The following is a 55,732-nucleotide window of genomic DNA, read 5'->3' on the forward strand; positions in this document are numbered from 1 at the left end:
TCGCGAGCAAGCCCGCTCCCACATTGGCTCTCTGTTGTTGCGCTTACACCGCGACGTTCATGAACCCCTGGGACTGCGTCAACGCAAACGGGCTGAACACCTGCCAGCACTGCTCGCGCTGAAACCGGCCTTTGACGAACGCCGCCACCGGCCCCTTCAACTCATCTGCCGGCACCGGCTCCAGGCTGTCCTGGGCAAAGTGCTGGAGGCCGAAGACTTCATCGACCAGCAACCCGGCAAACACTTCTTCATGTTCCACCACCAACACCCGCCGCTGCCGGCGCACCGCCGAAAGCTCGTGCCCGAAGAAGCCGCACAGGTCCATGACCGGCAGCAGACGCCCGCGCAGGTTGGCGACACCCTTGACCCAGGGCTTGACCCCCGGCAACTGAGTGGAGCGCGGCTCGTGCAGGACTTCGCTGACTTCGCTCATGGGCGCGACATACCAGTGTTCGCCCAGGCGAAAACCGATACCGCTCCAGCTGTCCCGCCGGGCCGGCTGGGACGGCAAGTCCGCCGCCAGCAAACGACAGCGCTGGTCGATTTGCAGCAGCAACTCGAAAGCCGTCAGCGACTCGTTCATAGCCTGACGATCAACCGGCCAGCACGTTGTTCAGGGTCTTGATCAGGGTGTCTTCATCGACCGGCTTGGTCAGGTAGTCCTTGGCGCCCTGGCGCGTGCCCCAGACCTTGTCGGTATCCTGATCCTTGGTGGTGATGATGATCACCGGGATGTGCCCGGTTTCCGGGTCCTTGGTCAACTGGCGGGTCGCCTGGAAACCGTTGAGGCCGGGCATGACGATGTCCATCAGCACCGCATCGGGCTTTTCCTGGCGGGCCAGGGCCACGCCGTCGGCACCGTTTTCGGCTTTCAACACTTCATGACCGTGCTTTTCCAGCATGCCGGTCAGTTTGTACATTTCGGTCGGCGAATCATCGACGATCAGAATACGTGCCATGGTCTTCCCCATTCTTGTCGACGCCGGGCCCGATGGCCGAGCGTCACTGTGCGTGTCCTACTGCGGCAAAACGGCGGCGAAGCCAGGAACATGGGCCTGGATCGCATCAAGCAATTCTTCCTTGCTGAAAGGCTTGGTCAAAAACTGATCGGAGCCGACGATGCGCCCCTTGGCCTTGTCGAACAGCCCGTCCTTGGACGACAGCATAATCACCGGCGTGGACTTGAACGCGCTGTTGTTCTTGATCAGGGCGCAGGTCTGATAGCCATCCAGGCGCGGCATCATGATGTCGACAAAGATGATGCCGGGATGGTTGTCGACAATCTTGGCCAGGGCATCAAAACCGTCGATGGCCGTGATGACCTCACAACCCACGCTCTTGAGCAGCGTTTCGGCGGTGCGACGGATCGTCTTCGAATCGTCGATCACCATGACCTTCAAGGCGCTGGGGTGCCGTTCCATAAAATGCTCTACCGTCGCCTTTGCGAAACAAATTGTCCGTTTGCCGGTTAACGCGGCTCGAAACCCTTGATGCTCAAGGGCCGGCACGACATGGCAGCCTTTTTAGCACAGTCTCCAGAACCAATCTATCGGCCGACCGGCAAGGTGGTTTTTCCTTGACCGGGAACACACTCAGCGCCACTCTGACGCCACTTTTTTCATACCGATCCGGTAGCCAATTTTCGAGGAAAACCCAATGAGCGTTCGCGTCGGGATTGTCATGGACCCTATCGCCAGCATTTCCTATAAAAAGGATAGCTCGCTGGCCATGATGCTGGCCGCGCAGAAGCGTGGCTGGGAACTGTTCTACATGGAACAGCGCGACCTGTATCAGGGCGAAGGCCAGGCCCGGGCGCGGATGCGTCCGCTGCAGGTTTTCGCCAACCCGGAAAAATGGTTCGAACTGGGCGCTGAAAGCGACGCGCTGCTGAGCGATCTGGACGTGATCCTGATGCGCAAGGATCCGCCGTTCGACATGGAGTTCGTCTACTCCACTTATCTGCTGGAACAGGCCGAGCGCGCCGGCGTGCTGGTGGTCAACAAGCCGCAAAGTCTGCGCGACTGCAACGAAAAACTGTTCGCCACGCTGTTCCCGCAGTGCACTCCGCCGACTATCGTCAGCCGTCGCCCTGACGTGCTGCGCGAATTCGCCGACCATCATGGCGATGTGATCCTCAAGCCGCTGGACGGCATGGGCGGCTCTTCGATCTTCCGCCACACCGCAGGGCATCCGAACCTGTCGGTGATCCTCGAAACCCTGACCCTGCATGGTCAGCAGCAAATCATGATCCAGGGTTATCTGCCGGCCATCGTCGATGGCGACAAACGCATCCTGATGATCGATGGCGAGCCGGTGGATTATTGCCTGGCGCGGATTCCGGCCCAAGGCGAAACCCGCGGCAACCTCGCCGCCGGTGGTCGTGGCGAAGCCCGTCCGTTGACCGACAAGGACCGCTGGATCGCCGCGCAAGTCGGCCCGACCCTGCGTGAAAAAGACCTGTTGTTCGTTGGCCTGGACGTGATCGGCGAACACCTGACCGAAATCAACGTCACCAGCCCGACCTGCATTCGCGAGATCGATAACGCGTTTGGCACCGACATCGGCGGCATGCTGATGGATGCCATCGATCAGAAGCTCAAGGCACGTTGATTAGCCAAACCAACATTGCGTTATCATGCGCGGCCTGTGAAAACGCGATGTTGGTTTTTTTGTCATGACCCTCCCGTCCGATCTGCCTGTCGAACTCGCCCATCGTGGCGTGCGCCCGGCTGATCGCCTCGGTTTTACCCTGTTTCTGGCGGTGCTGATCCACCTGGCCTTGCTGTTGGGTGTCGGGTTTGCAGTGGTCGAGCCCAAGCAGATCAGTAAAACCCTGGAAATCACCCTCGCCACCTTCAAAAGCGAAAAAAAGCCCGAGAAAGCCGATTTCCTGGCCCAGGAAAATCAGCAAGGCAGCGGCACCCTGGATAAAAAGGCGATTCCCAAGACCACTGAGGTCGCGCCGTTCCAGGACAACAAGGTGCAAAAGGTCACGCCACCGCCGGCCGCCAAGCCTGAAGCGCAGGAAGCCCCGCCCAAGGCTGCCGTGACCACCGTGGCGCCGAAGCCGAAAAAGGCCCCCGCCAGGACCGAGGAGCCCAAGACCGAGGTCAAGCCTCAGGTCCAGGCGCCGACGTTCGACAGTGAGCAGCTGTCCAGCGACATCGCCAGCCTCGAAGCGGAACTGGCCGCCGAACAACAGCTGTACGCCAAGCGCCCGCGCATTCACCGTTTGAGCGCGGCCTCGACCATGCGCGACAAGGGCGCCTGGTACAAGGACGAATGGCGCAAGAAAGTCGAGCGCATCGGCAACCTCAACTACCCCGACGAAGCGCGGCGCAAACAGATCTACGGCAACTTGCGCCTGATGGTGTCGATCAACCGCGACGGCTCGCTGTATGAAGTGCTGGTGCTGGAGTCTTCAGGCCAACCGCTGCTGGACCAGGCGGCCCAGCGGATTGTGCGACTGGCGGCGCCGTTTGCACCGTTTACCGGGGATTTGTCGGATATCGACCGGCTGGAGATCATCCGCACCTGGAAGTTTGCCCGTGGGGACCGATTGTCCAGTAACTGATCACCGCAAATCCCCTGTGGGAGCGGGCTTGCTCGCGAAGGCGGTCATTCATTCAATATCGATGTCGACTGACACGCCTCCTTCGCGAGCAAGCCCGCTCCCACATTTGTTCAGTGTCGACAGCCAAATTGCGGCATCCCCAGCTTGTCAGTTCGCCCCTCGAACGCCACACTAGCGGTCATGAAAAACGTCAGCCCCAGCTACCTCAAGCATCAATTCCTGATCGCCATGCCGCACATGGCCGACCCGAACTTTGCGCACACCTTGACCTACATCGTCGAGCACACGGCCAATGGCGCCATGGGGCTGGTGGTCAACCGTCCGCAAGATCTGAACCTGGCCGATATCCTTGAGCAATTGCGCCCGGAAATCGAACCGCCAGCGCTCTGCCAGCATGTGCCGATCTTCATCGGTGGCCCGGTGCAGACCGATCGCGGCTTCGTCCTTCACCCCAAGGGTCAGAGCTTCCAGGCGACCGTTGATCTGGAAGACGAGCTGGCCCTGTCGACCTCCCAGGATGTGCTGTTCGCCATCGCTGACGGCGTCGGCCCGGCAAAAAGCCTGATTGCCCTCGGCTATGCCGGTTGGGAAGCCGGGCAGCTTGAAGCCGAACTGGCGCAGAACGCCTGGCTGAACTGCCCGTTCGACGCCGACATCCTGTTCAACACCAGCAGCGAACTGCGTCTGGAAGCGGCGGCCAAGCACCTGGGCGTCAACCTCAGCCTGTTGACCAGCCAGGCGGGGCACGCCTGATGGCTCTGCGGCTGATCCTCGGATTCGACTACGGCACCAAACAGATCGGCGTTGCGGTCGGCCAGGTGATTACCGGTCAAGCCCGCGAGCTGTGTACCCTGAAAGCGCAGAACGGCATTCCCGACTGGAATCAGGTCGAAGCCCTCATCAAAGAGTGGAAGCCCGATGCCGTGGTGGTCGGCCTGCCGTTGAACATGGACGGTACGCCCAGTGACATGTGTGCCCGCGCGGAAAAGTTCGCCCGGCGCCTGAACGGCCGCTTCAACCTGCCCTTCTATACCCACGATGAACGCCTGACCACCTTCGAGGCCAAGGGCGAACGCCTGGCTCGTGGCGGCCAGAAAGGCAGTTACCGCGACAACCCGGTCGATGCCATCGCCGCAGCCCTGCTGCTGCAAGGCTGGCTCGACGAAAACACCACACTGTTTGAATCCTGAAGAGCCGCTGTGCGTCTCTCTTAGCTACAACCCGAGCCACTTCCCGCACAGGCTGGCTCGGGCCCAAGAAGGAGCAACCATGAGCCTGCCCAATCCCGCCGAACTGATCAGCCAGATGGCGACCCGACTTGACGCCTATCTGGTCAAACGAGGCATCAGCGACCCGCGCTTCATCGGCATCCGTACCGGCGGCGTCTGGGTGGCCCAGGCCCTGCTCAAGGAGTTGGGCAGCAATGAGCCCCTCGGTACCCTGGACGTGTCCTTCTATCGCGACGATTTCAGCCAGAACGGCCTGCACCCGCAGGTTCGCCCTTCGGCGCTGCCGTTCGAGATCGAAGGCCAGCACCTGGTGCTGATCGACGACGTGCTGATGAGCGGCCGGACCATCCGTGCCGCCATGAACGAACTGTTCGACTACGGCCGCCCGGCCAGTGTGACGCTGGTATGCCTGCTGGACCTGGACGCCGGCGAACTGCCGATCCGCCCGAACGTGGTTGGCGCGACCCTGTCGCTGGCGGCCCACGAACGGGTGAAGCTGTCCGGCCCCGAGCTCGCGCTCGAACTGCAAGACCTCGCCCTTTAATTCGCCCTATTGAGAGTCCCCCTCGCGATGACGCCTCTAGAAACCAAGCGCCCGCTGCAGCTCAATGATCAGGGCCAGCTGCGCCATTTCCTCTCGCTCGACGGCTTGCGCCGCGAGTTGCTGACGGAAATCCTCGACACCGCCGACTCCTTCCTTGAAGTCGGCGCCCGGGCCGTGAAGAAAGTCCCGCTGCTGCGCGGCAAGACCGTGTGCAACGTGTTCTTCGAGAACTCGACCCGCACCCGCACCACCTTCGAACTGGCGGCCCAGCGGCTCTCGGCGGACGTGATCACCCTCAACGTGTCCACGTCGTCGGCGAGCAAGGGCGAAACCCTGCTCGACACCCTGCGCAACCTGGAAGCCATGGCCGCCGACATGTTCGTCGTGCGCCACGGCGATTCGGGTGCCGCGCACTTCATCGCCGAACATGTTTGCCCGCAAGTGGCGATCATCAACGGCGGTGACGGCCGCCACGCGCACCCGACCCAGGGCATGCTCGACATGCTGACCATCCGCCGGCACAAGGGCGGGTTCGAAAACCTTTCGGTGGCCATCGTCGGCGACATCCTGCACTCGCGGGTCGCGCGCTCGAACATGCTGGCCCTGAAAACCCTGGGTTGCCCGGACATCCGCGTGATCGCGCCGAAAACCCTGCTGCCGATCGGCATCGAGCAATACGGCGTAAAGGTCTACACCGACATGACCGAAGGCCTGAAAGATGTGGACGTGGTGATCATGTTGCGCCTGCAGCGTGAACGCATGACCGGCGGCCTGTTGCCGAGCGAGGGCGAGTTCTATCGCCTGTTCGGCCTGACCACCGCGCGCCTGGCCGGTGCCAAGCCCGATGCCATCGTGATGCACCCAGGGCCGATCAACCGTGGCGTGGAAATCGAGTCGGCGGTGGCCGACGGCCCGCACTCGGTGATCCTCAACCAGGTGACCTACGGGATCGCCATTCGTATGGCGGTACTGTCCATGGCCATGAGCGGGCAGACTGCGCAACGCCAATTCGAGCAGGAGAACGCCCAGTGAAGCTCAGCATTCTCGGTGCCCGCGTGATCGATCCGGCCAGTGGTCTGGATCAAGTGACCGATATCCACATTGAAGCCTGCAAAGTCGTCGCCCTTGGCGCGGCGCCAGCCGGTTTTGTCGCCGTCGACACGATCGACGCCAAAGGCCTGGTGGCCGCTCCCGGCCTGGTCGACCTCAACGTTGCCCTGCGCGAGCCGGGCTACAGCCGCAAAGGTTCGATTGTCAGCGAAACCCGCGCGGCGGCGGCTGGCGGCGTGACCAGCCTGTGCTGCCCGCCAAAGACCAAACCGGTGCTGGACACCTCGGCGGTGGCCGAACTGATCCTCGACCGCGCCCGTGAGGCCGGCAACACCAAAGTCTTCCCGATTGGCGCCCTGAGCAAAGGCCTGGACGGTGAACAGCTCGCCGAACTCGTGGCACTGCGCGATGCCGGTTGCGTGGCCTTCGGCAATGGCCTGGAGAGCTTCCGCAACACCCGCACCCTGTGCCGGGCACTGGACTACGCAGCGACTTTCGACCTGACAGTGATTTTCAACTCCCAGGATCACGACCTGGCCGAGGGTGGCCTGGCTCACGAAGGCCCGACTGCCAGCTTCCTTGGCCTGCCAGGCATCCCGGAAAGCGCCGAAACCGTCGCCCTGGCCCGGGATCTGCTGCTGGTTGAGCAGACCGGCGTGCGCGCACACTTCAGCCAGCTCACCAGCGCACGCGGCGTAGAGCTGATCGCCCAGGCCCAGGCCCGGGGCCTGAAGGTGACCGCGGATGTCGCCCTATACCAACTGATCCTGACCGACGAAGCCCTGATCGACTTCAGCAGCCTGTATCACGTCCAGCCGCCGCTGCGCACCCGCGCCGACCGCGACGGCCTGCGCGCAGCGGTGAAATCCGGCGTGATCTCGGCCATCTCCAGTCATCACCAACCCCATGAGCGTGACGCCAAACTGGCACCGTTCGGCGCGACCGAGCCGGGCATCAGCAGCGTTGAACTGCTGCTGCCACTGGCAATGACTCTGGTCGAAGACGGCTTGCTGGACCTGCCAACCCTGCTCAAGCGCCTGAGCGCCGGCCCTGCCGAGGCCTTGCGCCTGCCGGCAGGCAAACTGGCAGTAGGTGGCGCGGCGGACATCGTGCTGTTCGACCCCACGGCCTCGACCGTGGCGGGTGAAACCTGGCTGTCCAAGGGCGAAAACTGCCCGTTCATTGGCCACAGCTTGCCGGGTGTGGTGCGTTACACCCTGGTGGATGGGCGGATCAGCCACCAGGCGTAACTCCGCGTCGCTCCAATCGCGGGCAAGCCCGCCCCCACAGGATTGAGATGATCCCTGTGGGAGCGGGCTTGCCCCGGGCGGCGTTCCGACGATGGCGTCTTAGAAGGCGCCTCTGTTCTGCGTATTGCGAACAGAGACCTGATCATTAAGCATCCAGACGTCATACACCCCTCCTCCCCCCTCCTCCGTCCTCCACTGCCTCTCCCCTAACAGCACATCCGCATCAAGTACATCTCTACAAGCGATGGCGAATAAACCTATCCAATGAACAGAAATTTCTGACTCTTCATCATTTGTGCGAAAAGAACTTCGCAATACACAGAAACATCCTACAAAGTTATTGAATGCAGGTTCAATGCCTATCATCTAGCATAAAAACAGCACAAGGAAACCTCACTACAAACACCATGAACACAAAGGCACTAACAAGGAGCAATACATGAAAAATGGACTTACTCTACCTCCTATCGTGACGAAAGGAACAACGGGGAACTCAGGCGGCTTTACAGTTAATCCTGGGTTTACCTGGGGAACCTATGGGACTGCAGATTGGCAGGGCGCAGGTGAAGCCATCATCACCAACGACGGGCAAACTTACTCTCTGCCACTATGCGATGGCCCCGCCATCTCCTCAGCCGAAATGGACATGTTCCATGATTGGCTCGAAATGAAAAGTGGTATAAAAGCCTTTACTTATGAACTACAAATGGTAGGCAGAGCAATTAACAACGACGCCTTCGGCGCCATTCAAGACCTTTGGAAAATCACGGAGAGTGACAACTACCTACTAAACAGCTCTTCGATCGTCACTCACGCCTATTTCAAGAACAAACTCGTAAATTTCAGTCTTGCCGACACCTTCGCAGCGCAACAAAAACTAAGCAACCTAGACGCCCTGATCAAAGTAGCATCGACAAGTCTGTACAACATCAAGTATGAAACACAAACAACCGAGTTATCAGGGGGAACATTTAGCCCTGTCAAAGCATTTGCTCACTACCTGTGGGGAAATGGAGAGAAGCTGCGAGTCGATATAAACAACATAGGCCTCAACGTACAGGCGAATGAAATTCCGCTGCTCGCCAACACCATAGCCAGCACCAGAGAATCCGGAAGGTATTATTTATCTGATCCAAAAGTACCTTACGCCACTGCTGACGACAGCAAAGCCACAGGATATTATCTAGGACGAATAACATTGAAAATTGAAGGAGAATTTACAAGAGAAGTAAGCGGATCATGGGCTTTTGATGGAACTGCAAAAGCTTATACGGACACATACGACTTTGACAAAAGTAACAGATCAACACTACTCGAAGCGTTAACCACAGCAGGCAGAGCATTCTCAGGAACGAAATATGAAATCGATATAACGGGAGAACAAAAAATAAGACTAACCGGAACTGGCTTTCAGCCGGACCTGCATTAGATTAGTCCGCTAGGATTTTAAACTACATACTGCATTCAGGAAGAGCCAACATGAAGACTCTCTACAAGCACCTAAACTACATCTATCCAGTGCTTTTAGCGATCACCTCCAGTGTAGCAATATTTATTTTAGCAAATAATTTGAGCGCAGGCATTTACAACATAGATCGAGATTCAATTGGAATACCAATAGGTGCAATCCTGATTGCAGGCTTAATATTACTTACACTTCATCTAATGCAAATACTCTTATACAAAAAAGCCCGCACACACCGCACGAACGGAGCCTTAATAAAAGCATCAGCGCTGATAGCTGCATTTGCATCACTTGCGATTCTCGCTGACAGCATAAATTACTGGGCTACTCCAAACCACCTCATCATTTCAACCTTATACAGCATCAGTACAATTGCATTTGCAACACTTCAACTTCAACTGCTAAAAGTATTTCAATAGTCATTCACAGGCTATGACTCAAGCAGACGAATAGCAGGATCAGTCACCAGGCGTAACACCCTGTGGCGAGGGGCTTGCCCCCTCGCCACATTTAATCAACGACTCTGCGCATTACGCAGCGACACCTGGTCATTCAACGTCCAGAAGTCATACAGCACCCCGAGAAAGAACAACCCGCCCGTCAGCAAGTACAGCAACCCACTGATCCATTTCCCCTGATACATCCGATGCACACCGAACACCCCGAGAAACGTCAGCAGGATCCACGCCACGTTGTATTCGATGGGACCCGCGGTAAACCGCAGGTCAGCCTCGCGATCCATCGCCGGGATCAGGAAAAGGTCGATCAGCCAACCGATCCCCAGCAAGCCCAAGGTGAAGAACCAGATCGTCCCGGTCACCGGCCTGCCGTAATAGAAGCGGTGAGCGCCGGTAAAACCGAAAATCCACAGCAGGTAACCGATCACTTTGCTGTGGGTGTCTTGCTGCTGAACAGCCTGTTGATAGGGGTTCATGAATGACCTCGATTCACACGATAGATAAATATTCTTTAATTCTTTGTGACTTTTTTACAGGCACCCGACGTATGGCAAATGCTACCTTCACTCCCGTCAAAGCCTTGTAACACCGGACTTCTGTCCGACAATTGCGCCATTTTGCCGCTTTTTTGCCACCATTGTCCCCCAGGTTGAATCGACCAACGGCCTCGGAAGCGACAAAAAAGCTGTTATAAAGTTGCGCGCTAACCTATTAAGAGCCTTGCCTAATGCGTTCATTTTTCAAGACATGGCTAACCATTTGCCTTTTGATGCCACTGGCCGCCCACGCCACCAATCGTGAGCAACGTCTTCCAAACGTTAATGGTTACACCCCAAAATCCCATGCCTCTGCTCCTTCGAGCAAAGACAAAAAATCCGCTAAATATGCTCCAAGCCTGGCCAACAGCAAAAGCGGCCTGGTTCCACCGATGGGCACCAAGGAAAGCAGCGACGTGCTGAGCCGCGCCGTGAACGTCCTTGGCACTCCCTATCGTTGGGGCGGCAGCAGCCCAAGCAAAGGTTTCGATTGCAGCGGCCTGGTGAAATACGCGTTCAACGACGCCACGTTCGACCTGCCACGCACCTCCAACGCCATGGCCAGTGGTCATGGGGAGAAAGTCGATCGCAACGACCTGAAGCCGGGCGACCTGATTTTCTTCAACATCAAGAGCCGTCGGGTCAATCACGTTGCCATTTACCTGGGCAACGACCGTTTCATCCACGCGCCACGTCGCGGCAAGTCGGTGTCCATCGACACCTTGAAGAAACCGTACTGGGAAAACCACTACGTGGTTGCCAAGCGGGTTCTGCCGAAAGAACAGAATGCGTTGCGGGTTGTTCAGCGCTGATTTCAGTGCCCTGAATCTGCATCGAGCATGATGGCCCCATCGCGAGCAAGCTCGCTCCCACAGGATTAATGCGGTCCATGTGGGAGCGGGCTTGCTCGCGAAGAGGCCCTTGAAAGAACCACAAATCCTCCTCAAAAGCCATCCGGCGACCGCGCCTTCTCCCGCGCATGGTCGCGACTGACCAACCCCTTGGTCACCAGGTCCTTCAAGCTCATATCCAGCGTCTGCATCCCCAACGACCCTCCCGACTGAATCGCCGAATACATCTGCGCCACCTTGTCCTCGCGGATCAGGTTGCGGATTGCCGATGTCCCCAGCATGATCTCGTGGGCCGCGATGCGTCCGCCGCCGATTTTCTTCACCAGGGTTTGGGACACCACCGCCAGCAGCGACTCGGAAAGCATCGAGCGCACCATCGACTTCTCGTCCCCCGGAAACACGTCGACTACCCGGTCGATGGTTTTCGCCGCTGACGTGGTGTGCAGCGTGCCGAACACCAGATGGCCGGTTTCGGCCGCGGTCAATGCCAGGCGAATGGTCTCCAGGTCGCGCATCTCCCCCACCAGGATCACATCCGGGTCTTCCCGCAGCGCCGAACGCAAGGCGGTGGCGAAACTACGGGTATCGCGGTGGACTTCACGCTGATTGATCAGGCATTTGCGCGACTCGTGAACGAACTCGATGGGGTCCTCGATGGTGAGGATGTGGTGATGACGATGGGTATTGAGGTAATCGATCATCGCCGCGAGCGTGGTGGATTTTCCGGAACCGGTCGGGCCGGTCACCAGCACCAGGCCACGGGGAGCGTCGGTCATCTTGTGGAACACGTCGCCCATGCCCAGTTCGTCCATGCTCTGCACTTTTGACGGGATTGTGCGAAACACGGCACCCGCGCCACGGTTCTGGTTGAACACATTGACCCGAAAGCGCGCCACGCCGGGCACGTCGAAGGAAAAGTCGGTTTCCAGATGCTTTTCGAATTCCACCCGCTGGGCGTCATTCATGACGGCATGGATCAGCGTCTGCACCTGTTGGTGATCCAGGGCCGGCAGATTGATGCGCCGCACATCACCGTCAACGCGAATCATCGGCGGCAGGCCGGCAGACAGGTGCAGATCGGATGCGCCCTGTTTGGCGCTGAATGCCAGCAGTTCGGTGATATCCATAGCGTCTCTCAATTCCAGTAGAATGCCGCGAACCTTCAGACCGCTGGCGCCTCTTGATGTCCACCATAGCAGACAACATTCTCGAAGTTAGTTCGCGCATAAACGCCGCAACACTCGCCGCCAACCGCGCCGAAAACAGTGTCCGGTTGCTGGCCGTGAGCAAGACCAAACCCGCTCAAGACCTGCGTGAAGCCTACGCCGCCGGCCTGCGCGACTTTGGCGAGAACTACCTGCAGGAAGCGCTGGGCAAGCAAGTCGAACTGGCCGACCTGCCCTTGATCTGGCACTTCATCGGCCCCATTCAATCGAACAAGACTCGTGCTATCGCCGAGCACTTCGACTGGGTGCATTCCGTGGATCGTCTGAAAGTCGCACAACGCCTGTCCGAACAACGTCCCGCCGATTTGCCACCCCTGAACATCTGCATTCAGGTCAATGTCAGCGGTGAAGCCAGCAAATCCGGCTGCACCCCGGCCGACCTGCCGGCCCTGGCCAACGCCATCAGCAACCTGCCGTGCCTGAAACTGCGCGGGTTGATGGCAATCCCCGAGCCGACTGAAGATCGCGCCGCCCAGGATGCCGCTTTCGCTGCCGTACAAAGCCTGCAAGCCAGCCTGAACCTGCCACTCGACACACTTTCCATGGGCATGAGCCACGACCTTGAGTCAGCCATCGCCCAAGGCGCCACCTGGGTCCGTATTGGTACGGCCCTGTTTGGCGCCCGCGACTACGGCCAGCCGTAAACATGGCTGACACACTTCTGAATAAGGACCTGACATGAGCAAGACACGTATTGCCTTTATCGGTGCCGGCAACATGGCCGCCAGCCTGATCGGCGGCCTGCGGGCCAAAGGTCTGGAAGCCGCACAGATCCGCGCCAGCGATCCGGGCGAAGAAACCCGCGCCCGCGTGAGCGCTGAACACGGCATCGAAACCTTTGCCGACAACGCCCAGGCCATCGATGGCGCAGACGTCGTCGTGCTGGCGGTCAAGCCGCAGGCGATGAAAGCCGTGTGCGAAGCTCTGCGCCCAAGCCTCAAGCCCAATCAACTGGTGGTGTCGATTGCCGCGGGCATCACCTGCGCCAGCATGAACAACTGGCTCGGCGCCCAGCCAATCGTGCGTTGCATGCCTAACACCCCAGCGCTGGTGCGTCAGGGCGCGAGCGGCCTGTTCGCAACAGCCGAAGTGTCCGCCGAACAGCGTCAGCAGGCCCAGGAGCTGTTGTCAGCGGTCGGTATCGCCCTATGGCTGAATGAAGAGCAGCAACTGGATACCGTCACCGCCGTTTCCGGCTCGGGCCCGGCGTATTTCTTCCTGCTGATCGAAGCCATGACGGCCGCCGGGGTGAAACTCGGCCTGCCGGCGGACATCGCCGCGCAACTGACCCTGCAAACCGCCCTGGGCGCCGCACACATGGCGGTCTCCAGCGACGTCGACGCCGCCGAGTTGCGCCGCCGTGTCACTTCGCCCGCGGGCACCACGGAAGCTGCAATCAAGTCGTTCCAGGCCAATGGCTTCGAAGCCCTGGTCGAAAAGGCACTCGGCGCTGCCGCGCATCGCTCGGCCGAGATGGCCGAACAACTGGGTCAATAAGGAGCTTTTCATGATTGGATTGAACACCGCAGCGGTCTACGTGCTGCAAACCCTCGGCAGCCTGTACCTGCTGATCGTGCTGATGCGCTTCGTACTGCAACTGGTGCGGGCGAACTTCTACAACCCGATCTGCCAGTTCATCGTCAAGGCCACTCAGCCACTGCTCAAGCCGCTGCGCCGGATCATCCCGAGCGTGTTCGGTCTGGACATGTCCTCGCTGGTGCTGGCGATCCTGGTGCAACTGGCGCTGATGGCCCTGACCCTGCTGCTGACCTACGGCACCACCGGCAACCCGCTGCAACTGCTGATCTGGTCGATCATCGGCGTGACCGCGCTGTTCATGAAGATTTTCTTCTTCGCCCTGATCATCAGCGTGATCCTGTCCTGGGTCGCCCCGGGCAGCCATAACCCGGGCGCCGAACTGGTGAACGACGTCTGCGAGCCGGCCCTGGCGCCGTTCCGCAAGTTCCTGCCGAACCTGGGCGGCCTGGATCTGTCGCCGATCTTTGCGTTCCTGGCACTCAAGCTGATCGACATGCTGGTGATCAACAACCTCGCCGCCATGACCATGATGCCGGAAATCCTCCGCGTGTTGATCTGACCCGGTGAGCTACTTTCGCTGGGACGGTGACGACCTGATTCTGGAGTGCCACCTGCAACCGGCAGCCCGCAGTGATGATTTCTGCGGGCTGCACGGCGATCGCCTGAAGATCCGCCTGACCGCGCCGCCGGTCGAGGGCAAGGCCAACGCGTATCTGATGGCGTTTCTGGCCAAGGCCTTTGGCGTGTCCAAGAGCCAGGTCAGCCTGATCAGCGGCGAGTTGAACCGGCAGAAACGGGTGCGAATCTGCTCGCCGAAGAAGTTGCCGGATTTGCCTGATCTGGTGCGTCCAGTCTGATCCACTGAGTTGCCTCATTCGCGAGCAAGCCCGCTCCCACAGGGGAACGCATTCCAATGTGGGAGCGGGCTTGCTCGCGAATGGCGCACCTCGGTCTTACTGAATGAAATCAGGCCCGGCCTTTGCTTGCCGCTAACCCCAGCGGTCTTTAGACTTACGCCTCATTTCAATGAGAGCAGGGTCGATGCCAGCTGCCTTTCCCCCCGATTCTGTTGGTCTGGTGACGCCGCAAGTGGCGCACTTCAGCGAACCCCTGGCGTTGGCCTGCGGCCGTTCGCTCCCGGCCTATGACCTGATTTACGAAACCTACGGCACGCTCAACGCCACGGCGAGCAACGCCGTGCTGATCTGCCACGCCCTGTCCGGTCACCACCACGCCGCCGGCTACCACAGCGCCGACGACCGCAAACCCGGTTGGTGGGACAGCTGCATCGGCCCCGGCAAGCCGATCGACACCAGTAAGTTCTTCGTGGTCAGCCTGAACAACCTCGGCGGCTGCAACGGTTCCACCGGCCCGAGCAGTATCAACCCGGAGACTGGCAAGCCGTTCGGTGCCGACTTTCCGGTATTGACCGTGGAAGACTGGGTGCACAGTCAGGCGCGCCTGGCCGATCGTCTCGGTATCGCCCAGTTCGCGGCCGTGATCGGCGGCAGCCTCGGCGGCATGCAGGCGATGCAATGGAGCATCACCTACCCTGACCGCATCCGTCACTGCCTGGCCATCGCCTCGGCGCCCAAGCTGTCGGCACAGAACATCGCGTTCAACGAAGTGGCGCGCCAGGCGATCCTCACCGACCCTGAATTCCACGGCGGTTCGTTCCAGGAACACAACGTGATCCCCAAGCGCGGCCTGATGCTGGCGCGGATGGTCGGGCACATCACCTACCTGTCCGACGACTCCATGGGCGAGAAATTCGGCCGCGGGCTCAAGAGCGAGAAGCTCAACTACGACTTCCACAGCGTCGAGTTCCAGGTCGAAAGCTACCTGCGCTATCAGGGTGAAGAGTTCTCCGGGCGCTTCGATGCCAACACGTACCTGTTGATGACCAAAGCGCTCGATTACTTTGATCCGGCAGCGAACTTCGACGATAACCTGGCGAAAACCTTTGAAGGTGCCAAAGCCAAGTTCTGCGTGATGTCGTTCACCACCGATTGGCGCTTCTCCCCTGCCCGCTCGCGGGAACTGGTGGACGCGCTGATGGCCGCGCGCAAGGACGTCTGCTACCTCGAGATCGACGCTCCGCAAGGCCACGACGCCTTCCTGATTCCGATCCCGCGCTATCTGCAGGCATTCGGCAATTACATGAACCGCATTACGTTGTGAGAAAGCCATGAGAGCTGATCTGGAAATCATCCAGGAATGGATCCCCGCCGGCAGCCGCGTGCTCGACCTCGGGTGCGGCGATGGCGAGCTGCTGACCTGGCTGCGCGATAACAAGCAAGTCACCGGTTATGGCCTGGAAAACGACGCCGACAACATCGCCGAGTGCGTGGCCAAGGGCATCAACGTCATCGAACAGGACCTGGACAAGGGCCTTGGCAACTTTGCCAGCAACAGTTTCGATGTCGTGGTCATGACCCAGGCGCTGCAAGCCGTGCACTACCCGGACAGGATCCTCGAGGAAATGCTGCGCGTCGGCCGTCAGTGCATCATCACTTTCCCGAACTTCGGTCACTGGCGCTGCCGCTGGTACCTGGCGAGCAAGGGCCGTATGCCGGTTTCCGAGTTCCTGCCGTACACCTGGTACAACACGCCGAACATTCACTTCTGCACCTTCGCGGACTTTGAAGCCTTGTGTCGCGAACGTGAGGCGAAGGTCATTGATCGGCTTGCCGTGGATCAACAGCATCGGCACGGGTGGGCCAGCAAGCTATGGCCTAATCTGTTAGGTGAGATCGGCATCTACCGGGTCAGCAGCCCGGGACTTGCCGACCACAAGGTCGCAGTCTGATCCACACTATTTCAAGGAGAACGATCATGGGTCGTCTAGCGTTGCTTCTACTCACTGCCTGCCTGAGCATCACCGCAATGGCCGCCGACGCCATCAAGAGCGAACGCAAGGAAACCTTCGGCGACGTGACGGTGCACTACAACACCTTCAACTCCACCTACCTGCTACCGGACGTTGCCAAGGCCGCCCAGCTGACCCGCAGCAAGGATCAGGGCGTGATCAACATTTCGGTGATCAAGGCCGGCACGCCGATGACGGCCGAGGTCAGCGGCACCGTCAAAGACCTGACCAGCCAAAGCTACACACTGAACTTCAAACAGGTCACCGAGCAAGGAGCGATCTACTACATCGCCCAATACCCGGTACCCCAGCAGGAAATCCGCACCTTCAACATCAAGGTGCAGACCGGCGACAAGATCAACACCATCAATTTCAACCAAGAGCTCTTCCCTGGCCAATGATCAACTTCACGCAACTCGTATTGGCCAGCCATAACGCCGGCAAACTCAAGGAACTCCAAGCCATGCTCGGCGAGTCGGTGCATCTGCGCTCGATCGGCGAGTTCAGCAGCGTCGAACCTGAAGAGACTGGTTTGTCGTTCGTCGAAAACGCCATCCTCAAGGCCCGCAATGCCGCGCGCATCTCCGGCCTGCCGGCGCTGGCCGACGATTCCGGGCTGGCGGTGGACTTCCTTGGCGGTGCGCCGGGTATCTACTCGGCGCGTTATGCCGACGGCAAGGGCGATGCGGCGAACAACGCCAAGCTGCTCGACGTGCTGAAAGACGTACCTGAAGCCGAACGTGGTGCGCAGTTCGTGTGCGTGCTGGCATTGGTACGCCACGCCGATGATCCGTTGCCGATTCTCTGTGAAGGTTTGTGGCACGGGCGAATCCTGACCCAGGCCAGCGGCGAGCACGGCTTTGGCTACGACCCGCTGTTCTGGGTGCCGGAGCGCAATTGCTCCAGCGCCGAGCTGGGTCCTGGCGACAAGAACCAGATCAGCCACCGCGCCCGTGCAATGGATCTGCTGCGCCAGCGTCTGGGCTTGAAATGACCCGTGAATCCTCCGCGTCGCCGCTGATCTTCGGCGGCGACGCTCAATCGCCTCGGGCAGCCCTGCCTGTGCTGCCGCCGCTGGCGCTGTATATCCATATCCCGTGGTGCGTGCGCAAATGCCCTTATTGCGACTTCAACTCCCACACCGCCAGCCCCGTGCTGCCGGAAGAAGAGTACGTCGACGCATTGCTGGCCGATCTCGATCAGGACCTGCACGCCGTTTATGGTCGTGAGCTGAGCTCGATTTTCTTTGGTGGCGGCACGCCAAGCCTGTTCAGCGCTGATTCGCTGGGTCGCCTGCTCAAAGGTGTCGAACAGCGCATCCCGTTTGCCAGCGACATCGAAATCACACTGGAAGCCAATCCAGGGACGTTCGAGCAAGACAAGTTCGTGGCGTACCGGAAACTGGGGATCAATCGCCTGTCGATTGGCATCCAGAGCTTTCAGCAAGAAAAGCTCGAAGCCCTGGGGCGGATTCATAATGGTGACGAAGCCGTACGCGCTGCCGGTATGGCGCGGCAGGCCGGGTTCGACAACTTCAATCTGGACTTGATGCATGGCTTGCCGAATCAGTCCCTGGACGATGCCTTGGCCGACCTGCGCACAGCCATCGCCCTGAAACCGACACACCTGTCGTGGTATCAACTGACCCTGGAACCGAACACCGTGTTCTGGAACCAGCCGCCGACACTGCCGGAAGACGATACGCTGTGGGACATTCAGGAAGCCGGGCAAGCGCTGCTGGCCGAACACGGTTACGCGCAATACGAAGTCTCGGCCTATGCCCTGCCCGGTCGCCCGGCGCGCCACAACCTCAATTACTGGAGTTTTGGCGACTTCATCGGCATCGGTGCCGGCGCCCATGGCAAGCTCAGCCACCCGGACGGGCGCATCATTCGCACCTGGAAAACCCGACTGCCGAAGGATTACCTGAATCCGGCGAAAAGCTTTAAGGCCGGCGAGAAAGCGCTGGGTAACGATGAAATGCCGTTCGAATTCCTGATGAACGCGCTGCGCCTGACTGACGGCGTCGAATCGCGGCTGTACCCGGAACGTACCGGCATGACGCTGGAAAGCCTTGCTGAAGGCCGCCGTGAAGCCGAACAAAGCGGCCTGTTGCAGGTCGAACCGTCACGTCTGGTAGCTACCGAGCGCGGACAACTCTTCCTCAACGACTTGCTGCAGAAATTTCTGACATAAGGAAATCGAATGGATTTGGTACTCGACCTGCTTGCCACCGTGTCTCGCTGGAGCCGCAGCAACCTCTCGGAAATCGCCCTGGCCCTGGTGGGCTGCCTGCTGGTGCTGTTTGGTGCGGATTTCAAAGGCTGGGTCGAGCAGCGCCTGGGCAGCATCGCCGGCGCCTTGCGCGTACCGCTGATGTCCCTGCTGTGCCTGATCGGCAGCGGCGCGGCGCTGATCTACGCCACGCCGTGGGTCGTGCGCGGCTTGAGCCAGTTCAACAACTACAGCCTGGCGCCGGTGTTGCTGGTGGTGCTGGTGTTGATTGGCGTAGTAGCCGACCGCCGCTGATTTAAGCCACACCCTAAAACAACTGTGGGAGCGGGCTTGCTCGCGAAAGCGGTGTATCAGACAACATTAATGTCGACTGACACGACGCCTTCGCGAGCAAGCCCGCTCCCACAGTTTGTATTGGGTGATGCTTAGGACTGCTTCTCGAACTTCAAATCCCAAACGCCATGCCCAAGACGTTCGCCACGGCGTTCGAACTTGGTGATCGGCCGCTCGGCCGGGCGTGGCACGCACTTGCCGTCTTCAGCCAGGTTGCGGTAACCCGGCGCAACATTCATCACTTCCAGCATGTACTCAGCGTACGGTTCCCAGTCAGTGGCCATGTGCAGAATGCCGCCGACTTTCAACTTGCTGCGCACCAGCTCAGCGAAGGACGCCTGAACAATACGACGCTTGTGGTGACGGCTCTTGTGCCACGGATCCGGGAAAAACAGCATCAGGCGATCGAGGCTGTTATCGGCCACGCAGCGGTTGAGTACTTCGATCGCATCGCAATCGTAGACCCGCAGGTTGGTCAGACCTTGCGTCAGCACGCCATTGAGCAGCGCGCCGACACCCGGACGGTGAACCTCGACGCCGATGAAATCCTGATCCGGCGCAGCCGCTGCCATTTCCAGCAGCGAATGGCCCATGCCGAAACCGATTTCCAGCGAGCGCGGTGCCGAGCGACCGAACACCTGGTCGAAATCCACCGGCGCGTCGGCCAGCGGCAGCACGAACAGCGGAGTGCCCTGCTCCAGGCCCTTTTGCTGGCCTTCGGTCATGCGCCCGGCGCGCATCACGAAACTCTTGATGCGGCGGTGTTGGCGCTCGTCGCCTTCTTCCGTCTGGATTGGCGTGTCGTTCGATTCAGTCATCAATGGCTCTTACTTGATCAGACCATCCAGCGGCGAAGAGGCGCTGGCATAGAGTTTTTTCGGCATGCGGCCGGCGAGGTAGGCCAGGCGGCCTGCGACGATCGCATGTTTCATGGCTTCAGCCATCATGACCGGCTGCTGGGCATGGGCGATGGCCGAGTTCATCAGCACTGCATCACAGCCCAGCTCCATGGCGATGGTGGCGTCGGAAGCAGTACCGACACCAGCATCCACCAGCACCGGGATTTTGGCTTCTTCGAGGATGATCTGCAGGTTGTACGGATTGCAGATCCCCAGACCGGAGCCGATCAGACCGGCCAGCGGCATCACCGCGATACAGCCGATTTCCGCCAACTGACGGGCGATGATCGGATCATCACTGGTGTAGACCATCACGTCGAAGCCTTCCTTGACCAGCGTTTCGGCGGCCTTGAGGGTTTCGATCACGTTGGGGAACAGGGTTTTCTGGTCGGCCAGCACTTCCAGCTTCACCAGGTTGTGGCCATCGAGCAGCTCACGGGCCAGGCGGCAGGTGCGCACGGCTTCGATGGCGTCGTAGCAACCGGCGGTGTTCGGCAGGAAGGTGTAGCGATCCGGCGACAGCACTTCGAGCAGGTTCGGCTCGCCCTCGATCTGGCCAAGGTTGGTGCGGCGCACGGCGAAAGTGACGATCTCGGCACCCGAGGCTTCGATGGCCAGGCGGGTTTCTTCCATGTCACGGTACTTGCCGGTACCGACCAGCAAACGCGACTGGTAAGTACGACCGGCCAGGACGAAAGGCTTGTCGCTGCGAACGATGCTCATGGGAAATCCTCTGTAGGGGTGAGGTACTTGCAGAATTCTGTGGCCACTGGGCCGAGGCTGCTAGCCGCCGCCGATGGCGTGCACCACTTCGACGTTGTCGCCGTCATTCAACGTGGTGTCTGCGTGCTGACTGCGCGGGACGATATCCAGATTGAGTTCGACCGCCACCCGGCGTCCGGTCAGGTCCAGACGGGTCAGCAGGGCCGCAACGGTTTCACCGTCGGGCAGTTCAAGGGATTCGCCGTTCAACTGAATGCGCATGCCGGATGCCGCCATCATTTTTAGGGGCAGGCATTCTAGCCCGATCAGTCAGGCCGACCCAAGCCATTCGTCATGAAATGGACCGTTAAGTCAGCTCAGGCGCCAGGCGGCAAGTCCGAGGCAAAACCAGCCCACCAGGAAGGCCAGGCCACCGAACGGGGTGATGATGCCGAGCTTGCTGATGCCCGTCAGCGTCAATACATACAGGCTGCCGGAAAACAGCAGGATACCGATGGAAAACGACGCAGCGGCCCAGGTGGCGAGTCGACCGGGAATTTGCGTGGCCAGCGCTGCGACACCGAGCAACGCCAGGGCATGCACCAGTTGATAGGTGACGCCGGTGTGGAAGATCGCCAGGTACTCGGCGCTCAGGCGGCTCTTCAGGCCATGGGCGGCAAAGGCCCCGAGGCCGACACCGGTGAAGCCGAAAAAAGCGGCCAGCATCAGAAAGCCACGCAGCATGCAGAACTCCAGTCAGTTTCGATCCAAAGGGTCTGTATAATGGCCCGCTCAACGGGTTCGGCCAAGCCATCTCTATGCTGCGTATCTATTTCCGTCATTTCTCCAAGGCCGCGCTCTGGTTCATGGGTGGCAGCGTATTGCTGGTGCTGATCTTTCGCGTGGTGCCGCCACCGGGGACGACGCTGATGGTCGAGCGCAAGATCGAGTCCTGGTTTGACGGCGAACCCATCGACCTGCAACGGACCTGGAAACCCTGGGACGAGATCTCCGACGACCTGAAAGTCGCGGTGATTGCCGGCGAAGACCAGAAATTCCCGGAGCACTGGGGCTTCGATATCGGCGCGATTCAGGCGGCGTTTGCCCATAACGAGCGCGGCGGTTCGATCCGTGGCGCCAGCACCCTCAGCCAGCAAGTCTCGAAAAACCTGTTCCTGTGGTCTGGCCGCAGCTGGCTGCGCAAAGGCCTGGAAGCCTGGTTCACCGGACTGATCGAAGTGCTCTGGCCCAAGCAGCGGATTCTTGAGGTGTACCTCAACAGTGTCGAATGGGATGACGGTGTGTTTGGCGCTGAAGCGGCGGCTCGGCATCACTTTGGCGTGAGTGCCAAAGGCCTCAGCCGCCAACAATCGAGCTTGCTGGCGGCCGTTCTGCCCAACCCGCGAGTATGGAGCGCGAGCCATCCGACCGCTTACGTGGCGCGACGTGCAGGCTGGATTCGGCGCCAGATGAGCCAACTGGGTGGCGACAGCTATCTGGTCGGGCTGAACGATTCGCGCCGGGCGCCTTGGGCCGAATAACCGATCACCATTTATTGAAACACTGAAGATCCCTGTGGGAGAGCTTGCTCGCGATAGCGGTGGGTCATTCAACATTGATATCGACTGAACCGACGCCATCGCGAGCAAGCTCGCTCCCACAGGGTCCATCGCAAGCCGACCATCAGACACAAACAAAAACGCCCCAATCAATGATCGGGGCGTTTTCTATTACCTGCCCACCAGTTACGCAGCGATCGACACCTTGAGCTTGTTCATCGCGCTCTTCTCGAGTTGACGAATACGCTCGGCCGACACGTTGTACTTCTGCGCCAGGTCGTGCAGCGTGGCTTTTTCTTCCGCCAGCCAGCGCTGGTAGAGGATGTCACGGCTGCGGTCGTCCAGCACTTCCAGCGCTTCGTGCAGGTTGTGGTTGGAGTTGTCGCTCCAGTCGGCATCTTCCAGTTGACGGGCCGGGTCGTACCGGTGGTCTTCCAGATAGTTGGCCGGCGACTGGAAAGCACTGTCGTCGTCCGCTTCGGCAGCCGGGTCGAAGGCCATGTCATGGCCAGTCAGGCGGCTTTCCATCTCGCGCACTTCCCGAGGCTCTACACCGAGGCTTTCCGCCACACGGTGGACTTCCTCGTTGTTCAGCCAGGCCAGACGCTTCTTCTGGCTGCGCAGGTTGAAGAACAACTTGCGCTGGGCCTTGGTGGTCGCGACTTTCACGATGCGCCAGTTGCGCAGGATGAACTCGTGGATTTCCGCCTTGATCCAGTGCACGGCAAAGGACACCAGGCGCACGCCCATTTCCGGGTTGAAGCGCTTCACGGCCTTCATCAAGCCGACGTTGCCTTCCTGGATCAGGTCAGCCTGGGCCAGGCCGTAGCCGGAATAGCTACGGGCGATATGTACGACAAAACGCAGGTGGGCGAGCACCATCTGCCGAGCCGCCCCCAAATCCTGCTCATAATAGAGACTCTCGGCCAGTTCACGCTCCTGCTCCGGCGACAGCAATGGAATGCTGTTGACGGTGTGCACATAGGCCTCCAGGTTCGCACCCGGGACCAGAGCATATGCAGGTTGCAAAGAATTGGTCATACGAAAAAACCTCCGACTTACAAACTCGTGCAGTTCAGCACTGCGAAAATTGACCGGAAACCGAAAGACAAGTTCCCTAAAACCCAAAAACGCTGAAAGGTCAATACGAGCAAAATGATACTACTTAGGCGCAAGCTCCCTCAGGTGGCGTGCGACTGCAATCCATGCACCGATATACCCCAACAGCACCGCGCCAAGCAAGAGAGACAGACCGTCGGCAACTGGCACTCCAGCCAGCGCAAAATCACTGCCGTACAAACCGGCCAGCCCCACCACCGCGTCGTTCAGCCAATCAAGGCCGAACGCCAGTACGCCCCAGGACAGAATCCCCGCACCGAAGCCATACAACGCGCCCATATACAGAAAGGGCCTGCGTACATAGCTGTCAGTGCCGCCGACCAGTTTAATCACTTCTATCTCTGTGCGGCGGTTTTCAATATGAAGACGAATGGTATTGCCTATCACCAAAAGTAATGCAGAAACCAGAAGCACGGTCAGACCGAAGACAAAACGGTCACCCAGCTTGAGGATGGCTGCCAGACGCTCGACCCAGACTAAATCAAGTTGCGCCTGTTGTACCTTCGGCAGCTCGGATAGTTTTTGCCTTAATGCTTCAAGGGCTGGCTTGTCGACTTCGCTCGGCGTCACCAGGACCACGCCCGGCAGCGGGTTCTCCGGCAACTCCTTGAGCGCCTCGCCCAGACCGGACTGTTGCTGGAACTCTTCCAGCGCCTGCTCCCGGCCAACATATTCGGCATCGGCGACGCCAGGCATGCCCTTGATCTGATCGCGCAGCGATTCGCCTTCGGCAGGCCTGGCCTCAAGGTCCAGATACAGGGAAATCTGCGCCGCGCGCTGCCAGGAACCGCCCAAGCGCTCGACGTTACTTAGCAAAAGTGACAGCCCCATGGGCAAACTCAGGGCTACCGCCATCACCATGCAGGTGAAAAAACTGCCGATGGGCTGCTTGCCCAGGCGGCGCAGGCTGTCCACCAGACTGGCGCGATGGCTTTCGATCCAGGCGCGGAACAACGTGGCAAAGTCCGGCCCGTCGTCATCATCGCGTTTTTTCTTTTGCGGCTGCGGATCGGCGGCCTTCGGGGCCACACGCTCGGAAACCTTGGGGCTACGTGTTGCACTCATACCGCGGCCTCCCCGTCACCGATCAATCGACCGCGTTGCAGCGTCAGCATGCGATGGCGCATACGGGCGATCAGGGCCAGGTCGTGACTGGCGATCAGCACGCTGGTACCCAGGCGATTGATGTCTTCGAACACACCCATGATCTCGGCGGCCAGGCGCGGGTCGAGGTTACCGGTCGGCTCATCCGCCAGCAGCAAGGCCGGACGATGAACGATGGCGCGGGCGATGCCGACGCGCTGCTGCTGACCGGTGGACAGGTCGCCCGGGTACAGATCGGTTTTATCCGACAGCGCCACGCGCTCCAGTGCCGAGTCCACGCGCTTGGCGATTTCGGCCTTGGACAACCCCAGGATCTGCAAAGGCAACGCGACGTTATTGAACACCGTGCGATCGAACAGCAACTGGTGATTCTGGAACACCACGCCGATCTGCCGGCGCAAGAAAGGAATCTGTGCGTTGCTGATGGTGCTCAGGTCTTGCCCGGCGAGCAGCAGCTTGCCGCTGGTCGGGCGCTCCATCGCCAGCAACAGGCGCAACAGCGTGGATTTACCGGCGCCGGAATGGCCGGTGACAAACAAGAACTCGCCACGACGGACTCGAAAGCTCAGCTCATGCAAGCCGACGTGACCGTTCGGGTAGCGCTTACCGACCTGTTCGAAACGAATCATGAACGCTCCCGCTCGGCAAACAATGCCTGGACAAAGGGTTCTGCTTCAAAGGTACGCAAATCGTCGATGCCTTCGCCGACGCCAATGTAGCGGATCGGCAGGCCGAATTGCTTGGCCAGGGCAAAAATCACCCCGCCTTTGGCGGTGCCGTCGAGCTTGGTCAGCGCCAGGCCGGTCAGTTCGACGGTCTGGTTGAATTGCTTGGCCTGGTTGATGGCGTTCTGGCCGGTGCCGGCGTCAAGCACCAACAGCACTTCGTGAGGAGCGTCGGCGTCGAGCTTGCCGATCACCCGGCGAACCTTTTTCAGCTCTTCCATCAGGTTGTCTTTGGTGTGCAGGCGGCCGGCGGTGTCGGCGATCAGCACATCAATGCCACGGGCCTTGGCGGCCTGCACGGCGTCGAAGATCACCGAGGCCGAGTCGGCGCCAGTGTGCTGCGCGATCACCGGGATCTTGTTGCGCTCACCCCAGACCTGCAATTGCTCCACCGCCGCGGCACGGAAGGTGTCGCCAGCGGCGAGCATGACTTTCTTGCCTTCCAGCTGCAGCTTCTTCGCCAGCTTGCCGATGGTAGTGGTCTTGCCGGCACCGTTGACGCCGACCACCAGAATCACGAACGGCTTGTTTTGCGAGGTGACTTTCAGCGGCTGCTCGACAGGCTTGAGCATCGCTGCCAGCTCGGCTTGCAGGGATTTGTACAGGGCATCGGCGTCGGCCAGCTCCTTGCGCGCAACCTTCTGGGTCAGACGCTGAATGATCACCGAGGTGGCTTCGACACCAACGTCGGCGGTCAGCAAACGGGTTTCGAGGTCTTCGAGCAGCTCGTCATCAATGACCTTTTTGCCCAGGAACAGGCTGGCCATGCCTTCGCCGATACTGGCGCTGGTCTTGGACAGGCCCTGCTTGAGGCGGGCGAAGAAACCGGCTTTGGTTTCTTCGGTGCGTACGGGCTCCGCCGGGGCTTCGACGGGCGCCGCGATCGGCTCAGCAATCGGAGCGGGTGCAGGCGCTTGAGCAACCGGAGCAACCGGAGCAACCGGAGCAACCGGAGCAACCGGAGCAACGAATACCGGAACCTCAGGCTGGCTGACAACGGGCACAGGCTCGACCACGACGACCGGTTCAACAATCGGTTCGACCACAGGCGCGTGAGCCGGTGCAGGCGTAAACGTTGCCGGAGCCGGAATCGGTGGCGTCACGTGAGGAGCCAAGTCATTTTCGACCAATGCCACCGGCTCCTCCGCCACGGGCAAGGTCAGCCATGGCTCGGCAGTCGGAGTCAGCGGCGCTTCGATAATTTCGCTGACAGGCTCAACAACAGATTCAGCCTGCGATTGCAGTACCGGCTCGGCAACCGGCAGAACAACCGGCGCGGGCGCTTCTTCTAATACCGGGACCGGCGTCGGCGCTGGTTCAGGAATGGCTTGTGGCTGTTCGACGACGGGTTCCTGCGGCTTTTTGCGCAGCCATCCGAACAGGCTTTTCTTCTCGCCAGCCGCAGCTGGGGTCTTCTTGTCGTCGTTGGAACCAAACATGGAGGACGGCTATCTCACGGTAGCGACGCGCCAATGGCGCCCCGGCAAATAAATATTCGATGCAGAACAGACTGTGTTTCACCCAGCTTGTTCACGCGCAACATTTTGTCGAGGTGCCAACGGCGCCTCAAAGGTCGACTAATACGAAGGACTGGAACGGCATCGTCGGCGAAAACGCAGAGTTTAGCTGACAAACTCAAAGTTTCTGCCGGTAACCCATACAACCCGCAGGCCGGTCAAAGGCCTGATAGGCGTGGCCGCCAGTAAAACGGATCAGTATCCTAGCACCCTCTCGCCCGCTGACGCTAAGAACAAGCGGGCAGCCCCAAAGGTTTGAAAACGAATGAATGCTCTTGCCCGCCGCGCCGCAGGCCTGCTGCTCAGCACAGTTTGCCTGCCCCTTTCGGCCTTGGCTGCCGACCCGCAACCCACCCACGAATTCACTCTCGACAATGGCTTGAAGGTGGTTGTACGCGAAGACCATCGTGCACCTGTTGTGGTTTCCCAGGTCTGGTACAAGGTCGGCTCCAGCTACGAGACGCCGGGCAATACCGGCCTGTCCCACGCCCTGGAACACATGATGTTCAAGGGCAGCGAGAAAGTCGGCCCCGGCGAAGCGTCACTGATCCTGCGCGACCTCGGCGCCGAAGAGAACGCCTTCACCAGCGATGACTTCACCGCGTACTACCAGGTGCTGGCCCGGGATCGCCTGGGCGTGGCTTTCGAGCTGGAGGCCGACCGCATGGCCAGCCTGCGCCTGCCGGCCGACGAGTTCGCCAAGGAAATCGAGGTCATCAAGGAAGAACGTCGCCTTCGTACCGACGACAAGCCAATGTCCAAGGCCTACGAGCGCTTCAAGGCCATGGCCTACCCGGCCAGCGGCTATCACACACCGACTATCGGCTGGATGGCCGACCTTGAGCGGATGAAAGTCGAAGAGCTGCGCCACTGGTACGAAACCTGGTACGTGCCCAACAACGCCACGCTGGTGGTGGTCGGCGATGTCACCCCGGACGAAGTCAAAACCCTGGCCCAACGCTATTTCGGCCCGATCGCCAAGCGTGATGTGCCGGCCGCGAAAAAACCGCTGGAACTGGCCGAACCGGGCGAGCGCCAGATCACTCTGCACGTGCAGACCCAACTGCCTAGCCTGATGCTGGCCTTCAACGTGCCGAGCATCGCCACCACCGACGACAAACGCCTGGTCAATGCCCTGCGGCTGATCTCGGCACTGCTTGACGGTGGCTACAGCGGACGCATCCCGACGCAACTGGAGCGCGGCGAAGAACTGGTGTCCGGCGGTTCGTCGAGTTACGACGCCTACACCCGTGGCGACAGCCTCTTCACTCTGTCGGCATCGCCAAACTCACAGAAACACAAGACCATCGCCCAAGCGCAAGCCGGTTTGTGGAAGCTGCTCGACCAACTGAAAACCACCGCGCCAACCGCTGAAGAGCTGGAACGGGTCCGCGCACAAGTCATCGCCGGCCTGGTCTTCGAGCGCGACTCGATCACCAGCCAGGCCACGGCCATCGGCCAACTGGAAACCGTCGGCCTGTCATGGAGACTGATGGACACCGAACTGGCCGACCTGGAAAGCGTCACGCCGGAAGATATCCGGAAAGCCGCCAAGCTGTATTTCACCCGCGAACGTCTCAGCGTCGCCCATGTACTGCCTCTGGAGACGACTCATGAGTGAGCGTAAACCCTCCCGCCTGGCCCTGATCGGCCTGGTCGCCGTCGCCGTTATCGGTTCCGCCGCGTTCTATCTGTCGCGCTCCGGTGAAACCAATGCCAGCGAAGCCCTGGACAAGGCCAGGGCCAGCCAGAAACTGCAATCGCTGACCGAGCTCAACGGCAAGGCACCGGAACACCGCAAGCTGGACGTGCAGACCTGGAACACCGCCGAAGGCACAAAGGTGCTGTTCGTCGAAGCCCATGAGCTGCCGATGTTCGACATGCGCCTGATCTTCGCTGCCGGCAGCAGCCAGGACGGCGATGCACCGGGCGTGGCGGTGTTGACCAACGCCATGCTCAACGAAGGCGTGGCCGGCAAAGACGTCGGTGCCATTGCCCAAGGCTTCGAAGGCCTGGGCGCCGATTTCGGCAACGGCGCGTTTAAGGACATGGCAATCGCTTCGCTGCGCAGCCTGAGTGCCAAGGACAAGCGCGAGCCGGCCCTGAAGCTGTTCGCCGAAGTCATCGGCAAGCCGACTTTCCCTGCCGATTCGCTGGCCCGCATCAAGAACCAGATGCTCGCCGGTTTCGAATACCAGAAACAGAACCCCGGCAAACTGGCGAGCCTGGAACTGATGAACCGCTTGTACGGTGATCACCCGTACGCACACGCCAGCGACGGCACGGCGAAAACCGTACCGGCGATCACCCAGGCACAGCTGCGTGCTTTCCACGAGAAAGCCTACGCAGCCGGTAACGTGGTGATCGCACTGGTCGGCGACCTGTCCCGCGCGGAAGCCGAAGCGATTGCCGCACAGGTTTCCAGTGCCTTGCCCAAAGGCCCGGACTTGCCGAAAATCGCGCAGCCCGTCGAACCCAAGGCCAGCGTCGGCCATATCGAGTTCCCGTCCAAGCAGACCAACCTGATGCTCGCGCAATTGGGCATCGACCGCGACGACCCGGACTACGCGGCGTTGTCCATGGGTAACCAGATTCTCGGTGGCGGCGGCTTCGGCACCCGCTTGATGAGCGAAGTGCGCGAGAAGCGTGGCCTGACTTACGGCGTGTATTCGGGCTTCACCCCGATGCAGGTGCGCGGCCCGTTCATGATCAACCTGCAAACCCGCGCCGAGATGAGCGAGGGCACCCTGAAACTGGTGCAGGATGTACTGGCCGACTATCTTAAAACCGGCCCGAGCGAAAAAGAGCTGGACGACGCCAAGCGCGAACTGGCCGGCAGCTTCCCGCTGTCCACCGCGAGTAACGCCGATATCGTCGGCCAGCTTGGCGCCATCGGTTTTTACAACTTGCCGTTGAGTCACCTGGAAGACTTCATGCAGCAGTCCCAGGCCTTGACCGTCGAGCAAGTCAAAGCCGCCATGAACAAACACCTGAGCACGGACAAGATGGTCATCGTCAGCGCTGGCCCGACCGTGCCGCAAAAGCCGTTACCGGCCCCTACTGATAAACCTTCCGAGCAGCCGCTCGGGGTTCCGGAGCATTAATGGCCCATCCTAAAAAACCCGCCAAAAACGTCCATAACGGCGTGAACCAGCTGCGCATCATCGGCGGCGAATGGCGCAGCCGGAAGCTGAGCTTCCCCGATGCCCCGGGCCTGCGTCCGACGCCGGACCGCGTGCGTGAAACCCTGTTCAACTGGCTCGCACCTTACGTGCCGGGCGCCAAGGTGCTCGACCCGTTCACCGGCAGCGGCGCGCTGTTCCTCGAAGCCTTGTCCCGTGGCGCGGCCATGGGCCAGGCGCTGGACGCCAGCAGTATCGCGGTATCCAGCCTGAAAGAGCACCTGGGGACGTTGCGATGCACCAACGGCCAGGTCCAGACCGCCGATGCCCTGCGCTACCTGGAAACCCAGACCGCAACGGCCTACGACCTGGTATTCCTCGATCCGCCGTTCAACCAGGACCTGCTGCCCGCCGTTTGCAAGTTGCTCGAAGAGCGCCAATGGCTGGCCGAAGATGCCTGGGTGTACACCGAAAGCGAGTCCGCGCCGTCGACCCTGGGCCTGCCGGAGAACTGGCGCCTGCACCGGGAGCAGAAATCCGGACGCGTGTATTACTCGTTGTGGCAGCGCAGCGCCTGACATTTCCGCGAGACGACTGCCCCAAACCTGGGTTGTGAGGTGCACTACATAGTTACCGCCTGACATCCTTACGGATCATCCACAGTGGTTTGCGCAATTACCTGCAAACCACTGAGGATGAACACGGATGAACATCTCCCGCAGCCTATTCGTGCTGCCCTTTATCGCCTGGCTACCGCTCATGGCCGGCGCGGCGACCCCCCCTGCGACGCAAGACTTCGTACTGGACAACGGCCTCAAGGTTGTCGTGCGCGAGGACCACCGTTCCCCCATCGTCACCGCCCAACTCTGGATCAAGGTCGGTGCAAGCTACGAACCGCCCGGCCAATCGGGCCTGTCCCACGCCCTCGAACACATGGTCTACAAGGGCAGCAGCAAGGCCTGCGCCGGAGAGTTCGCGGCGATACTGGATAAACTTGGCGCCAGCCAAAACGCATTTACCGGCACTGACTTCACTGTCTTTTACCAGACACTGCCTTCCGGCCGCACGGGCGTCGCGTTCGAAATACTCGCCGATCTGATGAGTACGGCCGAGCTGAATGCACAGGACTTCACACCGGAGCTCAAGGTCATTCAGGAGGAGCGTCGGATGTACGTTGATGATGAAATCACCGCATCGGTTCAAGAACGACTGAACAGCATCGCCCACCCGGCCAGCGGCTACCGCACCCCGACGATTGGCTGGATGCACGATCTGCAACGCATGAACGCCGTGCAATTGCAGCAGTGGTATCAGGCTTGGTATTCGCCGGACAATGTGACGCTGGTGGTCGTTGGCGATGTTGCACCTGAGCGGATCAAGGCCCTGGCACAGCAACATTTCGGCCATCTTGAGCGACGTGCGACACCCGTGGCGCCCGCACCCGTCGAGCTGGCTTCTGCCGGAGAACGGTCACTGACCCTGCACGCATCGGTAGCATCCCCGCGTTTGATCATGAGCTTCAACGCGCCCAGCCTGACCACGGCACCGGATCGTCGAACCGCCCATGCCCTGCGCCTGCTTAACATGTTACTGGCCGGATCCAGTAGCGCGCGGATCAAACAGCAACTGCAACTGAGCGAGGCGATATTCACTGAGGCCCAGTCAGAGTACGACGCCTTCAATCGCGGCGATTCGTTGCTGACCATCAGCACACAGCTCAACCCGGACAAGCTCAATGACGCTGACGAAGCCCTCGCCCGTCTGTGGCAAGTGATCGAATCACTGAAGAGCAAGGCACCGGAACCGACAGAACTGGTGCGCGTGAAAAACCTTGTGATCGCTAACACGGTTTATGCGCAGGATGATCTGGAAGGGCAGGCGCACACCTTGGGCCTGCTGGAAACCATCGGCCTGGACTGGCGGCTGGCCGATCAGGATACGGATGAGCTGAACAAGGTCACGCCCCTGGAAATTCAACAAGTCGCCAAGACGTACCTGACGCGCGAGCGCCTGAGTACCGCGAAAATCTTGCCGGAGAAAAACAATGGATAAGCTCAAAGGCCTCATCAATGGATTGATCCTGGCCGGCATGCTGTTGAGTGCACAGGCCACAGCCACTGCAACCACGGCGCCCCAGAAGCCAGTGCTGCAATCGCTCAACGAATCACAGACGTCGGCGACCCACCGCACACTGCCGATCAAAGGTTACAAAACCCTCAGTGGAACCAAGATCCTGTTCATCCGCATCCCTGGCCTACCGATGTTCGATGTCCTGGTGAGTTTTGCCGCCGGCAGCGCCCACACCCCGCATCAACCCGGCCTGGCCGCGGTCACCTATAGCCTTTTGAATGAGGGGGTAGCTGGCAAGGACATCAATGCCATACAAGCGACATTCGATAATCTGGGGGCAAGGATGAATATGGGTATCAGTCAGGACCGGACCTGGTTTTCCCTGCGTAGTCTGAGTGACGAATCACGGCGCACTCCAGCCCTGGAACTGTTTACCCAGGTACTCGGCAAGCCGCTGTTGCCGCAAGAGTCCCTGCCTGGGGTGAAATCCCAATTGCAGTATTTTCTGGACCGTGAAGATCAGTCCCATACCGCTCAAGCCCGAGAAGCCAATTTCGGCCAGATGTTTCCCGACCACGGTTATGCTCAGTCCCTCTACGGAACCCGGACAGGGCTTGCCTCAATCACCCGCACCCAGGCGCAAGACTTTCATCGCGAGGCTTATGCCGCGGGCAATGCCCAGATCACACTGGTCGGCGACCTCACCGAGGAAGAAGCCCAGCGCATCGGTGCGCAGATATCCGCGGCCCTCCCCATGGGACCGGCCACTGCCGCGATCCAGCCAGTGATCAGTCCAGCCGCTCCAAGCCCGCTGCGCGTTGAGCGACCATCGACCCAGGCTTACCTGCGCCTTGCCCAGCCAAGTGTCCTGCGGAGCAGTCCGGACTATGTCGCGCTTCAATTGGCCATGCGGATTTTCACCAACCGGCTGACAGATGAACTCCGTGAACGCCGAGGCCTGACCTACAGCGTTGGAGCCAATCTTTCTGCCCTTCAGGCACAGGGGTTGCTGATCATTCAATTGCAGACTCGACCAGAGCAGGCCGATGCCGTGCTGTCCCATATCAAGACGAAGTTCAGCGACTTTCTCGCCCAAGGGCCGACCCAAAAGGAACTCGAAGACATCCAGCAGCAACTGACCGGTAGCGCGCCGTTGAACAGCGCTACCAATGCACAGATTCTGAGACAGCTGTACGCCATCAGCGCCCACGATCTACCGCTGGACCTCGACTTTGCCACGCAAGCAGCCTTGAAGCTGAACCTTGTATCAATCAAAAACGCACTCAACCGGCATTACCACGCCGACCAATGGCGCGTTGTAATCCTTGGGCCGAAGACAGATCAACAACCGCTGCCAGAGCCTGGCGAAAGCGCAACCAATATCATGTGTCGTGCACCAGACAAGCCACGACAAAGTACAAATTGAAAGTCCACTCCGATAATCATTCACAAGGCCGATGGAACACGTCTTTACCGCATCCTTGCTCTTAAAACGTAATACATCCGAAATGGCTGGATCCGCAGTTTTTAGTTCATTGTGTGCGTGCGAAACAGCTCGCATGGACGCAATAGACTATTAATGGATGAACAAGCCAATGACTGAACGAACTCCAAAACCCACCCATGACTTCACCCTCGACAATGGCCTCAGGGTCATTGTCCGCGAGGATCACAGAACCCCTCAGGTCGGACTCACACTGGCTTTTGCCGTAGGATCCGATGACGAGCGCCCCGAAGACTTCGGGGTCACACGTGTATTACAAAATGCACTGATGCCTGACTATGAGGATTTCATCAAAGAAACCGGAGCCATTCATCTAAACCTCGGCGCCCCTGAAAGGCTGAGCGACTGTCTACTGATCGCCACCGAACACCTGGAAAGCGCTATCAAAATCCAGTCGACCATCATGACGAGCGAACTATCGGATGAATGGCTGCGCACCTGGCTGGACGAAGAACTGCTGCCTAACAAGGAAAAGTCCCTGTTCATATCCGCGATCAACTTCAGTCCGGAAATCGACGCCCTGATAAACACCGGAAACAGTTACTACAGACCTAACGAAGCGATTGCCGCCAATCTTGAACGCATGACCTTTGAACATCTCAGAAACTGGCGTCAGAGCCGGTATTGCCCCGGCAATGCATGCCTGGTGATTGTCGGCGATGTCGAGATCGAGGAGGCAAGACAATTGGTCGAGCGTCACTTCGGATCGAAAGACCAGCATGTCACCCCCTTCAGGCCCTTGATAAAAGGACCGTCAGAGCCCGGTTACCGCCAGATAACGCAACGTCTGGGAACCGAATACCCGCTGATGCTCGTCATATTCAACACACCGGGGATGGCAAACGCCCCCGATCCACAATCCGTCAGGGCACTGGAAATACTGGATTCCCTGTTTGAATCCTCGGCACGTCTGAAGTCATTCGGGAATGACAACCGCTCGACAATTATTGCGACCACCTTTCGACTCAGTCGAGCCAATAACCGATTCATCCTTGCGTTCCACTTCGAGGGTAATCCGCAGAAAGCCGAAGCCGATCTGTGGGCATTGCTGGATGACGTCAAGCGCGTGCCGTTCACTCCCGAGGAAATCGAGCCCGCCATCATGCAGGAAAGCTCCGCCCGGCAGGCACTCTATGACACCCCTATTGGACAGTCGGGCGGCATCGGCCATCTTGTTGCAACTGCTCAGCCATGGCAGTTGATCGATCTTGAGGTCGCGCAATTACGCAGCGTCACTACGCAGGATATTCAGCTGGCAGCCAACGCCTACTTCACCCGCGAACGCGCAACCGTCGCTCATGTGTTTCCCATCGAGAAAAATACCCCCGACGTAACCGGGACCCCTGCCTGATCATCAGTTCCGGAAAACCGGCCCCGGTGCTCCCACCGCACAGGGGCCGACTTTCATCGGTCGCGAATCCACCTGGTTTGTGGCAAGTTAGCAACTTGCGGCGCGCACGATACGCCCCATGAATCCCCCTACATTTCGCAAGCAGCGGTCTGCAATTGAACAGCAAGCCTCACTACACGCCGCACCCCGATTTCCGATGAAAACCTTCACCCCCGCCTTCGGCCTCGGCAATCCGCACTTGCAAACCTTGTGGGGACCGCTGTGGCGTAAAACCGTCCACATCGGCCGCGAACGCGAACGTCTTTGGCTTGAAGACGGCGACTTTCTCGACCTCGACTGGCATGGCCCGCACAGCGCCGACGCACCCTTGGTGCTGGTGTTGCACGGACTCACGGGTTCGTCGAATTCGCCTTATGTCGCCGGCATGCAAAAAGCCCTGGGTGACCGAGGCTGGGCCAGCGTTGCGCTGAACTGGCGCGGTTGTTCGGGCGAACCCAACCTGTTGCCGCGCAGCTACCATTCCGGCGCCAGCGAAGACCTGGCCGAAACCATCAGGCACTTGCGGGCCAAACGACCTCTCGCGCCACTGTATGCGGTGGGTTACTCCCTGGGCGGTAATGTCCTGCTCAAGCATTTGGGCGAAACCGGCAGCGACAGCGACCTGACGGGCGCCGTGGCGGTGTCGGTGCCGTTCCGCCTGGACCAGTGCGCCGACCGCATTGGCCAAGGTTTTTCCAAGGTTTACCAGGCGCATTTCATGCGTGAGATGGTCGCCTACATCAAGAACAAGCAGCGACAGTTCCAGCACGACGGACGCGAGGAGGGCCTGGCAGCCCTGGCGGCGCTTGGCTCGCTGGAAAACATGCGCACATTCTGGGACTTCGATGGCCGGGTTACCGCACCGCTGAACGGCTTTGTCGATGCCGAGGATTACTATCGTCGCGCCTCAAGCCGCTATTTCCTTGGCGAAATTCGTACGCCGACCTTGATGATTCAGGCCGCCGACGACCCCTTCGTGTTTCCCCACAGCCTGCCGCACGTCGATGAGTTGTCCGCTTGCACGCAATTCGAACTGCAAGCCAAGGGCGGGCATGTCGGCTTCGTCGACGGCACGCTCAGGCAACCGGGTTACTACCTGGAACGACGCGTCCCCGAGTGGCTGGCCGCCACAGGGCGCACTTGAATCATGGACGCTGACCAAGGCGAGTCAATCCACTTCTGGCAAACCCCGCCGCTGGCCAGGGTCGAGCTATTGTCCGCCCGCTACATCGATCATCGTTTCGCCCCCCACGTGCATGACGGCTATGTGATCGGCATGATCATGGCCGGCGCCCAGCGTTATCGCTATCGCGGCGCCGAACACCTGGCGGGCAGCGGCACGCTGGTGCTGATCAACCCCGATGAATTGCACACCGGCCACAAAGGCACCGAGGATGGCTGGCTTTACCGGGCGTTTTATCCGGACAGCGGGCAGATAACCTCGCTGCTGGCCGAACTCGAACTGCCGACCCATCACTTGCCGGCCTTCGGCGCCACGCTGTATCGCGATCAGGACCTGGTGAACGGTTTCTGCCAGCTTCACCACTTGCTGGAAAGCCCCGCCACCGCATTGCAGCAACAAACGGTCTGGCGCGAACTGGTGCTGTCGCTGTTGCAGCGTCATGCGGCGGTGCCCGATGCCGGCAAACCTGGCAAGGAACACCGGGCCGTGAGCCTGGCCAAGGAATTGCTGCACGCGCAACTGGCAGCACCGCCCTCACTGGAAGCGCTGGCGGCGGCGGTCAACCTCTCGCCATTCCATTTCGCCCGGGTGTTCCGCCGGGCCACCGGCATGCCGCCGCATACCTGGCTGATGCAACAGCGCATCGCCCGGGCACGGACGTTGCTGCAAAGTGGTTGTCTGCCGCTGGAGGTCGCGATGCAACTGGGGTTTGCCGACCAGAGCCATCTGAGCCGGCAGTTCAAGCAGGTGTATGGGGTTGGACCGGGGGCGTATCGCACAGCCCGGCAGTTACCCGGATCTTGATGACAACGAAAAACCATTGTGGGAGCGGGCTTGCTCGCGAAAGCGGTGGTTCAGTCAACATCTTCTTTGACTGTCACACCGCTTTCGCGAGCAAGCCCGCTCCCACAGGGTTGTGTGGTGTTTATTCGCCGGTGGCAATGCCCCGCGCAGGCTCGTTGATCCACTCGCTCCACGACCCGGCATACAACGAACCCAACGGATAACCGGCCAGGCACAACGCAAACAGGTTGTGGCACGCCGTCACGCCGGAACCGCAATACGCCACCAGATCATTCGCCGAGCGAGCGCCCAGTTTTGCGGCAAAACGCTGCTTGAGCTGATCGGCCGGCAGGAAGCGCCCGTCACTGCCCAGGTTCTCGGTAAACGCCGCACACTGGGCGCCAGGAATGTGCCCGGCAATCGGATCGATCGGTTCCACTTCACCCTTGAAACGCGGCAATGCACGGGCATCGAGCAAGGTCAGTTCCGGCCGCGCAAGGCACTTTTGCAGCTGCTCGGCACTGATCAGCAACGCCGTGTCAGGGCTGCCGGTGAAAGAACCACGGGTAATCGCCGGCGCATCCAGGCTCAGCGGCAAACCGGCCGCGTGCCAGGCCTTGAGACCGCCATCGAGGATGAATACACCGTCGCGCTTGCCCAACCATGCCAGCAACCACCAGGCCCGCGCCGCATAGGCCCCCGGACCGTCGTCATACAGAACCACTTCGCTATCGGCATTGATGCCCCAGGCTTGCAGGCGCTCGATCAGTTGCGCCGGCTCGGGTAACGGATGACGCCCGGTCACGCCCTTGACCACCGCGCCACTCAGATCACGCTCAAGGTCGGCATAGCTCGAACCGGCGATGTGCCCTTCGGCATAGCTGCGCTGACCGTAATCCGGGTCTTCGAGGGCAAAACGACAATCCAGAATCACCAGCCCCGGCTGGTCCTTTTTCAGGTCCAGTGCTTGCGGGCTGATCAGTTGCGCAATGGGCATAGCGGGCTCCTGTGATTTTTTATCGGATTTCGATCCTACGACACTTCCTCAAGCGCCTGGGCCAAGGGCACGTAAAACTCTTCGAACAACGCATTGACCGCATCGCGGGCCTGATCCGTGACGAACCCGGCTTCCAGCACCAAAACCTGATACACCCCGCGTTTAATGGCCTGCTCGCTCAAATGGCTGGAGTTCTCCCGCGTGGTGCACAGGAAGCGCACCCAGGACGTGAGGATGATCCAGGCATTGAGCGTCAGGGATTCGATCTGCACCTTGTCCATCTTCAGGATACCGGCGGCGACGAAACCTTCGTAGATCGCCGAACCCTGGATCAGGCAGCGCTGGGAGAAACGTCGATAGCGGTCAGCCAGGTCCGGGTCGCTGTCGAGCAAATGTTCGAGATCGCGATGCAGAAAGCGGTAGCGCCACATCGCCGCCAGCAGTTCCTTGAGGTAGAAACGCTTGTCTTCCACCGTGGCGGCACGGCCCTGGGGCGGGCGCAGGAAGCTGTCCACCAGGCTTTCGTACTCGCTGAACAACACGGCGATAATCGCCTGCTTGTTAGGGAAGTGGTAGTACAGGTTGCCCGGGGAAATTTCCATATGGGCAGCAATATGGTTGGTACTGATGCTGCGCTCGCCCTGCTGGTTGAACAGCTCCAGGCTGTTCTGCACGATGCGCTCGCTGGTTTTGATCCGTGGGGCCATGGCTTGAGCTTTAATTCAGAGTGCGTTGACGGGCATCTTAGATCTATCCGCGAGCGGATAAAACAAAGCTGTTCCAGGATGTCATTTGACTTTTTAGAGTATAGGCTCTAAAAAGTGCTTCATTACAATAAATCCGGAGCCGACCATGACTGCTGAAATTTCCTACCTGCAGAACCTACAGCAGCCGCTGGAAGAGCTTCAGGTCCTGTTCGACGCCCAGCGTGCCGCCTATGCCGCCAACCCGATGCCACCGGCTGCGCAGCGCCAGCAATGGCTCAAGGCGCTAAAGGATTTGTTGAACAATGAACGCCAGGCCCTGATCGATGCGATCAGCCAGGACTTCAGCAATCGCAGCGCCGATGAAACCCTGCTCGCCGAACTGATGCCCAGCCTGCATGGCATCCATTACGCCAGCAAACACCTCAAGGGCTGGATGCGAGCTTCGCGGCGCAAGGTTGGCGCCGCTTTCCAGCCAGCCTCGGCCAAAGTGGTTTACCAACCGCTGGGCGTGGTCGGGATCATCGTGCCGTGGAACTACCCGCTGTACCTGGCCATCGGTCCGTTGGTCGGCGCGCTGTCGGCGGGCAATCGGGTGATGCTCAAGCTCAGTGAGTCGACCCCCGCGACCGGCCTGCTGATGAAGCAACTGCTGGCGCGAATCTTCCCCGAAGACCTGGTTTGCGTGGTGCTGGGCGAGGCGGATATGGGCGTGGCGTTTTCACGCCTGCCGTTCGATCACCTGCTGTTCACCGGCGCCACCAGCATCGGCAAACACGTGATGCGCGCCGCCGCGGAAAACCTGACCCCGGTGACCCTGGAACTGGGCGGCAAGTCCCCGGCCATTGTTTCTCACGACGTGCCGCTCAAGGACGCCGCCGAGCGCATCGCCTTCGGCAAGACCCTGAACGCCGGCCAGACCTGCGTGGCTCCGGACTACGTGCTAGTGCCTGAGGATCGCGTCGGAGGTTTCATCGAAGCCTATCGCACAGCCGTCCGCGGGTTTTATCCGACGCTGGCCGACAACCCGGACTACACCGCGATCATCAATGAGCGACAACTGGCGCGCCTCAACGGCTACATCAGCGACGCCACCAGCAAGGGTGCGCTGCTGATGCCGCTGTTCGACCAGGGCCAGGGCCGCCGCATGAGCCATAGTCTGCTGCTCAATGTCACTGACGAGATGACGGTGATGCAGGACGAGATCTTCGGGCCGCTGCTGCCGATCGTGCCGTACAAGGATCTGGACCAGGCATTTGCCTACATCAACCAGCGCCCTCGCCCACTGGCGCTGTATTACTTCGGCTACGACAAACGCGAACAACAGCGCGTGCTGCACGAAACCCATTCCGGCGGCGTGTGCCTGAACGACACCCTGCTGCACGTCGCCCAGGACGACATGCCGTTTGGCGGTATCGGTGCCTCGGGCATGGGCCACTACCACGGCCATGAAGGGTTCCTGACCTTCAGCAAGGCCAAGGGCGTGTTGATCAAACAGCGGTTCAACGCCGCGAAGTTGATCTATCCGCCGTACGGCAAGTCGATTCAGAAGCTGATCCAGAAGCTGTTCATACGCTAACGATCATCACCGTCGGGTAATAACAATAATGAACCCCAGCCTGTCCGATTCACCCGCGCTGTCACGGCGCGGGCTGCTTAAATTCAGCCTCGGCGCCACAGCTTTCCTCGCCACCGCCGGGCTCGGAGCCAGCCTCAGCGGTTGTTCGTCGAGCGTGCCGGCCAATGGTTTCGTCACGTTACGCAGCGGCGACCTGCTGTTTTTGCGGGCGTTGCTCCCGGTCATGCTCGAAGGTGCCGTGACCGTCGAACGGATACCCGAGGCTGTCGAGGGCACACTGAAAAGCCTGGATTACAACCTCGCTCACCTGTCGCCGGAAATGCTCAAGCTGACCCAACAATTGTTCGATGTGCTGGGCATGGCCGTGACCCGCGGACCGTTGACCGGGGTCTGGGGCAGCTGGGAGAACGCCAGCTCCAACGACATCCGAGCTTTTCTCGATCGCTGGGAAAACAGCTCGTTGAGCCTGTTGCGCATGGGCCACAGTTCCTTGCTGCAACTGGTAATGATGGCCTGGTACGGCCGCAAGGAATCGTGGGCGCATTGCGGGTATCCCGGGCCGCCAACGGTCTGAAACCGTGGCGCCCCCATCGCGAGCAAGCTCGCTCCCACATTGACCGCATGACCCTGTGGGAGCGGGCTTGCTCGCGAAGGCGCCAGCCGCCACACCACATCCCCAACAATAAAAAGAGAACCCGAAGATGCCCGTACCCGATCCGTTCCGCGAAGGCATGGCCCGAGGCTGGAAAACCTACAACGGCTCGCAACTGACCCAGGACCTGACACTCGAAGCGGACGTGGCGATCATCGGCAGCGGCGCCGGCGGCGGCACCACCGCCGAAATCCTCAGCGCAGCCGGCTACAAAGTGCTGCTGATCGAAGAAGGCCCACTCAAGACCAGCAGCGACTTCAAGCTGCTCGAAGACCAGGCCTACAGCAGCCTTTATCAGGAAGGCATCGGCCGCATGAGCAAGGACGGTGCGATCACTATCCTGCAAGGCCGGGCGGTTGGCGGCACCACGCTGATCAACTGGACCTCCAGTTTCCGCACCCCGGAGCCGACCCTGGAACACTGGGCCAAAGAGCACAACGTCAAGGGCCACAGCCCGGCGGAAATGGCGCCGTGGTTCGAGAAAATGGAGCAACGCCTGGGCGTCGCGCCGTGGATGGTGCCACCCAACGCCAACAACGAAGTGATCCGAAAGGGCTGCGAAGCACTGAATTACTCATGGCATGTCATCCCGCGCAACGTTCGTGGCTGCTGGAACCTCGGCTACTGCGGCATGGGCTGCCCGACCAACGCCAAGCAATCGATGATGGTCACCACCATTCCAGCAACCCTGGAAAAAGGCGGCGAGCTGCTTTACCTGGCCCGCGCCGAAAAACTCACCATCAGCGGCGACAAGGTCACCGGCCTGCAATGTTCGGCGATGGATGAACGCTGCGTCGCACCGACCGGGCGCACCATCACGGTCAAGGCGCGGCATTTCGTGCTGGCCGGTGGAGGTATCAACAGCCCGGCCTTGCTGATGCGCTCCGGGGCACCCGACCCGCACAAGCGCCTGGGCAAACGTACGTTCCTGCACCCGGTGAACATGTCCGCCGCGTTGTTCGACGAAGTGGTCAACCCCTTCTACGGCGCGCCGCAGTCGATCTATTCCGACCATTTCCAATGGCAGGACGGCACCACGGGCAAGATGTCCTACAAACTGGAAGTCCCGCCCCTGCACCCGGCGCTGGCCACGACACTGCTCGGTGGTTTCGGCCAGGAAAACTCGCAACACATGGCCAATCTGGCCCATACCCACGCCATGCTGGCGTTGCTGCGGGACGGTTTTCACCCGGACAGCCCCGGTGGCAGCGTCGAATTGCGCAGCGATGACACGCCGGTGCTGGATTACCAGCTATCACCCTACGCCTGGGATGGGTTGCGCCGGGCGTTCCATACCATGGCCGAGATCCAGTTCGCCGGTGGCGCCAAGGCCGTGATGCCGATGCACGCCGATGCCCGTTACGTGAAGACCCTCGCCGAAGCGCGCACGCTGATCGACGGCCTGAGTATGGAGTTGTATCGCACACGCCTGGGCAGCGCCCATGTGATGGGCGGTTGCGCCATGGGTGAAGACCCGACAATCGCGGTGACCGACAGCCTCGGTCGGCATCATCAACTGGGCAATCTGTCGATCCACGACGGCTCGCTGTTCCCCACCAGCATTGGCGCCAATCCGCAGTTGTCGGTCTACGGACTGACGGCGCAACTGGCGACATCCCTGGCCGAACGTTTAAAAAACCCATGAAAATAACGATAATTCCCATCGTCTATAGTGCTTTCTTACCTAACAGGCGACTTGGCCGACCGGGAAGGCTGCGATACCATCCGACTCCCCAACGGATTCCCGCCAGGACGACGCGATGAACCGAGTGTTGTACCCAGGTACCTTCGACCCTATTACCAAGGGCCATGGCGATCTGGTCGAACGCGCCTCGCGCCTGTTCGATCACGTGATCATCGCCGTCGCCGCGAGCCCGAAGAAAAACCCGTTGTTTCCTATGGAACAACGGGTAGAACTGGCGCGCGAGGTCACTAAACATCTGCCGAACGTTGAAGTCGTCGGCTTCTCGACGCTGCTGGCGCACTTCGCCAAAGAGCAGAATGCCAACGTGTTCCTGCGTGGTTTGCGCGCGGTGTCGGACTTCGAATACGAGTTCCAGCTGGCCAACATGAACCGTCAGCTGGCGCCGGACGTGGAAAGCCTGTTCCTTACCCCCTCCGAGCGTTACTCGTTCATTTCCTCGACGCTGGTCCGTGAAATCGCAGCCCTGGGCGGCGATATCACCAAGTTCGTGCACCCTGTGGTGGCGGACGCACTGACCGAACGTTTCAAGAAGTAACCCCCGCAAACTGTAGGAGCGAGCCTGCTCGCGATGGACGTCAACGATAACGCGGGAAACCTGACACCCCGCGGCGTTCTCGAGTTCATCGCCAGCAGGCTGGCTCCTACAGTACGTCGCACCTGCGTGCAACGCAGGCGCCAATGCGGCACAATTGTGTGCATTGGTTTATTGCGCCCGGGCTTGCCGCCCCGGCTGGAGTTAGCATGTCCCTGATCATCACCGACGATTGCATCAACTGCGACGTCTGCGAACCCGAGTGCCCGAACGCCGCCATTTCCCAAGGCGAAGAGATCTACGTGATCGACCCGAACCTGTGCACCCAGTGTGTCGGCCACTACGATGAACCGCAGTGCCAGCAGGTCTGCCCGGTGGATTGCATTCCACTGGACGAAGCTCATCCGGAGACTGAAGAGCAGTTGATGGAGAAGTACCGGAAAATTACCGGTAAGGCTTAAGCCATTCGGCGCCTGTCAGACCGCATTCGCGAGCAAGCCCGCTCCCACAGGGGTTTTGTGAACGACGCAGATCCAGTGTGGGAGCGAGCTTGCTCGCGATGAGGCCATCAGCCACGCCGAATCTCTAACGGATTGTCGCGCGTATCAGCTCTGACAACGCGGGCAAAAAACGCTGGCGCGCTGCCCGAGCTTCACTTCCCGCAGCCCCGTGCCACAGACCTTGCAGTGTTCACCGCCACGGCCGTACACGAACAGTTCCTGCTGGAAATAACCAGGCTGACCGTCGCCACCGATAAAGTCCCGCAGCGTGGTACCGCCGCGCTCGATGGCGGCCGCCAGGATGCGCTTGATCTCGATGGCCAGCTTCAAGTAACGCGCACGGGAAATGCTCTTGGCTTCGCGGCGCGGGTCGATCCCGGCGGCGAACAACGCTTCGGTCGCGTAGATATTGCCCACGCCCACCACCACCGCGTTATCCATGATGAACGGCTTGACCGCCATCGAGCGGCCACGGGACTGCTGGAACAGGCGCTCGCCATCGAACAGGTCGGTCAGCGGTTCCGGCCCCAGGCGAATCAGCAATTCGTGATTGAGCGGGTCAAGGCTCCAGAGCATTGCGCCGAAGCGCCGCGGGTCGGTGTAACGCAATGCCAGGCCCGACTCCAGTTCGATGTCCACATGCTCATGCTTGGCCGCCGGCAGCCCGGCCTCCACCAGCCGCAAATTGCCTGACATGCCCAAGTGGCTGATCAAGGTGCCGACTTCGGCATTGATCAGCAGGTACTTGGCGCGCCGCTCCACCAGTATGATGCGCTGCCCGGACAACCGCACATCGAGGTCTTCGGGAATTGGCCAGCGCAAGCGCCGGTCACGCACGATCACTCGGCTGACGCGCTGGCCTTCCAGGTACGGCGCGATGCCGCGACGGGTGGTTTCGACTTCTGGCAATTCAGGCATGGTGCTCTCGGCTCAGGCGCATGGCCTGGAAAGGTCCGACACTCAGTGATGAGTGCCGAGGTCGCGGATCGTCTGCTTGAGGGTCTCGAAGTCGTAGTCTGAGAGGCCGACATAATCGAGCACCAGCGGCGCGATGCTGTTCCACTCGTGATCTTCGGTCTGATTGCCCAGCACCCGGTACGACGCGCAAATGTGCTCGGCCATCTTCAGGATCGCCAACAGGTTCTTCAACGAACTGTTGCGCGAAGATTCATCGCTGAATATCGCCAAGGCATTGTGGTGATTGGCGATCGTAGCGCTCACGTGTTCCGGTAGACGCCAGGACTTGGCCGTGTAATACCCGACCACCGAGTGATTGGTATTGAACACCTGGTTCTCCGTGTCCACCACCCGGCATTCGGCGCTGGCGTTGGCATAGGCCTGCTCCAGAACGCCCATGTAGTCGGGGAAACGCTGGAGCATCAAGGGCACGCCGCAGTCGTGGAACAGGCCCAGGGCATAGGCTTCATCGCCATTTTCAACACCGATGCGCTTGGCCAGTGTCAGGCAAGTCATGGCCACGTCCTGCGCGGTGTCCCAGAAACGGTTCAGGGTGACAATGGTGTCGTCATTCATCTCGCCCTTGATCGACTGCGCGTTGATCAGGTTGATGACCGAACGGCTGCCCAGCAGATTTACCGCGCGCTGGATCGAGGCAATCTTGTTGCTCAGCCCATAATACGGCGAATTGACGATCTTCAGCAGGGAACCGGAAAGTCCCGGATCCTGGGAGATCAGTTTGGCAATGACTTCCAGATCCGGGTCGGGCATGTACTGCTCCATCTGCAAATCCACCATGATTTGCGGCTGGGCCGGTACGCTGATGCCCTGCAGGGCTTGTTGGATCTGTTCGGAAGTCAGCTCTTGGGACATTTGTGCACACTCTGGGTCAGACGGTGATTCTAACCTTTATGAAGTTGGATCCGACATACCAAATCGCAAGACAACCCTCGCCACATGTCCACTTGCAGGCCAACCCGGGATCTCAACACGCTATACTCCCGCTCTTTTTTCCGGAGCGACGACATGTCCCTGCCTAGCCTGCGCCTCAAAGCCAACGCCGACCGTCGTCTGCGCAACGGTCACTTGTGGGTCTACAGCAACGAAATCGATGTAGCCGCTACGCCTTTGCACGGTTTCAAGGCCGGCGACCAGGCGATCCTCGAAGCCGCCGGTGGCAAGCCGCTGGGCATCGTTGCCATGAGCCCGAACAACCTGATCTGCGCCCGTGTGCTGTCGCGCGACATCAAGTTGCCGCTGGACAAGTCGCTGCTGGTGCATCGCCTGAACGTGGCCCTGTCCCTGCGCGATCGCCTGTTCGACAAGCCGTTCTATCGCCTGGTCTACGGCGACTCCGACCTGCTGCCAGGCCTGGTGGTCGACCGTTTCGGCGACATCCTCGTGGTGCAGATCGCTTCGGCGACCATGGAAGCACATAAGGATGACGTGATCGCGGCGCTGACCCAAGTGCTCAAGCCAAGCGGCATCCTGTTCAAGAACGACTCCGCTGCCCGTGATGCCGAAGGCCTCACCCGCTACGTCGAAACCGTATTCGGCCTGGTGCCGGAGTGGGTTGCGCTGGAAGAGAACGGCGTGAAATTCGAAGCGCCGGTCATCCAGGGTCAGAAAACCGGCTGGTTCTACGACCACCGCATGAACCGTGCACGCCTGGCACCGTATGCCAAGGGCAAACGCGTGCTCGACCTCTACAGCTACATCGGCGGCTGGGGTGTGCAGGCTGCCGCGTTCGGCGCCAGTGAAGTGTTCTGCGTCGACGCTTCGGCCTTCGCCCTCGACGGCGTCGAGCGCAACGCCGCACTGAACGGCTTCGCCGAGAAAATGACCTGCATCGAAGGCGACGTCTTCGAAGCCCTCAAAGAGCTGAAAGCCAGCGAAGAACGCTTCGACGTCATCGTGGCCGACCCGCCGGCGTTCATCAAACGCAAGAAAGACATGAAGAACGGCGAAGGCGCCTACCGCCGCCTGAACGAACAAGCCATGCGCCTGCTCACCAAGGACGGCATCCTGGTCAGCGCATCGTGCTCGATGCACCTGCCGGAAGATGACCTGCAGAACATCCTGCTGACCAGCGCCCGTCACCTGGATCGCAATATCCAGATCTTGGAACGTGGCGGTCAGGGTCCGGATCATCCGGTGCATCCGGCGATTGCCGAGACACGGTATATCAAGAGCATTACTTGCCGGTTGTTGCCTAACAGCTAAAACGCAAACCACTGTAGGAGCGAGCTCGCTCGCGATGGTCGTCAACGATAACGCTGGCAGCCTGACGCCCCACGGCGCTCTCAGGCTCATCGCGAGCGAGCGCTCCTACAGAGGTTCCCGGCATCAAAACAGGAAGCCTCCTACAGCGCTTTTGATTGAACTCCCTGCGTCCCAGACTAGTATCGGTTTCTGGTTTCAAGCATGAACACTTGATCACTCCGGAAAACAAAAACAATGTCTGAGTCCTCTTACCCAGCTCTAAGTGGCGACCTGAAACGCCAACGAGTCTCCCGCTTTATCCTGATTACCAATATCTCGCTAATCAGTTTTTTCCCGCTGAACATCCTCCTGCCTTCTTTTCCTGCCTTGGCCGCGAAGTTCGACAGCTCAACCGCTGACATCGCCCTTTCCATCAGTCTGTTCACGCTGGTTTTTGCGTTTTCTCAATTAATAACCGGCCCGCTTTCAGATAAGTGGGGGCGCAAGGAAGTTCTTCTTGGTTGCATCGTTGTTTCTACCCTCGGCTCGATAGGCTGCGCGCTGGCGACGGACTTCCCAAGCTTCCTGGCGTTTCGTGCAGTCCAAGCCATCGGGTGTGGTTTTTTTGTGCTGGGTCATGCACTGGTGGAGGATCTGTTCGATGAACAGGATAGGGCCCGGGTGCGCATTTATTACATGACGCTGAGCGGTTCCTTTGTTGCACTGGCACCGCTGTTAGGCTCTTGGCTACAAACCACTTTCGATTGGCAGGGTAGTTTTTATGGTTTTGCGCTCATGGCGCTCGGCATGCTGATCCATGCCCAACTGATACTGCCTTCCAAGGCAGCCCTCCCAGAAAAAACACCCGTTTCTGTCATCCGTACGCTGAAATCCATCGCTGAAAATCAAGACTTCATCCGCTATTGGTGGATAGCCGCGTTAGTGTTCGCTTGTTATTTCGCGTTGATCAGCGTGACACCGCTGATTTTCATGGATGAGTTGAAACTGTCCGAGTACCAGTACGCATGGGTACTTATGGTGTACGGGGTCGCCTATTTCCTGGGTGGAGTCGTTGCTACCACCGTGCAGAAACATATCTCCCTCTCTGTGCAAATCAACATCGGCCTTGGATTACTGGGTGCCGCCGGCCTGTTGTTGATGTTAATCATCCGCTATGAGGCGATGACAACCATCACCCTGCTCATACCGATGGTGATCAGTGCTCTGGCGGTCACCCTGGTACGGCCTGCCGCCATTTCCGCAGCCATGTTGCTGTTCTCAAACAGCGCCGGGACGGCAGCATCCGCAGGCAACAGCATCATGTTCATTACTGCCGCCGTCAGCAGCGCCGCCCTCGCACAAACAGGGGACAATTTGCTGATGACCATTGCTGTCAGCTACATCGTGTTCAGTCTTTGGGGTTTGCTGACGAACACCAGGATCGGGCGCTGACTGTAGGAGCGAGCTTGCTCGCGAAGAACCTCAACGATGACGCAGCGCATCTGGTAGCCAGCGTTGTCTGTGGGTTCATCGCGAGCAAGCTCGCTCCTACAGACATAAGACACATCTGGAACTACTGTCGAACCACCTATCTCCCCTTCCTCACCTACCGTTTCTCTTCCAATCGCAGAAGAGGACCAAGGAATGTCCAACGCACCCCATACCCATCACTTACGCACCGGCCGCTATTCGGAAACCGGCCGGATTTATTTGCTCACAGCTGTCACCCACCAGCGACAACCCATCTTCAAGGACTGGCATATGGGTCGTGTGGTGGTAAGCGAATTCAGGAAGGCATCTGAGGACGGCCAAGCCTCCTCTATTGCCTGGGTGGTCATGCCGGATCACTTTCACTGGCTGGTCGAGTTGCATAGCGGTGATTTGCCGAAACTGATGCAAGCCACCAAATCTCGAAGCGCCCGCGCTATCAACAAGGCGAGAGGTTGTCACGAGACGCTATGGCAAAAAGGTTATTTTGACCGGGCGTTGCGTCGCGAGGACGATCTGAAAGCGATGGCCCGATATATCGTTGCCAACCCATTGCGAGCAGGGCTAGTCGACCATATCGGCGAATATCCGCTATGGGACGCCATCTGGCTCTGAAACGCAGCCCACCGTAGGAGCGAGCTCGCTCGCGATGGTCGCCAACGATAACGCTGGCATCCTGACACCCCGCGGCGTTCTCAGGTTCATCGCGAGCAGGCTCGCTCCTACAGGATTGCGTCTTTCCACACGTCTCGTGAATGCTTGCAACCATTCCCTCCAGCCGCCAGCCGTGTAGAATCGCGAACATTCATCGCCAGTCATCCCCGGCGGGTTTATGAGCTCAAGCTGAAGCGCGCGGCGATCCCGCAAAGTTATCGGCAACTTCCGGACACGCGGCCATTTCTGAGTGTTCCAGACGTCAATAGAAGCTCACTTCCCTTTTGATACCTGATTAGCCGCCCGGAGTGCTTCATGCCTGATTACCGCTCGAAAACATCCACCCACGGCCGCAACATGGCCGGTGCCCGCGCACTGTGGCGCGCCACGGGGATGAAAGATGACGACTTCAAGAAGCCGATCATCGCCATTGCCAACTCGTTCACCCAGTTCGTACCGGGCCACGTGCACCTCAAGGACCTGGGCCAACTGGTCGCCCGCGAGATCGAACGCGCTGGCGGCGTGGCGAAGGAATTCAACACCATCGCTGTCGATGACGGCATCGCCATGGGCCACGACGGCATGCTCTATTCGCTGCCGAGCCGCGAGATCATCGCCGACTCCGTCGAGTACATGGTCAACGCCCACTGCGCCGATGCGATCGTGTGCATTTCCAACTGCGACAAGATCACCCCTGGCATGCTGATGGCGTCCCTGCGCCTGAACATCCCGGTGATCTTCGTCTCCGGCGGCCCGATGGAAGCCGGCAAGACCAAACTCGCCTCCCACGGCCTCGACCTGGTCGACGCCATGGTGATCGCCGCCGACTCCAGCGCTTCTGACGAGAAAGTCGCCGAGTACGAGCGTAGCGCCTGCCCGACCTGCGGTTCGTGCTCCGGCATGTTCACCGCCAATTCGATGAACTGCCTGGTCGAAGCACTGGGCCTGGCATTGCCGGGCAACGGTTCGACCCTGGCCACCCACAGTGACCGCGAACAGCTGTTCCTGCAGGCCGGCCGCACCATCGTCGAGCTGTGCAAGCGTTACTACGGCGAGAACGACGAGTCGGTATTGCCGCGCAACATCGCCAACTTCCAGGCGTTCGAAAACGCCATGACCCTGGACATCGCCATGGGCGGTTCCACCAACACCATCCTGCACTTGCTGGCCGCTGCCCAGGAAGCCGAGATCGATTTCGACCTGCGCGACATCGACCGTCTGTCCCGTCACGTGCCGCAACTGTGCAAGGTCGCGCCGAACATCCAGAAGTACCACATGGAAGACGTGCACCGCGCCGGCGGGATCTTCAGCATCCTCGGCTCGCTGGCCCGTGGCGGCTTGCTGCACACCCAGCTGCCGACCGTGCACAGCCGCAGCATGGAAGAAGCCATCGCCAAGTGGGACATCACCCAGACCACCGACGAAGCCGTGCACCACTTCTTCAAGGCCGGTCCGGCAGGCATCCCGACGCAAACCGCGTTCAGCCAGTCGACCCGTTGGGAAACCCTGGACGACGACCGTGAAAACGGCTGCATCCGCAGTGTCGAGCACGCGTACTCGCAAGAAGGCGGCCTGGCCGTTCTCTACGGCAACATCGCCCTGGACGGCTGCGTGGTGAAAACCGCTGGCGTCGACGAATCGATCCACGTGTTCGAAGGCAATGCGAAGATCTTCGAAAGCCAGGACAGCGCCGTGCGCGGCATCCTTGCTGACGAAGTGAAGGAAGGCGACATCGTCATCATTCGCTACGAAGGCCCGAAAGGCGGCCCGGGCATGCAGGAAATGCTCTACCCGACTTCGTACCTGAAATCCAAAGGCCTGGGCAAAGCCTGCGCCCTGCTCACCGACGGCCGATTCTCCGGCGGCACCTCGGGCCTGTCCATCGGCCACGCTTCGCCTGAAGCAGCTGCCGGCGGCGCGATTGGTCTGGTGCAGGACGGCGACAAGGTGCTGATCGACATTCCGAACCGCTCGATCAACCTGTTGGTCAGCGACGAAGAACTGGCCTCGCGCCGGGTCGAGCAGGACAAGAAAGGCTGGAAACCGGTGGAAGTGCGTCCACGCAAAGTGACCACCGCACTGAAAGCCTACGCCCTGCTGGCCACCAGTGCCGACAAGGGTGCTGTGCGTAACAAGGCGATGCTCGACGGGCTCTGAGTTTTAACCGTCGAGCATGAAAATGCCCCGCCATGTGCGGGGCATTTTTATTATCAACTCGGTCAACTGTGGGAGCGGGCTTGCTCGCGAAAGCGTCGTGTCGGTCAATATATATGCCTACTGACAGACCGCTTTCGCGAGCAAGCCCGCTCCCACATTGGATCAGTGTCGTCTTACTGGATGTCTTCAGGCTTGACGATCACCCAGTTCTTGTCAGCCGTCACCGTCAACCCTTCCTTGGCCTGGGCCGCGGCGTTCTTGGCCATCATGCCGTTGATCTGGGTCATGTACTTGTCCTTGCGGTTGACCCACAGGTGGATGCCGCCCTTGGCCACGTCAACACTGTGGAACAGCATGTAACCATCGCTGCTCGGGGTATCGCCGCCAACCAGCACCGGTTTTTTCCATTCATCGATGTAGGTCAGGATCGCCGCGTGCTTGCCGGCCATCCAGGTTGCCGGGGTCCACAGGTACGGGGTCAGTTCGAGGCCGAGGTTGGCCTTCTCGTCATACTTGCCGGCGGTGACCTGCTTGCGCGCGGTGGTCAGTTCGCCAGTCTTCGGGTCCTTGAGCAGCAGCGACACGCCGATCACGTTCTGCGGCTTGACGTTGTAGCCGTACTTCGGATCGGCCGCGACCATGCGCACCAGTTCTTCGGAGGCGGCGGTCATCACGTAGACCTCGATGCCGTTCTCCATCAACTTGTTGTACAGCTCTTGCTGGCCGGTGAAGATCTTCGGCGGGTTGACGTCGAGTTTCTTGACCACGTCGCCTTCGTAATAAGTCGCTGGCACCGGTTTGCCCGACGCCATCATCTCGTCGACGTAGCCCTTGAGTTCCTTGAGCGTAAAGCCGGAGAACACCTGGGCGACCCATGGATAGCAGACCATGTCGTCAAGTTCACAGAGGCGGTAGTAGTAGCTGAACAGGCTTTCCTTGTGGTCGGCGGTGTCCTTGAACGGCATCAGCTTCAGGGAGGGATCGAGCTTGTCGCGGGTGATCAGGCCCTTGTTCTCCATGAACGGCAGCAACGACTCTTCGAGGTCGTAGCGGTAACTGGTGTTGTCCATGTCGAACACAGCGTAGTTACCTTTGTTGGCATTGGCGGCGATCATCGCGTCCAGTGCCTTGGCCTGATCGGCGGGCCAGTGTTTCAGATCCGTTGCGAGAACCTGGCCGGAAAGGCCGAGGCAAAGTGCTGCCGCGAGAAACGTCGGTGCGAACTTCATTTGCAAATCTCCCTGATTTAAAGGAGATCGACGCTAACAAATAAGTGTGACAGTCCTCGCCTGTCAGCGACCGCCTGCGTCCCTTTCGCGCCAGTTGCATTTCTGACAGCGACATCCGCTTATTCCAAAAACGACGGAGACCATACGTTTTTGATATTAATTCATTAGTTTTCAAGCTGTTAGGCTTGCCGGTTCGCAGCTGCCCCGGAAGGCAGTTGGCAAAAGTCTAATGGGAGTTCCAATGAATCTGCCGCTGATTCTCAATCTGCTGGTGTTCCTCGCCCTGCTCCTCGGCCTGGCGCAAACTCGCCACACCACTTGGAGCCTGGCGAAAAAAGTCCTGCTCGCCCTGGTGCTGGGCGTGGCGTTCGGCGTGGCCTTGCACACCGTTTACGGTGCCGGCAACCCGGTACTCAAAGCCTCGATCGGCTGGTTCGATCTGGTGGGCAACGGTTATGTGCAACTGCTGCAAATGATCGTGATCCCGCTGGTGTTCGCCTCGATCCTCAGCGCCGTGGCCCGCCTGCACAACGCCTCGTCGCTGGGCAAGATCAGCTTCCTGACCATCGGCACGCTGCTGTTCACCACGGCCATCGCGGCCCTGATCGGCATCGGCCTGACCAACCTGTTCGGCCTGACCGCCGAAGGCCTGGTGGCCGGCACCCAGGAAATGGCGCGCCTGCAAACCATCCAGACCGACTACGCCGGCAAGGTCGCCGACCTGAATGTGCCGCAGCTGTTGCTGTCGTTCATTCCGCAAAACCCGTTCGCCGATCTGGCGCGAGCCAAGCCGACGTCGATCATCAGCGTGGTGATTTTCGCGGCGTTCCTGGGTGTCGCGGCGCTGCAATTGCTCAAGGATGATGCCGAGAAAGGTCAGAAAGTGATCAACGCCATCGACACCCTGCAAGCCTGGGTGATGCGCCTGGTGCGCCTGGTGATGAAGCTGACCCCGTACGGCGTGCTGGCGCTGATGACCAAAGTGGTCGCCGGCTCGAACCTGCAAGACATCATCAAGCTCGGCAGTTTCGTGGTGGTGTCCTACATCGGCCTGGGCCTGATGTTCGTGGTGCATGGCGTGCTGGTGTCGGCCGCCGGGATCAACCCGCTGCGTTTCTTCCGCAAGATCTGGCCGGTGCTGACGTTTGCCTTCACCAGCCGTTCCAGCGCTGCGACGATTCCGTTGAGCATCGAAGCGCAGACCAGTCGTTTGGGCATCCCGCAGTCCATCGCCAGTTTCGCCGCTTCGTTTGGTGCAACCATTGGCCAGAACGGTTGTGCCGGTCTGTACCCGGCTATGTTGGCGGTGATGGTGGCGCCGACCGTGGGAATCAACCCGCTGGACCCGCTGTGGATCGCGACGCTGGTGGCGATTGTGACGCTGAGTTCGGCCGGTGTGGCCGGGGTTGGCGGTGGTGCGACGTTTGCGGCGTTGATCGTGCTACCGGCGATGGGCTTGCCGGTTTCGCTGGTGGCGTTGCTGATTTCGGTCGAGCCGCTGATTGATATGGGGCGTACGGCGTTGAATGTCAGTGGGTCGATGACGGCGGGTGCGATTACCAGTCAGGTGATGCAGCAGACTGATAAAGAATTGCTGGATGCGGATGAGCATTCGGAGTTGGCTCACGCTTAAGTCTTTCAGCGACTGAGCGGGCCTATTCGCGAGCAAGCCCGCTCCCACAGGGGATTTGTGTCGATTACAGATCCAATGTGGGAGCGAGCCTGCTCGCGAAGCTTTTAAGCTTTTTCCCAGACTTCGAAGTTGTACGCCGGTTTGTCGCCTTCGGCCGGATTCGGCACATTCGAAACCAGTTTCCACTGGTTCAAATCAAACTCCGGAAACCACGCATCCCCTTCCGGGCTCAGCGCCACGCGAGTCAGGTACAACCGATCAGCCTGCGCCAACCCTTGCGCATACAACTGCGCACCACCAATCAGCATCAGCTCATCAACGCCCTGCTCCTTCGCCCATGCTTCGGCGCGAACGACGGCAGCTTCCAGCGACGGATAAACCTCCGCGCCTTCGAGCAGCAGATCCACCTGACGGCTGACCACGATGTTCAATCGGCCCGGCAGTGGGCGGCCGAGGGAGTCCCAGGTCTTGCGGCCCATGATGATCGGCTTGCCGAGCGTGGTGGCCTTGAAATATTTGAAGTCCCCCGGCAAGTGCCAGGGCATGCTGTTGTCGACGCCGATCACACGGTTTTCACCGAGGGCTGCGATCAGGCTGAGGGGGAGTGATTTAGTCATGCCGGCGAGGATACCAGAGCCTCGCTTTCGCCGATAAGCGCCACAGCGGTTATGCTCACAGCTCATTTAAGCGACGGGATGCCGCGTGACTGAACTGAATAACCTCTGGCTGACAGAAACCATCCGCCTGCGCGAAGAACACGCAGGCCCCCTGGAAGACCTTGAAGCCAACCGACTGGCCCGCAGCGCCGGCGGCGATTTGCCGTCGCGCATTCAACGCCGGGCCCTGTGGCTGGCCGAACGCGATGGACTGGCCGATGCTCTCAAACACTGGCTGCAAGGCGCGCGACTGGCGCTGATCGTCATGGCGGTGCTGGCGGTGATCAGCGGCGCCGGCCTGGCCTTTGCTGCAATGGGCGACGGCCTGCACCCGGTGAATGTGTTCTGGGCCTTGGGCAGCCTGCTCGGGCTCAATCTGATACTGCTGCTGAGCTGGGGCCTGGGCCTGGTGTTCGCTGGCGAACAAGGCGCCAGCCTCGGGCGCCTTTGGCTGTGGCTTAGCGAAAAGCTCGCCCGGGACGCCAAAGCCGCGCAACTGGCCCCCGCCCTGCTGCTGTTGCTGCAACGCCAGAAACTCAATCGCTGGGCCATCGGCGTGCTGGTCAACGGCTTGTGGTTGCTGGCGATGCTCAGCGCACTGGTGATCCTGCTGACGTTGATGGCAACCCGACGCTACGGCTTCGTCTGGGAAACCACCATCCTCAGTGCCGACACCTTTATTGCCGTAACCCAGACCCTTGGCGCGCTGCCGGCCCTGCTCGGTTTCAGCGTGCCCACCGAGGAGATGATCCGCGCCAGTGGCGACGCCGCACTGAACATCGAAAGTGCCCGCCAGGCCTGGGCCGCCTGGCTGGTGGGCGTATTGCTGGTCTACGGCGTTTTGCCGCGCCTGCTGCTCGCGCTGTTTTGCCTGTGGCGCTGGAAGACGGGGCAAACGGCGTTGCGTCTGGATTTGAACCTGCCCGGTTATGCGCAACTGCGCGAACGCTTGATGCCCACCAGTGAGCGTCTCGGCATCAGCGATGCGGCGCCTGAGCAATTGCATCGAGTGGAAAGCGGCGTCAGCGAACAACAAAGTGATGGTGCTCTATTGGTCGCCATCGAGCTGGACGACGACCGTCCGTGGCCACCGCAATTGCCGAAAAACGTGAACAACGCCGGCATTCTCGACAGCCGCGAATCGCGGCACAAACTCCTCGAACAACTGAGCCGCTTTCCCCCGGCACGCCTGGCCATTGCGTGCGATCCACGGCGTTCGCCGGATCGCGGCAGTTTGGCCTTGATTGCCGA

The 55,732-nt window shown here is 59.9% G+C and carries 59 protein-coding genes (1 of these 59 running past the window's edge); 40 read left to right on the forward strand and 19 right to left on the reverse strand.

Translation table 11 applies throughout. The annotated features are described in order from the left end of the window. Positions 1–43 precede the first annotated feature (43 nt). Genes AC3IT6_RS27360 through pilG form a run of 3 tightly spaced genes read right to left on the reverse strand, consistent with a single transcriptional unit; the run spans position 44 to position 1,421 of the window. Complete coding sequence (locus AC3IT6_RS27360) at positions 44–583, reverse strand: chemotaxis protein CheW (RefSeq protein ID WP_489353704.1); 540 nt, start codon at positions 581–583, stop codon at positions 44–46. A 10-nt stretch (positions 584–593) separates the two neighbouring features. Next, positions 594–959, reverse strand: coding sequence for a twitching motility response regulator PilH (gene pilH / locus AC3IT6_RS27365; protein ID WP_101209186.1), 366 nt, complete (start codon positions 957–959; stop codon positions 594–596). 57 nt (positions 960–1,016) lie between these two features. After that, positions 1,017–1,421, reverse strand: coding sequence for a twitching motility response regulator PilG (gene pilG, locus AC3IT6_RS27370; RefSeq protein WP_223445354.1), 405 nt, complete (start codon positions 1,419–1,421; stop codon positions 1,017–1,019). Between the two features lie 235 nt (positions 1,422–1,656). On the opposite strand from pilG, the gene gshB reads away from it, so the two are divergent. The 9 genes from gshB (at position 1,657) to AC3IT6_RS27415 (ending at position 9,531) form a co-directional block, all read left to right on the forward strand. Next, entirely contained in the window at positions 1,657–2,610 is a 954-nt protein-coding gene (gshB, locus tag AC3IT6_RS27375) for a glutathione synthase (RefSeq protein ID WP_489353705.1), read from the forward strand. A gap of 64 nt (positions 2,611–2,674) precedes the next feature. Continuing rightward, positions 2,675–3,574, forward strand: a complete 900-nt coding sequence (locus tag AC3IT6_RS27380) for an energy transducer TonB (protein WP_489353706.1) — start codon at positions 2,675–2,677, stop codon at positions 3,572–3,574. Positions 3,575–3,754: 180 nt separating this feature from the next. Beyond that, positions 3,755–4,327 carry a YqgE/AlgH family protein gene (locus tag AC3IT6_RS27385; protein ID WP_057712922.1) on the forward strand — a complete coding sequence of 191 codons (573 nt, stop codon included), beginning with the start codon at positions 3,755–3,757 and terminating at the stop codon, positions 4,325–4,327. Beyond that, positions 4,327–4,764, forward strand: coding sequence for a Holliday junction resolvase RuvX (ruvX, locus tag AC3IT6_RS27390; protein ID WP_489353707.1), 438 nt, complete (start codon positions 4,327–4,329; stop codon positions 4,762–4,764). The genes AC3IT6_RS27385 and ruvX overlap by 1 nt, the downstream gene beginning before the upstream one ends. A 79-nt stretch (positions 4,765–4,843) precedes the next feature. After that, on the forward strand, positions 4,844–5,347 hold the full coding sequence (gene pyrR, locus AC3IT6_RS27395; protein ID WP_046039256.1) for a bifunctional pyr operon transcriptional regulator/uracil phosphoribosyltransferase PyrR: 504 nt from the start codon (positions 4,844–4,846) through the stop codon (positions 5,345–5,347). Between the two features lie 27 nt (positions 5,348–5,374). Then, entirely contained in the window at positions 5,375–6,379 is a 1,005-nt protein-coding gene (locus AC3IT6_RS27400; protein ID WP_007939362.1) for an aspartate carbamoyltransferase catalytic subunit, read from the forward strand. After that, positions 6,376–7,647, forward strand: coding sequence for a dihydroorotase (locus tag AC3IT6_RS27405; RefSeq protein WP_489353708.1), 1,272 nt, complete (start codon positions 6,376–6,378; stop codon positions 7,645–7,647). Before AC3IT6_RS27400 ends, AC3IT6_RS27405 begins: the two co-directional genes overlap by 4 nt. 439 nt (positions 7,648–8,086) lie before the next feature. Continuing rightward, complete coding sequence (locus AC3IT6_RS27410) at positions 8,087–9,076, forward strand: lipid II-degrading bacteriocin (RefSeq protein WP_489353709.1); 990 nt, start codon at positions 8,087–8,089, stop codon at positions 9,074–9,076. 50 nt (positions 9,077–9,126) lie between these two features. Further along, positions 9,127–9,531 (forward strand): hypothetical protein, encoded by a 405-nt coding sequence (locus AC3IT6_RS27415; RefSeq protein WP_489353710.1) that lies wholly within the window; start codon positions 9,127–9,129, stop codon positions 9,529–9,531. 95 nt (positions 9,532–9,626) lie between these two features. On the opposite strand, the gene AC3IT6_RS27420 is transcribed toward AC3IT6_RS27415, so the two are convergent. Further along, positions 9,627–10,046 (reverse strand): NINE protein, encoded by a 420-nt coding sequence (locus tag AC3IT6_RS27420; protein WP_489353711.1) that lies wholly within the window; start codon positions 10,044–10,046, stop codon positions 9,627–9,629. A 251-nt stretch (positions 10,047–10,297) separates the two neighbouring features. On the opposite strand from AC3IT6_RS27420, the gene AC3IT6_RS27425 reads away from it, so the two are divergent. After that, a complete protein-coding gene (locus tag AC3IT6_RS27425) occupies positions 10,298–10,918 on the forward strand; it encodes a C40 family peptidase (protein ID WP_223445341.1) in 621 nt (206 codons plus the stop codon). A 131-nt stretch (positions 10,919–11,049) separates the two neighbouring features. On the opposite strand, the gene AC3IT6_RS27430 is transcribed toward AC3IT6_RS27425, so the two are convergent. Beyond that, positions 11,050–12,084: a type IV pilus twitching motility protein PilT gene (locus AC3IT6_RS27430; RefSeq protein WP_489353712.1), complete on the reverse strand. Its 1,035-nt coding sequence runs from the start codon at positions 12,082–12,084 to the stop codon at positions 11,050–11,052. Positions 12,085–12,140: 56 nt separating this feature from the next. Between AC3IT6_RS27430 and AC3IT6_RS27435 the strand changes: the two genes are divergently transcribed. From AC3IT6_RS27435 to AC3IT6_RS27480, 10 genes are all read left to right on the forward strand, one after another. Next, a complete protein-coding gene (locus AC3IT6_RS27435) occupies positions 12,141–12,827 on the forward strand; it encodes a YggS family pyridoxal phosphate-dependent enzyme (RefSeq protein WP_489353713.1) in 687 nt (228 codons plus the stop codon). A gap of 34 nt (positions 12,828–12,861) precedes the next feature. Next, positions 12,862–13,680, forward strand: a complete 819-nt coding sequence (gene proC, locus AC3IT6_RS27440) for a pyrroline-5-carboxylate reductase (RefSeq protein WP_489353714.1) — start codon at positions 12,862–12,864, stop codon at positions 13,678–13,680. A 10-nt stretch (positions 13,681–13,690) separates the two neighbouring features. Continuing rightward, positions 13,691–14,281 (forward strand): YggT family protein, encoded by a 591-nt coding sequence (locus AC3IT6_RS27445; protein ID WP_223445326.1) that lies wholly within the window; start codon positions 13,691–13,693, stop codon positions 14,279–14,281. A gap of 4 nt (positions 14,282–14,285) precedes the next feature. Further along, complete coding sequence (locus AC3IT6_RS27450) at positions 14,286–14,579, forward strand: DUF167 domain-containing protein (protein ID WP_123357326.1); 294 nt, start codon at positions 14,286–14,288, stop codon at positions 14,577–14,579. 184 nt (positions 14,580–14,763) lie between these two features. Continuing rightward, a complete protein-coding gene (gene metX / locus AC3IT6_RS27455) occupies positions 14,764–15,903 on the forward strand; it encodes a homoserine O-succinyltransferase MetX (protein ID WP_223445322.1) in 1,140 nt (379 codons plus the stop codon). A 7-nt stretch (positions 15,904–15,910) separates the two neighbouring features. Continuing rightward, positions 15,911–16,531 carry a methionine biosynthesis protein MetW gene (gene metW, locus AC3IT6_RS27460; RefSeq protein WP_338583685.1) on the forward strand — a complete coding sequence of 207 codons (621 nt, stop codon included), beginning with the start codon at positions 15,911–15,913 and terminating at the stop codon, positions 16,529–16,531. 26 nt (positions 16,532–16,557) lie between these two features. Continuing rightward, entirely contained in the window at positions 16,558–16,992 is a 435-nt protein-coding gene (locus tag AC3IT6_RS27465; protein ID WP_489353715.1) for a DUF4426 domain-containing protein, read from the forward strand. Next, complete coding sequence (gene rdgB, locus AC3IT6_RS27470; RefSeq protein WP_223445316.1) at positions 16,989–17,585, forward strand: RdgB/HAM1 family non-canonical purine NTP pyrophosphatase; 597 nt, start codon at positions 16,989–16,991, stop codon at positions 17,583–17,585. The genes AC3IT6_RS27465 and rdgB overlap by 4 nt, the downstream gene beginning before the upstream one ends. Beyond that, positions 17,582–18,787: a radical SAM family heme chaperone HemW gene (gene hemW, locus AC3IT6_RS27475; protein ID WP_489353716.1), complete on the forward strand. Its 1,206-nt coding sequence runs from the start codon at positions 17,582–17,584 to the stop codon at positions 18,785–18,787. Before rdgB ends, hemW begins: the two co-directional genes overlap by 4 nt. A 9-nt stretch (positions 18,788–18,796) precedes the next feature. Then, entirely contained in the window at positions 18,797–19,120 is a 324-nt protein-coding gene (locus tag AC3IT6_RS27480) for a DUF3392 domain-containing protein (protein WP_223460586.1), read from the forward strand. 131 nt (positions 19,121–19,251) lie between these two features. Here AC3IT6_RS27480 and trmB read toward each other — a convergent pair whose 3' ends face one another. The 4 genes from trmB to AC3IT6_RS27500 form a co-directional block, all read right to left on the reverse strand. Next, positions 19,252–19,977 (reverse strand): tRNA (guanosine(46)-N7)-methyltransferase TrmB, encoded by a 726-nt coding sequence (trmB, locus tag AC3IT6_RS27485; RefSeq protein ID WP_007975392.1) that lies wholly within the window; start codon positions 19,975–19,977, stop codon positions 19,252–19,254. A 9-nt stretch (positions 19,978–19,986) separates the two neighbouring features. After that, positions 19,987–20,781 carry a thiazole synthase gene (locus AC3IT6_RS27490; protein ID WP_007975390.1) on the reverse strand — a complete coding sequence of 265 codons (795 nt, stop codon included), beginning with the start codon at positions 20,779–20,781 and terminating at the stop codon, positions 19,987–19,989. A 60-nt stretch (positions 20,782–20,841) separates the two neighbouring features. Beyond that, positions 20,842–21,042 carry a sulfur carrier protein ThiS gene (gene thiS / locus AC3IT6_RS27495; protein ID WP_167394879.1) on the reverse strand — a complete coding sequence of 67 codons (201 nt, stop codon included), beginning with the start codon at positions 21,040–21,042 and terminating at the stop codon, positions 20,842–20,844. 90 nt (positions 21,043–21,132) lie between these two features. Continuing rightward, positions 21,133–21,504, reverse strand: coding sequence for a DUF423 domain-containing protein (locus AC3IT6_RS27500; protein ID WP_489353717.1), 372 nt, complete (start codon positions 21,502–21,504; stop codon positions 21,133–21,135). A 74-nt stretch (positions 21,505–21,578) separates the two neighbouring features. Here AC3IT6_RS27500 and mtgA point away from each other — a divergent pair, with 74 nt between their 5' ends. After that, positions 21,579–22,301: a monofunctional biosynthetic peptidoglycan transglycosylase gene (mtgA, locus tag AC3IT6_RS27505; protein WP_489353718.1), complete on the forward strand. Its 723-nt coding sequence runs from the start codon at positions 21,579–21,581 to the stop codon at positions 22,299–22,301. Between the two features lie 204 nt (positions 22,302–22,505). Here mtgA and rpoH read toward each other — a convergent pair whose 3' ends face one another. The 4 genes from rpoH to ftsY form a co-directional block, all read right to left on the reverse strand. After that, entirely contained in the window at positions 22,506–23,360 is an 855-nt protein-coding gene (gene rpoH, locus AC3IT6_RS27510) for an RNA polymerase sigma factor RpoH (RefSeq protein ID WP_150725044.1), read from the reverse strand. 120 nt (positions 23,361–23,480) lie between these two features. Then, positions 23,481–24,503, reverse strand: coding sequence for a permease-like cell division protein FtsX (ftsX, locus tag AC3IT6_RS27515; RefSeq protein WP_489353719.1), 1,023 nt, complete (start codon positions 24,501–24,503; stop codon positions 23,481–23,483). After that, complete coding sequence (ftsE, locus tag AC3IT6_RS27520) at positions 24,500–25,171, reverse strand: cell division ATP-binding protein FtsE (protein WP_007975383.1); 672 nt, start codon at positions 25,169–25,171, stop codon at positions 24,500–24,502. Before ftsE ends, ftsX begins: the two co-directional genes overlap by 4 nt. Further along, positions 25,168–26,706 (reverse strand): signal recognition particle-docking protein FtsY, encoded by a 1,539-nt coding sequence (ftsY, locus tag AC3IT6_RS27525; protein ID WP_489353720.1) that lies wholly within the window; start codon positions 26,704–26,706, stop codon positions 25,168–25,170. The genes ftsE and ftsY overlap by 4 nt, the downstream gene beginning before the upstream one ends. Before the next feature lie 343 nt (positions 26,707–27,049). On the opposite strand from ftsY, the gene AC3IT6_RS27530 reads away from it, so the two are divergent. The 8 genes from AC3IT6_RS27530 (at position 27,050) to AC3IT6_RS27565 (ending at position 36,857) form a co-directional block, all read left to right on the forward strand. Further along, entirely contained in the window at positions 27,050–28,405 is a 1,356-nt protein-coding gene (locus tag AC3IT6_RS27530; protein ID WP_489353721.1) for a M16 family metallopeptidase, read from the forward strand. Continuing rightward, complete coding sequence (locus AC3IT6_RS27535; protein WP_489353722.1) at positions 28,398–29,888, forward strand: M16 family metallopeptidase; 1,491 nt, start codon at positions 28,398–28,400, stop codon at positions 29,886–29,888. Before AC3IT6_RS27530 ends, AC3IT6_RS27535 begins: the two co-directional genes overlap by 8 nt. Continuing rightward, positions 29,888–30,484 carry a 16S rRNA (guanine(966)-N(2))-methyltransferase RsmD gene (gene rsmD / locus AC3IT6_RS27540; protein WP_489317560.1) on the forward strand — a complete coding sequence of 199 codons (597 nt, stop codon included), beginning with the start codon at positions 29,888–29,890 and terminating at the stop codon, positions 30,482–30,484. Before AC3IT6_RS27535 ends, rsmD begins: the two co-directional genes overlap by 1 nt. 127 nt (positions 30,485–30,611) lie before the next feature. Beyond that, complete coding sequence (locus tag AC3IT6_RS27545) at positions 30,612–31,958, forward strand: M16 family metallopeptidase (protein ID WP_489353723.1); 1,347 nt, start codon at positions 30,612–30,614, stop codon at positions 31,956–31,958. Between the two features lie 91 nt (positions 31,959–32,049). Next, on the forward strand, positions 32,050–33,402 hold the full coding sequence (locus AC3IT6_RS27550) for a M16 family metallopeptidase (RefSeq protein ID WP_489353724.1): 1,353 nt from the start codon (positions 32,050–32,052) through the stop codon (positions 33,400–33,402). A 169-nt stretch (positions 33,403–33,571) separates the two neighbouring features. Further along, positions 33,572–34,831, forward strand: a complete 1,260-nt coding sequence (locus AC3IT6_RS27555) for a M16 family metallopeptidase (protein ID WP_489353725.1) — start codon at positions 33,572–33,574, stop codon at positions 34,829–34,831. 196 nt (positions 34,832–35,027) lie between these two features. Further along, positions 35,028–36,014: a hydrolase gene (locus AC3IT6_RS27560; protein ID WP_489353726.1), complete on the forward strand. Its 987-nt coding sequence runs from the start codon at positions 35,028–35,030 to the stop codon at positions 36,012–36,014. Positions 36,015–36,017: 3 nt separating this feature from the next. After that, on the forward strand, positions 36,018–36,857 hold the full coding sequence (locus AC3IT6_RS27565; RefSeq protein WP_489353727.1) for an AraC family transcriptional regulator: 840 nt from the start codon (positions 36,018–36,020) through the stop codon (positions 36,855–36,857). Between the two features lie 121 nt (positions 36,858–36,978). Here AC3IT6_RS27565 and AC3IT6_RS27570 read toward each other — a convergent pair whose 3' ends face one another. Then, positions 36,979–37,833 (reverse strand): sulfurtransferase, encoded by an 855-nt coding sequence (locus tag AC3IT6_RS27570; RefSeq protein ID WP_489353728.1) that lies wholly within the window; start codon positions 37,831–37,833, stop codon positions 36,979–36,981. Positions 37,834–37,868: 35 nt separating this feature from the next. Beyond that, complete coding sequence (locus tag AC3IT6_RS27575) at positions 37,869–38,540, reverse strand: TetR/AcrR family transcriptional regulator (protein ID WP_489353729.1); 672 nt, start codon at positions 38,538–38,540, stop codon at positions 37,869–37,871. Between the two features lie 145 nt (positions 38,541–38,685). Between AC3IT6_RS27575 and AC3IT6_RS27580 the strand changes: the two genes are divergently transcribed. The 5 genes from AC3IT6_RS27580 to AC3IT6_RS27600 all read left to right on the forward strand — a co-directional run bounded on the left by AC3IT6_RS27580 (position 38,686) and on the right by AC3IT6_RS27600 (position 43,466). Continuing rightward, positions 38,686–40,116, forward strand: coding sequence for a coniferyl aldehyde dehydrogenase (locus AC3IT6_RS27580; RefSeq protein ID WP_489353730.1), 1,431 nt, complete (start codon positions 38,686–38,688; stop codon positions 40,114–40,116). 28 nt (positions 40,117–40,144) lie between these two features. Next, positions 40,145–40,690 (forward strand): twin-arginine translocation pathway signal protein, encoded by a 546-nt coding sequence (locus tag AC3IT6_RS27585; RefSeq protein ID WP_223445261.1) that lies wholly within the window; start codon positions 40,145–40,147, stop codon positions 40,688–40,690. Positions 40,691–40,817: 127 nt separating this feature from the next. Continuing rightward, positions 40,818–42,413 (forward strand): GMC family oxidoreductase, encoded by a 1,596-nt coding sequence (locus AC3IT6_RS27590; RefSeq protein WP_489353731.1) that lies wholly within the window; start codon positions 40,818–40,820, stop codon positions 42,411–42,413. A gap of 115 nt (positions 42,414–42,528) precedes the next feature. Continuing rightward, positions 42,529–43,008 carry a pantetheine-phosphate adenylyltransferase gene (gene coaD, locus AC3IT6_RS27595; protein ID WP_223455913.1) on the forward strand — a complete coding sequence of 160 codons (480 nt, stop codon included), beginning with the start codon at positions 42,529–42,531 and terminating at the stop codon, positions 43,006–43,008. A 206-nt stretch (positions 43,009–43,214) separates the two neighbouring features. After that, the gene (locus AC3IT6_RS27600) at positions 43,215–43,466 is read left to right on the forward strand and encodes a YfhL family 4Fe-4S dicluster ferredoxin (RefSeq protein WP_003195146.1); all 252 of its coding nucleotides are present in this window, start codon (positions 43,215–43,217) and stop codon (positions 43,464–43,466) included. 144 nt (positions 43,467–43,610) lie between these two features. Here AC3IT6_RS27600 and mutM read toward each other — a convergent pair whose 3' ends face one another. After that, positions 43,611–44,423 carry a bifunctional DNA-formamidopyrimidine glycosylase/DNA-(apurinic or apyrimidinic site) lyase gene (gene mutM / locus AC3IT6_RS27605; protein ID WP_489353732.1) on the reverse strand — a complete coding sequence of 271 codons (813 nt, stop codon included), beginning with the start codon at positions 44,421–44,423 and terminating at the stop codon, positions 43,611–43,613. Between the two features lie 42 nt (positions 44,424–44,465). Continuing rightward, positions 44,466–45,335, reverse strand: coding sequence for an HDOD domain-containing protein (locus AC3IT6_RS27610; RefSeq protein ID WP_489353733.1), 870 nt, complete (start codon positions 45,333–45,335; stop codon positions 44,466–44,468). Positions 45,336–45,488: 153 nt separating this feature from the next. Between AC3IT6_RS27610 and AC3IT6_RS27615 the strand changes: the two genes are divergently transcribed. The 4 genes from AC3IT6_RS27615 (at position 45,489) to ilvD (ending at position 50,963) form a co-directional block, all read left to right on the forward strand. After that, on the forward strand, positions 45,489–46,685 hold the full coding sequence (locus tag AC3IT6_RS27615; protein ID WP_046039197.1) for a class I SAM-dependent rRNA methyltransferase: 1,197 nt from the start codon (positions 45,489–45,491) through the stop codon (positions 46,683–46,685). 234 nt (positions 46,686–46,919) lie between these two features. Continuing rightward, complete coding sequence (locus AC3IT6_RS27620; protein ID WP_489353734.1) at positions 46,920–48,116, forward strand: MFS transporter; 1,197 nt, start codon at positions 46,920–46,922, stop codon at positions 48,114–48,116. Positions 48,117–48,308: 192 nt separating this feature from the next. Beyond that, positions 48,309–48,767: an REP-associated tyrosine transposase gene (locus AC3IT6_RS27625; protein WP_489353735.1), complete on the forward strand. Its 459-nt coding sequence runs from the start codon at positions 48,309–48,311 to the stop codon at positions 48,765–48,767. 354 nt (positions 48,768–49,121) lie between these two features. Further along, on the forward strand, positions 49,122–50,963 hold the full coding sequence (gene ilvD, locus AC3IT6_RS27630) for a dihydroxy-acid dehydratase (RefSeq protein ID WP_489353736.1): 1,842 nt from the start codon (positions 49,122–49,124) through the stop codon (positions 50,961–50,963). 173 nt (positions 50,964–51,136) lie between these two features. Here the strand turns inward: ilvD and AC3IT6_RS27635 are convergent, their stop codons facing one another. After that, positions 51,137–52,192: an HAD family hydrolase gene (locus AC3IT6_RS27635; RefSeq protein ID WP_489353737.1), complete on the reverse strand. Its 1,056-nt coding sequence runs from the start codon at positions 52,190–52,192 to the stop codon at positions 51,137–51,139. Between the two features lie 241 nt (positions 52,193–52,433). On the opposite strand from AC3IT6_RS27635, the gene AC3IT6_RS27640 reads away from it, so the two are divergent. After that, positions 52,434–53,825, forward strand: a complete 1,392-nt coding sequence (locus AC3IT6_RS27640; protein WP_489353738.1) for an L-cystine transporter — start codon at positions 52,434–52,436, stop codon at positions 53,823–53,825. Between the two features lie 104 nt (positions 53,826–53,929). On the opposite strand, the gene AC3IT6_RS27645 is transcribed toward AC3IT6_RS27640, so the two are convergent. Further along, a complete protein-coding gene (locus AC3IT6_RS27645; RefSeq protein ID WP_489353739.1) occupies positions 53,930–54,442 on the reverse strand; it encodes a dihydrofolate reductase in 513 nt (170 codons plus the stop codon). An 85-nt stretch (positions 54,443–54,527) separates the two neighbouring features. Here AC3IT6_RS27645 and AC3IT6_RS27650 point away from each other — a divergent pair, with 85 nt between their 5' ends. Then, a protein-coding gene (locus AC3IT6_RS27650) for a DUF2868 domain-containing protein (RefSeq protein WP_489353740.1) crosses the window boundary here: on the forward strand, positions 54,528–55,732 show its 5' portion. 166 nt of this gene lie beyond the right edge of the window; only the first 1,205 of its 1,371 coding nucleotides appear in the window; it begins with the start codon at positions 54,528–54,530; its stop codon lies beyond the right edge, outside the window.

The sequence above is a fragment of the Pseudomonas sp. KH_017 genome (assembly GCF_057840285.1).

Coding starts and splice junctions, on each gene's coding strand:
- AC3IT6_RS27380 (WP_489353706.1), top strand. CDS start 2,675: ATGACCCTCCCGTCCGATCTGCCTGTCGAACTCGCCCATCGTGGCGTG.
- trmB (WP_007975392.1), bottom strand. CDS start 19,977: ATGACTGAATCGAACGACACGCCAATCCAGACGGAAGAAGGCGACGAG.
- ilvD (WP_489353736.1), top strand. CDS start 49,122: ATGCCTGATTACCGCTCGAAAACATCCACCCACGGCCGCAACATGGCC.
- AC3IT6_RS27620 (WP_489353734.1), top strand. CDS start 46,920: ATGTCTGAGTCCTCTTACCCAGCTCTAAGTGGCGACCTGAAACGCCAA.
- AC3IT6_RS27610 (WP_489353733.1), bottom strand. CDS start 45,335: ATGTCCCAAGAGCTGACTTCCGAACAGATCCAACAAGCCCTGCAGGGC.
- AC3IT6_RS27585 (WP_223445261.1), top strand. CDS start 40,145: ATGAACCCCAGCCTGTCCGATTCACCCGCGCTGTCACGGCGCGGGCTG.
- mtgA (WP_489353718.1), top strand. CDS start 21,579: ATGCTGCGTATCTATTTCCGTCATTTCTCCAAGGCCGCGCTCTGGTTC.
- AC3IT6_RS27400 (WP_007939362.1), top strand. CDS start 5,375: ATGACGCCTCTAGAAACCAAGCGCCCGCTGCAGCTCAATGATCAGGGC.
- hemW (WP_489353716.1), top strand. CDS start 17,582: ATGACCCGTGAATCCTCCGCGTCGCCGCTGATCTTCGGCGGCGACGCT.
- rpoH (WP_150725044.1), bottom strand. CDS start 23,360: ATGACCAATTCTTTGCAACCTGCATATGCTCTGGTCCCGGGTGCGAAC.
- gshB (WP_489353705.1), top strand. CDS start 1,657: ATGAGCGTTCGCGTCGGGATTGTCATGGACCCTATCGCCAGCATTTCC.
- AC3IT6_RS27625 (WP_489353735.1), top strand. CDS start 48,309: ATGTCCAACGCACCCCATACCCATCACTTACGCACCGGCCGCTATTCG.
- AC3IT6_RS27490 (WP_007975390.1), bottom strand. CDS start 20,781: ATGAGCATCGTTCGCAGCGACAAGCCTTTCGTCCTGGCCGGTCGTACT.
- metX (WP_223445322.1), top strand. CDS start 14,764: ATGCCAGCTGCCTTTCCCCCCGATTCTGTTGGTCTGGTGACGCCGCAA.
- AC3IT6_RS27500 (WP_489353717.1), bottom strand. CDS start 21,504: ATGCTGCGTGGCTTTCTGATGCTGGCCGCTTTTTTCGGCTTCACCGGT.
- AC3IT6_RS27615 (WP_046039197.1), top strand. CDS start 45,489: ATGTCCCTGCCTAGCCTGCGCCTCAAAGCCAACGCCGACCGTCGTCTG.
- AC3IT6_RS27435 (WP_489353713.1), top strand. CDS start 12,141: ATGTCCACCATAGCAGACAACATTCTCGAAGTTAGTTCGCGCATAAAC.
- ftsX (WP_489353719.1), bottom strand. CDS start 24,503: ATGAGTGCAACACGTAGCCCCAAGGTTTCCGAGCGTGTGGCCCCGAAG.
- AC3IT6_RS27635 (WP_489353737.1), bottom strand. CDS start 52,192: ATGAAGTTCGCACCGACGTTTCTCGCGGCAGCACTTTGCCTCGGCCTT.
- AC3IT6_RS27425 (WP_223445341.1), top strand. CDS start 10,298: ATGCGTTCATTTTTCAAGACATGGCTAACCATTTGCCTTTTGATGCCA.
- AC3IT6_RS27430 (WP_489353712.1), bottom strand. CDS start 12,084: ATGGATATCACCGAACTGCTGGCATTCAGCGCCAAACAGGGCGCATCC.
- mutM (WP_489353732.1), bottom strand. CDS start 44,423: ATGCCTGAATTGCCAGAAGTCGAAACCACCCGTCGCGGCATCGCGCCG.
- AC3IT6_RS27575 (WP_489353729.1), bottom strand. CDS start 38,540: ATGGCCCCACGGATCAAAACCAGCGAGCGCATCGTGCAGAACAGCCTG.
- pyrR (WP_046039256.1), top strand. CDS start 4,844: ATGAGCCTGCCCAATCCCGCCGAACTGATCAGCCAGATGGCGACCCGA.
- pilG (WP_223445354.1), bottom strand. CDS start 1,421: ATGGAACGGCACCCCAGCGCCTTGAAGGTCATGGTGATCGACGATTCG.
- AC3IT6_RS27645 (WP_489353739.1), bottom strand. CDS start 54,442: ATGACTAAATCACTCCCCCTCAGCCTGATCGCAGCCCTCGGTGAAAAC.
- AC3IT6_RS27640 (WP_489353738.1), top strand. CDS start 52,434: ATGAATCTGCCGCTGATTCTCAATCTGCTGGTGTTCCTCGCCCTGCTC.
- proC (WP_489353714.1), top strand. CDS start 12,862: ATGAGCAAGACACGTATTGCCTTTATCGGTGCCGGCAACATGGCCGCC.
- AC3IT6_RS27415 (WP_489353710.1), top strand. CDS start 9,127: ATGAAGACTCTCTACAAGCACCTAAACTACATCTATCCAGTGCTTTTA.
- AC3IT6_RS27420 (WP_489353711.1), bottom strand. CDS start 10,046: ATGAACCCCTATCAACAGGCTGTTCAGCAGCAAGACACCCACAGCAAA.
- coaD (WP_223455913.1), top strand. CDS start 42,529: ATGAACCGAGTGTTGTACCCAGGTACCTTCGACCCTATTACCAAGGGC.
- AC3IT6_RS27565 (WP_489353727.1), top strand. CDS start 36,018: ATGGACGCTGACCAAGGCGAGTCAATCCACTTCTGGCAAACCCCGCCG.
- AC3IT6_RS27555 (WP_489353725.1), top strand. CDS start 33,572: ATGACTGAACGAACTCCAAAACCCACCCATGACTTCACCCTCGACAAT.
- AC3IT6_RS27560 (WP_489353726.1), top strand. CDS start 35,028: ATGAAAACCTTCACCCCCGCCTTCGGCCTCGGCAATCCGCACTTGCAA.
- AC3IT6_RS27445 (WP_223445326.1), top strand. CDS start 13,691: ATGATTGGATTGAACACCGCAGCGGTCTACGTGCTGCAAACCCTCGGC.
- thiS (WP_167394879.1), bottom strand. CDS start 21,042: ATGCGCATTCAGTTGAACGGCGAATCCCTTGAACTGCCCGACGGTGAA.
- metW (WP_338583685.1), top strand. CDS start 15,911: ATGAGAGCTGATCTGGAAATCATCCAGGAATGGATCCCCGCCGGCAGC.
- AC3IT6_RS27535 (WP_489353722.1), top strand. CDS start 28,398: ATGAGTGAGCGTAAACCCTCCCGCCTGGCCCTGATCGGCCTGGTCGCC.
- ftsY (WP_489353720.1), bottom strand. CDS start 26,706: ATGTTTGGTTCCAACGACGACAAGAAGACCCCAGCTGCGGCTGGCGAG.
- ruvX (WP_489353707.1), top strand. CDS start 4,327: ATGGCTCTGCGGCTGATCCTCGGATTCGACTACGGCACCAAACAGATC.
- AC3IT6_RS27590 (WP_489353731.1), top strand. CDS start 40,818: ATGCCCGTACCCGATCCGTTCCGCGAAGGCATGGCCCGAGGCTGGAAA.
- AC3IT6_RS27545 (WP_489353723.1), top strand. CDS start 30,612: ATGAACATCTCCCGCAGCCTATTCGTGCTGCCCTTTATCGCCTGGCTA.
- AC3IT6_RS27580 (WP_489353730.1), top strand. CDS start 38,686: ATGACTGCTGAAATTTCCTACCTGCAGAACCTACAGCAGCCGCTGGAA.
- ftsE (WP_007975383.1), bottom strand. CDS start 25,171: ATGATTCGTTTCGAACAGGTCGGTAAGCGCTACCCGAACGGTCACGTC.
- AC3IT6_RS27360 (WP_489353704.1), bottom strand. CDS start 583: ATGAACGAGTCGCTGACGGCTTTCGAGTTGCTGCTGCAAATCGACCAG.
- AC3IT6_RS27530 (WP_489353721.1), top strand. CDS start 27,050: ATGAATGCTCTTGCCCGCCGCGCCGCAGGCCTGCTGCTCAGCACAGTT.
- AC3IT6_RS27385 (WP_057712922.1), top strand. CDS start 3,755: ATGAAAAACGTCAGCCCCAGCTACCTCAAGCATCAATTCCTGATCGCC.
- AC3IT6_RS27480 (WP_223460586.1), top strand. CDS start 18,797: ATGGATTTGGTACTCGACCTGCTTGCCACCGTGTCTCGCTGGAGCCGC.
- AC3IT6_RS27600 (WP_003195146.1), top strand. CDS start 43,215: ATGTCCCTGATCATCACCGACGATTGCATCAACTGCGACGTCTGCGAA.
- pilH (WP_101209186.1), bottom strand. CDS start 959: ATGGCACGTATTCTGATCGTCGATGATTCGCCGACCGAAATGTACAAA.
- AC3IT6_RS27410 (WP_489353709.1), top strand. CDS start 8,087: ATGAAAAATGGACTTACTCTACCTCCTATCGTGACGAAAGGAACAACG.
- rdgB (WP_223445316.1), top strand. CDS start 16,989: ATGATCAACTTCACGCAACTCGTATTGGCCAGCCATAACGCCGGCAAA.
- AC3IT6_RS27570 (WP_489353728.1), bottom strand. CDS start 37,833: ATGCCCATTGCGCAACTGATCAGCCCGCAAGCACTGGACCTGAAAAAG.
- AC3IT6_RS27465 (WP_489353715.1), top strand. CDS start 16,558: ATGGGTCGTCTAGCGTTGCTTCTACTCACTGCCTGCCTGAGCATCACC.
- rsmD (WP_489317560.1), top strand. CDS start 29,888: ATGGCCCATCCTAAAAAACCCGCCAAAAACGTCCATAACGGCGTGAAC.